General features: G+C 62.5%; 65 protein-coding genes, 1 tRNA gene and 1 pseudogene (2 of these 67 running past the window's edge). 33 read left to right on the top strand and 34 right to left on the bottom strand.

Annotation, left to right across the window (positions count from 1 at the left end; genetic code table 11):
• A protein-coding gene (locus tag NKH33_RS06030) for an N-formylglutamate amidohydrolase (protein WP_352817717.1) crosses the window boundary here: on the bottom strand, nt 1-286 show its beginning. Its footprint begins 512 nt before the window's first position; the window shows 286 of its 798 coding nt (coding positions 1-286); the start codon lies at nt 284-286; its stop codon lies off the left edge, out of view.
• 286 nt (nt 287-572) lie between these two features.
• Here NKH33_RS06030 and NKH33_RS06025 point away from each other — a divergent pair, with 286 nt between their 5' ends.
• The 3 genes from NKH33_RS06025 to NKH33_RS06015 all read left to right on the top strand — a co-directional run bounded on the left by NKH33_RS06025 (nt 573) and on the right by NKH33_RS06015 (nt 3,751).
• Nucleotides 573-1,019, top strand: coding sequence for a DUF1036 domain-containing protein (locus tag NKH33_RS06025; RefSeq protein WP_352489443.1), 447 nt, complete (start codon nt 573-575; stop codon nt 1,017-1,019).
• On the top strand, nt 1,016-2,446 hold the full coding sequence (gene pyk / locus NKH33_RS06020; RefSeq protein WP_352454861.1) for a pyruvate kinase: 1,431 nt from the start codon (nt 1,016-1,018) through the stop codon (nt 2,444-2,446). The genes NKH33_RS06025 and pyk overlap by 4 nt, the downstream gene beginning before the upstream one ends.
• 216 nt (nt 2,447-2,662) lie before the next feature.
• Nucleotides 2,663-3,751 (top strand): NAD(P)H-dependent flavin oxidoreductase, encoded by a 1,089-nt coding sequence (locus tag NKH33_RS06015; protein ID WP_352918463.1) that lies wholly within the window; start codon nt 2,663-2,665, stop codon nt 3,749-3,751.
• Between the two features lie 118 nt (nt 3,752-3,869).
• Here NKH33_RS06015 and NKH33_RS06010 read toward each other — a convergent pair whose 3' ends face one another.
• Entirely contained in the window at nt 3,870-4,469 is a 600-nt protein-coding gene (locus NKH33_RS06010) for a tetratricopeptide repeat protein (RefSeq protein WP_352918461.1), read from the bottom strand.
• Between the two features lie 94 nt (nt 4,470-4,563).
• On the bottom strand, nt 4,564-4,689 hold the full coding sequence (gene ykgO / locus NKH33_RS06005; RefSeq protein ID WP_006327841.1) for a type B 50S ribosomal protein L36: 126 nt from the start codon (nt 4,687-4,689) through the stop codon (nt 4,564-4,566).
• A gap of 224 nt (nt 4,690-4,913) precedes the next feature.
• Here ykgO and NKH33_RS06000 point away from each other — a divergent pair, with 224 nt between their 5' ends.
• A complete protein-coding gene (locus tag NKH33_RS06000) occupies nt 4,914-5,336 on the top strand; it encodes a lysozyme inhibitor LprI family protein (RefSeq protein WP_352471167.1) in 423 nt (140 codons plus the stop codon).
• A 92-nt stretch (nt 5,337-5,428) separates the two neighbouring features.
• On the opposite strand, the gene NKH33_RS05995 is transcribed toward NKH33_RS06000, so the two are convergent.
• The 13 genes from NKH33_RS05995 to NKH33_RS05935 form a co-directional block, all read right to left on the bottom strand.
• Nucleotides 5,429-6,505, bottom strand: coding sequence for a 5-(carboxyamino)imidazole ribonucleotide synthase (locus NKH33_RS05995; RefSeq protein ID WP_352471166.1), 1,077 nt, complete (start codon nt 6,503-6,505; stop codon nt 5,429-5,431).
• Nucleotides 6,502-6,999, bottom strand: a complete 498-nt coding sequence (purE, locus tag NKH33_RS05990) for a 5-(carboxyamino)imidazole ribonucleotide mutase (RefSeq protein ID WP_023678468.1) — start codon at nt 6,997-6,999, stop codon at nt 6,502-6,504. The genes NKH33_RS05995 and purE overlap by 4 nt, the downstream gene beginning before the upstream one ends.
• 80 nt (nt 7,000-7,079) lie before the next feature.
• A complete protein-coding gene (locus NKH33_RS05985) occupies nt 7,080-7,463 on the bottom strand; it encodes a DUF6572 domain-containing protein (RefSeq protein WP_352613460.1) in 384 nt (127 codons plus the stop codon).
• Nucleotides 7,464-7,617: 154 nt separating this feature from the next.
• Nucleotides 7,618-8,466, bottom strand: coding sequence for an anti-sigma factor family protein (locus NKH33_RS05980; protein ID WP_352613462.1), 849 nt, complete (start codon nt 8,464-8,466; stop codon nt 7,618-7,620).
• Nucleotides 8,463-9,023: a sigma-70 family RNA polymerase sigma factor gene (locus tag NKH33_RS05975; protein ID WP_352817726.1), complete on the bottom strand. Its 561-nt coding sequence runs from the start codon at nt 9,021-9,023 to the stop codon at nt 8,463-8,465. Before NKH33_RS05975 ends, NKH33_RS05980 begins: the two co-directional genes overlap by 4 nt.
• A 25-nt stretch (nt 9,024-9,048) precedes the next feature.
• Entirely contained in the window at nt 9,049-9,396 is a 348-nt protein-coding gene (locus NKH33_RS05970; protein WP_352918459.1) for a cupredoxin domain-containing protein, read from the bottom strand.
• 11 nt (nt 9,397-9,407) lie between these two features.
• Nucleotides 9,408-10,355: a metallophosphoesterase family protein gene (locus NKH33_RS05965; RefSeq protein WP_502906725.1), complete on the bottom strand. Its 948-nt coding sequence runs from the start codon at nt 10,353-10,355 to the stop codon at nt 9,408-9,410.
• A 165-nt stretch (nt 10,356-10,520) separates the two neighbouring features.
• Complete coding sequence (locus NKH33_RS05960; RefSeq protein ID WP_352918458.1) at nt 10,521-11,726, bottom strand: aminotransferase class V-fold PLP-dependent enzyme; 1,206 nt, start codon at nt 11,724-11,726, stop codon at nt 10,521-10,523.
• 23 nt (nt 11,727-11,749) lie between these two features.
• Nucleotides 11,750-12,211, bottom strand: a complete 462-nt coding sequence (locus tag NKH33_RS05955) for a RidA family protein (RefSeq protein WP_352817731.1) — start codon at nt 12,209-12,211, stop codon at nt 11,750-11,752.
• A 34-nt stretch (nt 12,212-12,245) separates the two neighbouring features.
• Nucleotides 12,246-13,040 carry an amino acid ABC transporter ATP-binding protein gene (locus NKH33_RS05950; RefSeq protein WP_352767659.1) on the bottom strand — a complete coding sequence of 265 codons (795 nt, stop codon included), beginning with the start codon at nt 13,038-13,040 and terminating at the stop codon, nt 12,246-12,248.
• Nucleotides 13,041-13,044: 4 nt separating this feature from the next.
• Nucleotides 13,045-13,695, bottom strand: coding sequence for an amino acid ABC transporter permease (locus NKH33_RS05945; protein ID WP_352589866.1), 651 nt, complete (start codon nt 13,693-13,695; stop codon nt 13,045-13,047).
• A 1-nt stretch (nt 13,696) separates the two neighbouring features.
• The gene (locus tag NKH33_RS05940) at nt 13,697-14,362 is read right to left on the bottom strand and encodes an amino acid ABC transporter permease (RefSeq protein WP_023678477.1); all 666 of its coding nucleotides are present in this window, start codon (nt 14,360-14,362) and stop codon (nt 13,697-13,699) included.
• A gap of 66 nt (nt 14,363-14,428) precedes the next feature.
• Nucleotides 14,429-15,310, bottom strand: a complete 882-nt coding sequence (locus NKH33_RS05935; protein WP_031212143.1) for a transporter substrate-binding protein — start codon at nt 15,308-15,310, stop codon at nt 14,429-14,431.
• Between the two features lie 146 nt (nt 15,311-15,456).
• Here NKH33_RS05935 and NKH33_RS05930 point away from each other — a divergent pair, with 146 nt between their 5' ends.
• Nucleotides 15,457-16,242, top strand: a complete 786-nt coding sequence (locus tag NKH33_RS05930; protein WP_352918456.1) for an IclR family transcriptional regulator — start codon at nt 15,457-15,459, stop codon at nt 16,240-16,242.
• Between the two features lie 51 nt (nt 16,243-16,293).
• Here the strand turns inward: NKH33_RS05930 and NKH33_RS05925 are convergent, their stop codons facing one another.
• Nucleotides 16,294-16,497, bottom strand: a complete 204-nt coding sequence (locus NKH33_RS05925) for a YdcH family protein (protein ID WP_023678480.1) — start codon at nt 16,495-16,497, stop codon at nt 16,294-16,296.
• 240 nt (nt 16,498-16,737) lie between these two features.
• On the opposite strand from NKH33_RS05925, the gene NKH33_RS05920 reads away from it, so the two are divergent.
• From NKH33_RS05920 to NKH33_RS05890, 7 genes are all read left to right on the top strand, one after another.
• Nucleotides 16,738-16,917, top strand: coding sequence for a YdcH family protein (locus tag NKH33_RS05920; protein ID WP_023678481.1), 180 nt, complete (start codon nt 16,738-16,740; stop codon nt 16,915-16,917).
• 200 nt (nt 16,918-17,117) lie between these two features.
• Nucleotides 17,118-18,371, top strand: a complete 1,254-nt coding sequence (gene ispG, locus NKH33_RS05915; RefSeq protein WP_352817738.1) for a flavodoxin-dependent (E)-4-hydroxy-3-methylbut-2-enyl-diphosphate synthase — start codon at nt 17,118-17,120, stop codon at nt 18,369-18,371.
• A gap of 4 nt (nt 18,372-18,375) precedes the next feature.
• The gene (locus NKH33_RS05910) at nt 18,376-19,230 is read left to right on the top strand and encodes a transglycosylase SLT domain-containing protein (protein ID WP_352817740.1); all 855 of its coding nucleotides are present in this window, start codon (nt 18,376-18,378) and stop codon (nt 19,228-19,230) included.
• A gap of 162 nt (nt 19,231-19,392) precedes the next feature.
• Entirely contained in the window at nt 19,393-20,589 is a 1,197-nt protein-coding gene (locus NKH33_RS05905; protein WP_352471156.1) for a phosphoglycerate kinase, read from the top strand.
• 140 nt (nt 20,590-20,729) lie between these two features.
• Entirely contained in the window at nt 20,730-21,755 is a 1,026-nt protein-coding gene (locus tag NKH33_RS05900) for a class I fructose-bisphosphate aldolase (protein WP_352540260.1), read from the top strand.
• Nucleotides 21,756-21,903: 148 nt separating this feature from the next.
• Nucleotides 21,904-22,644: a DUF899 domain-containing protein gene (locus tag NKH33_RS05895; protein ID WP_352767666.1), complete on the top strand. Its 741-nt coding sequence runs from the start codon at nt 21,904-21,906 to the stop codon at nt 22,642-22,644.
• Between the two features lie 82 nt (nt 22,645-22,726).
• The gene (locus NKH33_RS05890) at nt 22,727-23,458 is read left to right on the top strand and encodes an SGNH/GDSL hydrolase family protein (protein WP_352767667.1); all 732 of its coding nucleotides are present in this window, start codon (nt 22,727-22,729) and stop codon (nt 23,456-23,458) included.
• 117 nt (nt 23,459-23,575) lie between these two features.
• Here NKH33_RS05890 and NKH33_RS05885 read toward each other — a convergent pair whose 3' ends face one another.
• The gene (locus tag NKH33_RS05885; protein WP_352540257.1) at nt 23,576-23,737 is read right to left on the bottom strand and encodes a hypothetical protein; all 162 of its coding nucleotides are present in this window, start codon (nt 23,735-23,737) and stop codon (nt 23,576-23,578) included.
• Nucleotides 23,738-23,939: 202 nt separating this feature from the next.
• Between NKH33_RS05885 and NKH33_RS05880 the strand changes: the two genes are divergently transcribed.
• The 3 genes from NKH33_RS05880 to NKH33_RS05870 all read left to right on the top strand — a co-directional run bounded on the left by NKH33_RS05880 (nt 23,940) and on the right by NKH33_RS05870 (nt 25,394).
• Complete coding sequence (locus NKH33_RS05880; RefSeq protein ID WP_023678489.1) at nt 23,940-24,107, top strand: hypothetical protein; 168 nt, start codon at nt 23,940-23,942, stop codon at nt 24,105-24,107.
• 141 nt (nt 24,108-24,248) lie between these two features.
• Nucleotides 24,249-24,656 carry a hypothetical protein gene (locus NKH33_RS05875; protein WP_352918454.1) on the top strand — a complete coding sequence of 136 codons (408 nt, stop codon included), beginning with the start codon at nt 24,249-24,251 and terminating at the stop codon, nt 24,654-24,656.
• An 18-nt stretch (nt 24,657-24,674) separates the two neighbouring features.
• Nucleotides 24,675-25,394 (top strand): helix-turn-helix transcriptional regulator, encoded by a 720-nt coding sequence (locus tag NKH33_RS05870; RefSeq protein ID WP_352918453.1) that lies wholly within the window; start codon nt 24,675-24,677, stop codon nt 25,392-25,394.
• Nucleotides 25,395-25,452: 58 nt separating this feature from the next.
• On the opposite strand, the gene NKH33_RS05865 is transcribed toward NKH33_RS05870, so the two are convergent.
• From NKH33_RS05865 to NKH33_RS05855, 3 genes are all read right to left on the bottom strand, one after another.
• Complete coding sequence (locus tag NKH33_RS05865) at nt 25,453-26,148, bottom strand: DUF1013 domain-containing protein (RefSeq protein WP_352471151.1); 696 nt, start codon at nt 26,146-26,148, stop codon at nt 25,453-25,455.
• 354 nt (nt 26,149-26,502) lie between these two features.
• Nucleotides 26,503-26,643, bottom strand: coding sequence for a DUF1127 domain-containing protein (locus NKH33_RS05860; RefSeq protein ID WP_023678493.1), 141 nt, complete (start codon nt 26,641-26,643; stop codon nt 26,503-26,505).
• 132 nt (nt 26,644-26,775) lie between these two features.
• Entirely contained in the window at nt 26,776-27,786 is a 1,011-nt protein-coding gene (locus NKH33_RS05855; protein WP_352471150.1) for an NAD(P)H-quinone oxidoreductase, read from the bottom strand.
• 124 nt (nt 27,787-27,910) lie between these two features.
• On the opposite strand from NKH33_RS05855, the gene NKH33_RS05850 reads away from it, so the two are divergent.
• The 3 genes from NKH33_RS05850 to NKH33_RS05840 all read left to right on the top strand — a co-directional run bounded on the left by NKH33_RS05850 (nt 27,911) and on the right by NKH33_RS05840 (nt 29,768).
• Entirely contained in the window at nt 27,911-28,105 is a 195-nt protein-coding gene (locus NKH33_RS05850; RefSeq protein WP_023678495.1) for a DUF1192 domain-containing protein, read from the top strand.
• A 96-nt stretch (nt 28,106-28,201) separates the two neighbouring features.
• A complete protein-coding gene (locus tag NKH33_RS05845; protein ID WP_352471149.1) occupies nt 28,202-29,449 on the top strand; it encodes an MFS transporter in 1,248 nt (415 codons plus the stop codon).
• A gap of 31 nt (nt 29,450-29,480) precedes the next feature.
• Nucleotides 29,481-29,768: an ArsR/SmtB family transcription factor gene (locus tag NKH33_RS05840; RefSeq protein ID WP_023678497.1), complete on the top strand. Its 288-nt coding sequence runs from the start codon at nt 29,481-29,483 to the stop codon at nt 29,766-29,768.
• A 143-nt stretch (nt 29,769-29,911) separates the two neighbouring features.
• Here NKH33_RS05840 and NKH33_RS05835 read toward each other — a convergent pair whose 3' ends face one another.
• Both NKH33_RS05835 and NKH33_RS05830 read right to left on the bottom strand, forming a co-directional pair.
• Nucleotides 29,912-30,568 (bottom strand): glutathione S-transferase family protein, encoded by a 657-nt coding sequence (locus NKH33_RS05835; RefSeq protein WP_352771901.1) that lies wholly within the window; start codon nt 30,566-30,568, stop codon nt 29,912-29,914.
• Between the two features lie 61 nt (nt 30,569-30,629).
• Nucleotides 30,630-31,481, bottom strand: coding sequence for an alpha/beta fold hydrolase (locus NKH33_RS05830; protein WP_352471302.1), 852 nt, complete (start codon nt 31,479-31,481; stop codon nt 30,630-30,632).
• A 96-nt stretch (nt 31,482-31,577) separates the two neighbouring features.
• Here NKH33_RS05830 and NKH33_RS05825 point away from each other — a divergent pair, with 96 nt between their 5' ends.
• The 3 genes and pseudogenes from NKH33_RS05825 (at nt 31,578) to NKH33_RS05815 (ending at nt 32,916) form a co-directional block, all read left to right on the top strand.
• Nucleotides 31,578-32,102, top strand: a complete 525-nt coding sequence (locus NKH33_RS05825) for a winged helix-turn-helix transcriptional regulator (RefSeq protein ID WP_352918451.1) — start codon at nt 31,578-31,580, stop codon at nt 32,100-32,102.
• 75 nt (nt 32,103-32,177) lie between these two features.
• A complete protein-coding gene (locus tag NKH33_RS05820; RefSeq protein WP_023678501.1) occupies nt 32,178-32,408 on the top strand; it encodes a hypothetical protein in 231 nt (76 codons plus the stop codon).
• A 97-nt stretch (nt 32,409-32,505) separates the two neighbouring features.
• Nucleotides 32,506-32,916 (top strand): annotated as a pseudogene (locus NKH33_RS05815) (GlcG/HbpS family heme-binding protein).
• Between the two features lie 10 nt (nt 32,917-32,926).
• Here NKH33_RS05815 and NKH33_RS05810 read toward each other — a convergent pair.
• The 3 genes from NKH33_RS05810 to NKH33_RS05800 all read right to left on the bottom strand — a co-directional run bounded on the left by NKH33_RS05810 (nt 32,927) and on the right by NKH33_RS05800 (nt 34,609).
• Nucleotides 32,927-33,328, bottom strand: a complete 402-nt coding sequence (locus NKH33_RS05810; RefSeq protein ID WP_352500775.1) for a hypothetical protein — start codon at nt 33,326-33,328, stop codon at nt 32,927-32,929.
• Nucleotides 33,329-33,528: 200 nt separating this feature from the next.
• Complete coding sequence (gene rpmF / locus NKH33_RS05805; RefSeq protein ID WP_006203806.1) at nt 33,529-33,711, bottom strand: 50S ribosomal protein L32; 183 nt, start codon at nt 33,709-33,711, stop codon at nt 33,529-33,531.
• A 139-nt stretch (nt 33,712-33,850) separates the two neighbouring features.
• A complete protein-coding gene (locus NKH33_RS05800; protein WP_031212144.1) occupies nt 33,851-34,609 on the bottom strand; it encodes a biosynthetic peptidoglycan transglycosylase in 759 nt (252 codons plus the stop codon).
• 79 nt (nt 34,610-34,688) lie between these two features.
• Between NKH33_RS05800 and NKH33_RS05795 the strand changes: the two genes are divergently transcribed.
• A complete protein-coding gene (locus NKH33_RS05795) occupies nt 34,689-35,606 on the top strand; it encodes a polyprenyl synthetase family protein (protein ID WP_352457948.1) in 918 nt (305 codons plus the stop codon).
• A gap of 169 nt (nt 35,607-35,775) precedes the next feature.
• Here NKH33_RS05795 and NKH33_RS05790 read toward each other — a convergent pair whose 3' ends face one another.
• The 3 genes from NKH33_RS05790 to tkt all read right to left on the bottom strand — a co-directional run bounded on the left by NKH33_RS05790 (nt 35,776) and on the right by tkt (nt 41,043).
• Nucleotides 35,776-37,665 carry a potassium/proton antiporter gene (locus NKH33_RS05790; RefSeq protein ID WP_352918449.1) on the bottom strand — a complete coding sequence of 630 codons (1,890 nt, stop codon included), beginning with the start codon at nt 37,663-37,665 and terminating at the stop codon, nt 35,776-35,778.
• Nucleotides 37,666-37,882: 217 nt separating this feature from the next.
• A complete protein-coding gene (gap, locus tag NKH33_RS05785; RefSeq protein ID WP_352918447.1) occupies nt 37,883-38,893 on the bottom strand; it encodes a type I glyceraldehyde-3-phosphate dehydrogenase in 1,011 nt (336 codons plus the stop codon).
• 158 nt (nt 38,894-39,051) lie between these two features.
• Nucleotides 39,052-41,043 carry a transketolase gene (tkt, locus tag NKH33_RS05780; protein WP_352918446.1) on the bottom strand — a complete coding sequence of 664 codons (1,992 nt, stop codon included), beginning with the start codon at nt 41,041-41,043 and terminating at the stop codon, nt 39,052-39,054.
• A gap of 260 nt (nt 41,044-41,303) precedes the next feature.
• Between tkt and NKH33_RS05775 the strand changes: the two genes are divergently transcribed.
• From NKH33_RS05775 to NKH33_RS05760, 4 genes are all read left to right on the top strand, one after another.
• Entirely contained in the window at nt 41,304-41,576 is a 273-nt protein-coding gene (locus NKH33_RS05775; protein WP_006200774.1) for a DUF4164 domain-containing protein, read from the top strand.
• Between the two features lie 4 nt (nt 41,577-41,580).
• Entirely contained in the window at nt 41,581-41,946 is a 366-nt protein-coding gene (locus NKH33_RS05770; RefSeq protein WP_254816554.1) for a cell division protein ZapA, read from the top strand.
• Nucleotides 41,947-42,121: 175 nt separating this feature from the next.
• A complete protein-coding gene (locus NKH33_RS05765; RefSeq protein WP_023678511.1) occupies nt 42,122-42,781 on the top strand; it encodes a peroxiredoxin in 660 nt (219 codons plus the stop codon).
• A 150-nt stretch (nt 42,782-42,931) separates the two neighbouring features.
• Complete coding sequence (locus NKH33_RS05760; protein ID WP_352471144.1) at nt 42,932-43,804, top strand: MBL fold metallo-hydrolase; 873 nt, start codon at nt 42,932-42,934, stop codon at nt 43,802-43,804.
• 182 nt (nt 43,805-43,986) lie between these two features.
• On the opposite strand, the gene NKH33_RS05755 is transcribed toward NKH33_RS05760, so the two are convergent.
• The 3 genes from NKH33_RS05755 to NKH33_RS05745 all read right to left on the bottom strand — a co-directional run bounded on the left by NKH33_RS05755 (nt 43,987) and on the right by NKH33_RS05745 (nt 47,083).
• Nucleotides 43,987-44,496, bottom strand: a complete 510-nt coding sequence (locus tag NKH33_RS05755; protein ID WP_352918444.1) for a hypothetical protein — start codon at nt 44,494-44,496, stop codon at nt 43,987-43,989.
• A gap of 447 nt (nt 44,497-44,943) precedes the next feature.
• Nucleotides 44,944-45,855: an RNA polymerase sigma factor RpoH gene (gene rpoH / locus NKH33_RS05750; RefSeq protein ID WP_023678514.1), complete on the bottom strand. Its 912-nt coding sequence runs from the start codon at nt 45,853-45,855 to the stop codon at nt 44,944-44,946.
• A 187-nt stretch (nt 45,856-46,042) separates the two neighbouring features.
• On the bottom strand, nt 46,043-47,083 hold the full coding sequence (locus NKH33_RS05745; protein ID WP_352471142.1) for an RluA family pseudouridine synthase: 1,041 nt from the start codon (nt 47,081-47,083) through the stop codon (nt 46,043-46,045).
• 26 nt (nt 47,084-47,109) lie between these two features.
• Here NKH33_RS05745 and NKH33_RS05740 point away from each other — a divergent pair, with 26 nt between their 5' ends.
• From NKH33_RS05740 to NKH33_RS05730, 3 genes are all read left to right on the top strand, one after another.
• The gene (locus NKH33_RS05740) at nt 47,110-47,493 is read left to right on the top strand and encodes a fimbrial protein (RefSeq protein ID WP_352540246.1); all 384 of its coding nucleotides are present in this window, start codon (nt 47,110-47,112) and stop codon (nt 47,491-47,493) included.
• A complete protein-coding gene (locus NKH33_RS05735; RefSeq protein ID WP_352918442.1) occupies nt 47,490-47,897 on the top strand; it encodes a VOC family protein in 408 nt (135 codons plus the stop codon). The genes NKH33_RS05740 and NKH33_RS05735 overlap by 4 nt, the downstream gene beginning before the upstream one ends.
• Nucleotides 47,898-47,987: 90 nt before the next feature.
• Nucleotides 47,988-48,062, top strand: a tRNA-Glu gene (locus NKH33_RS05730).
• Nucleotides 48,063-48,574: 512 nt separating this feature from the next.
• Here the strand turns inward: NKH33_RS05730 and NKH33_RS05725 are convergent.
• Nucleotides 48,575-49,642, bottom strand: coding sequence for an adenylate/guanylate cyclase domain-containing protein (locus tag NKH33_RS05725; RefSeq protein ID WP_352703759.1), 1,068 nt, complete (start codon nt 49,640-49,642; stop codon nt 48,575-48,577).
• A 115-nt stretch (nt 49,643-49,757) separates the two neighbouring features.
• On the opposite strand from NKH33_RS05725, the gene NKH33_RS05720 reads away from it, so the two are divergent.
• From NKH33_RS05720 to tolA, 4 genes are all read left to right on the top strand, one after another.
• Nucleotides 49,758-50,198: an SRPBCC family protein gene (locus NKH33_RS05720; protein ID WP_352918440.1), complete on the top strand. Its 441-nt coding sequence runs from the start codon at nt 49,758-49,760 to the stop codon at nt 50,196-50,198.
• Between the two features lie 418 nt (nt 50,199-50,616).
• Nucleotides 50,617-51,198: a VOC family protein gene (locus NKH33_RS05715; protein WP_352540244.1), complete on the top strand. Its 582-nt coding sequence runs from the start codon at nt 50,617-50,619 to the stop codon at nt 51,196-51,198.
• A 27-nt stretch (nt 51,199-51,225) separates the two neighbouring features.
• Nucleotides 51,226-52,092, top strand: a complete 867-nt coding sequence (locus tag NKH33_RS05710) for a glutathione S-transferase family protein (protein ID WP_352918438.1) — start codon at nt 51,226-51,228, stop codon at nt 52,090-52,092.
• Between the two features lie 364 nt (nt 52,093-52,456).
• Entirely contained in the window at nt 52,457-52,861 is a 405-nt protein-coding gene (tolA, locus tag NKH33_RS05705) for a cell envelope integrity protein TolA (protein WP_352471136.1), read from the top strand.
• A 137-nt stretch (nt 52,862-52,998) separates the two neighbouring features.
• On the opposite strand, the gene NKH33_RS05700 is transcribed toward tolA, so the two are convergent.
• A protein-coding gene (locus NKH33_RS05700) for a hypothetical protein (RefSeq protein ID WP_352768213.1) crosses the window boundary here: on the bottom strand, nt 52,999-53,101 show its 3' end. It continues 113 nt past the right edge of the window; 103 of the gene's 216 nt are visible here — the last part of the coding sequence; the start codon falls outside the window, past its right edge — the gene reads right to left on this strand; it ends in the stop codon at nt 52,999-53,001.

Below are 53,101 nucleotides of genomic sequence, written 5' to 3'. Positions count from 1 at the left end.
GCTGACGAATCAGCGTTGGATCGTCTTCGCCGCGATTGGGGTCGATCAGCAGTCGCGAAAAATTGGCAAGCACCGCCGGAACGCCGAGCAGACTTGCGAGTTCGCGGGTTACAGTCTCGACGCCGATGTCGTAGGCGATGTGGCGGTCGAACTCCGCCGCCGGCAGGCCGAGACTGCCATACTCCTCCGGCAGGTCGCGGCGGGCGTGATCGGCCAGAAGCACCATGCCGCGCTTGCGATCGCCTTCGACGATATCGAAAGGCGCGAAAACTGTGGATCGGGTCATTGGCGGGAAAGGTCTGTTCGCTGGCTTTCGGGGAGGGTGGTATCGTCATTCCACGAAGAGAACGCTTGCGCAATGCCGTTGTTTGGCCACGGTTTCTGCCAAAAAACTGAGCAGGGGCGACCGCAAGCGCGCCAGAGCCTTCTAAATCGATTGGAATTGGACAGATCGGCGCGTTGACATGCGTACGGACTTTTCCGAAAAGGGGCGTTGAGAGATGCAAATGTGGTTCTTGAGGGGTTTCAGGATGGGTTTCGCCGGCAGGCTGCGTGTGCGCCACGCCTTGGCCATGCCGCTCCTGGTACCGGCCATGGCTCTTTTCGCGGTGATTTCGGCCTCGCCGGCACGGGCCGATTTCCGGGTCTGCAACGCCACGCAGAACCTGGTCGGCGTCGGCATCGGCTATCGCGCCAAGGCCGGCTGGATCACCGAAGGCTGGTGGCACATCGAAGGCTCGAGCTGCAAGACGCTGATCGAGGGACCGTTGTCATCAAGGTTTTACTATCTTTATGCAGAAGACGCCGAGCGCGGCGGACGCTGGGATGGCCCGATCAACATGTGCGTGGCCGAAAAAGAGTTCAAGATCGCCGGCGTTACCGATTGCGTCGCCCGGGGCTTTCAGCGCGCCGGATTCCAGGAATATGACACGGGCGAGCAGGCAAGCTGGATGGTCCAGCTGACTGACGAGCCCGCAACGGATGGCGCTCCAGCCGCCCCGGGAACAAACAGTCAATGAGACGCAGCCGCAAGGTCAAGATCCTCGCCACCATCGGTCCGGCCTCCTCGTCCGAGGAGATGCTGAAGAAGCTGTTCGAAGCCGGCGCCGACGTGTTCCGCATTAATATGAGCCACACCGACCATGAATTGATGCGGACGCTTGTCGGCCGCATTCGTGCCGTCGAGGAGGCGGTCGGCCGGCCGATCGGCGTTCTCGCCGACCTGCAAGGGCCAAAGCTGCGCGTCGGCAAGTTCGCCAACGGCAAAGAGGTGCTGACCGTCGGTCAGACCTTCACGCTCGACGACAATCCCGAGCCCGGCAATTCGACGAGGGTCTACCTGCCGCATCCCGAAATCCTGCGTTCGGTCGAGGCTGGTCATCGCCTGCTGATCGACGACGGCAAGCTCGAGCTCAAGGCGGTCAGCAGCAACGGCAAGGCGATCGTCTGCACCGTCGTCGCCGGCACCACCATTTCCGACAAGAAGGGCGTCAGCCTGCCCGACACCGACCTGCCGGTCGGCGCGCTGACGGAAAAGGACCGCCGGGATCTCGACGCGGTTCTGGCGACCGGCGTCGACTGGGTGGCGCTGTCCTTCGTGCAGCGGCCCGAGGACCTGGCCGAAGCGCGCAAGATCGCACGCGGCCGGGCGCTGATCATGGCCAAGATCGAAAAGCCGCAGGCCGTCGCCCGGCTGGCCGAGATCATCGAGCTTTCGGATGCGCTGATGGTCGCCCGCGGCGATCTCGGCGTCGAGATGCCTCTCGAAGCCGTGCCTGGCATTCAGAAGCAGATCACCCGCGCCGCGCGCCGTGCCGGCAAGCCGGTGGTGGTCGCCACGCAGATGCTGGAATCGATGATCACCGCGCCGGTGCCGACGCGGGCCGAGGTGTCGGACGTGTCGATCGCCGTGTTTGAAGGCGCCGACGCGATCATGCTTTCGGCGGAGTCCGCCGCCGGCGCCTATCCGGTCGAGGCGGTGGCGATGATGAACCGGATCGCCACCAAGGTCGAAACCGACCCGACCTATGCCGGAATTATCAACGCGCAGCGCTCGGAACCGGAAGCGACCGGAGCCGACGCGATTTCGCTCGCCGCCCGCGAAATAGCCGAGACGCTGAAGCTGTCGGCGATCATCACCTATACCGCGTCCGGCACGACCGGCTTGCGCGCCGCGCGCGAGCGGCCGCAAGTGCCGATCGTGGCGCTGTCGCCGATCCTCAACACGGCGCGGCGGCTGTCGCTGTTGTGGGGCACGCATTGCGTCGTTTCCCCCGACGCCAGCGACCTCGACGACATGGTCGACCGCGCCTGCCGCATCGCCTTCGATGAAGGTTTCGGCAAGCCGGGCGACCGCGTCATCATCACGGCCGGCGTGCCGCTGAGGACGCCGGGCTCGACCAACATGCTGCGCATCGCCTATGTCGGATCGGAAGTCGGCCGCTAATGTCGGCCGCGGCTGCCGGATAGGCCGGCTGCATGGCGCGTCGTAAACGCGGCGGCAGCCCGGTGCATTGACGGCAGTTGGGCTGCGATCAACGCCGAACTCCGCCAGCTTGCATCAGCCTGTGGCCGGCCGTGAAGCGGTTCGAAGGCCCTATCCGATCTTGAGCTGGAAGTCAGTTAAGGTAATCTCTCCTGGGAGAAAGAGGAGGGTGATCCAATGTGGATGCGCACTGATCTTCTGGAACTCCTCGGCATTGAGCACCCGATAATCCAGGCTCCGATGAGCGGCATCACCACGCCGGAACTGGCGGCGGCGGTCAGCAATGCCGGGGCGCTTGGCTCGCTCGGATGCGGCATTCTGCCTGCGGCGGCTATCCGCGAGCAGCTCACGGCGACACAGCACGCCACCAATCGTCCGATCAACGTCAACTTCTTTGCGCACCCGGCGCCGATACACGATGATGCGGCAGCCCAAAGTATGCGAGACCGCCTTCGCGGCTGCTATGAGGAGGTCGGCCTCGGACCGGTGCCCGAGCCGGGCGAGCCCTTCCCCACCTTCGATCGTGAGCGCCTCGAAATTGTGCTCGAGCTGCGCCCCAAGGTGGTCAGCTTCCACTTCGGTCTACCCGACACCGCAATTGTGCAGCAGTTGAAGGCGGCCGGCTGTACTGTCTTGTGTTCGGCCACCACCGTCTCGGAAGCGCGCCAGCTTCAGGCAGGAGGGGTGGACGCCATTATCGCCCAAGGATACGAGGCGGGTGGGCATCGCGGCACATTCACTGGCGACCCTGCTATTGGCACAGCCGGCACTATGGCACTCGTACCGCAGATTGTTGATGCCGTGCGGGTGCCTGTAATTGCCGCCGGCGGTATCTTCGACGGTCGCGGCATTGCTGCCAGCTTTGCACTTGGTGCATCTGGTGTGCAGATCGGCACGGCTTTCCTGGCCTGTCCTGAAGCCAATGTGCAGCCAGTCTATCGCGTAGCATTGCGCTCGGCCAACGACGAGAGCACGTCGGTGACTCGCTGCTTCACTGGCCGCCCAGCGCGCGTGGTGCGCAACCGGTTTGTGATGGAAATGGCTGGTGAGGAAGATGCAGCGTTGGCGTTTCCGCTGCAGGCGAGTCTGGTCATGCCACTTTCGATGGCAAAGGATGAAAGCAAGCGGGCTGACTTCTTGCCCATTTGGGCCGGGCAGGGCGTTGCGAAGCTGCGGGAGATGCCGGCCGCCGCCCTTGTGGAGAAACTCGTCACGGAAGCAAACGGCATAGATCGGGCCTATAGGGGAGTAGGGAGTAGGGGGTAGGGGAGTAGGGGAGTAGGGGAGTAGGGGAGTAGGGGAGTAGGGGAGTAGGGGGCATGTGTTCCACAGTGCAATCTGCACCTCTCACATACTACCCTATTCCCCTACTCCCTTACTGGTCTCAAATGCCTTCGCCGGCAAGCTCCTCGGAAAGTGCGGCGACCTGGTCCTGGGCGCTGCGCATCATTGGGTAGATGCCGAGCACGCGCTGCCAGGCCTCAAGTGCCGACTGCTTGTGGCCGGTTTCGGCCATGATCTGAGCCAGGCCCGAAAGCGCGCCGAAATGGCGTGGTTCGAGCTGCAGGGTGCGGTCGATGTCCGCCATCGACTTCCCGTAGTTCTTCATCATGAAATGAACAGTGGCGCGCCGGTTCCAGCCTTCCGCATAGGTCGGCTGCAAAGTCACAACCTGATCGAGGAAATCGAGTGCAACATCGAATTTCTGGTTTTCGATCGCCTTCTGCGACCATTGCATCATCAGGTCGATAGAGGCGCTGCCCGACTGGGACCACTCGCTGCCGATCCGTCCGGCGATGCGCTCGGCCGCCTTTTCATTGCGTTCGCGCTTGAGATCGGCAAACAGCTGATCGAGCCGCGCCTGTTTCGTCTTGACGACCGGAGGTGCTGCCGGCGGAGTTGTGGTCGGATCTTCAGCCCACGCCGGCAGCGAGACAGCGCCGGAAACGAGGAGGGCCGTGAAAAATGCAAAAAGAATCCGCATCGCGGGAATCTAGCCCCCGACGCCGGATCGTCAAACTGAATTTAGCGTGAGAGTCGTATCATGCGAACGGAGGCGCGCAGCCTCCGTCGAAAACTCAACCCTGGCGCGCCTTGTAGCGCGGCGCGGTCTTGTTGATGATGTAGACGCGGCCCTTGCGACGAACCAGCTGGTTGTCGCGGTGACGCGCCTTCAACGCCTTGAGCGAATTCTTGATTTTCATGGTCTTGCCCGTCGGTCTGGGCCCGGTCACGGGCCGAATTATTAAGGCGCGCCCACAGACGCGCCTTTGAACTGTGCGTGGCTCATAGACGAGGAGCGTTGCCCGTGTCAACCGCAAGCGCGTTGCCTAAACGATACGGACCGTTTCGTATCATCAATATCCGTCACTGGCGTTGCGCAGGCTTGAGACGGCTGGAATGATGCGGTTGCGAATTGGAGATCGTCATGCGCCGAATTCTTGTGTCCGCCTGTCTTGTCGTCCTCGCGGCAGGTTCTGTTGCCTATGCGCAGGAATGCGATCGCAACGACGACAGCCAGCAGATGATGAACATCTGCGCCGACGCGGACTACAAATCCGCCGACGCCAAGCTCAACAAAGCCTACCAGGATATCATCGGCGGAAGTGACGCAAAAGCCAGGAAGCTGTTGCAGACGGCGCAGCGCGCCTGGATCGCTTTTCGCGACGCGGAATGCAGCTATTCGGCCGCGGACAGCGAAGGCGGCTCGATCTATCCGATGCTGATATCGGAATGCCTGACGCGGCTGACCGACGATCGCACCAAGCAGCTCACCGCCGATTCGACCTGCGCGGAAGGCGATGTTAGCTGCGCCAGCCCCGACGAGGACGAGAGCGGCGAAATCCAGTAAGCGTAGGTTCTAACGTTGTGTTTGAGCATGATCTTTTCCGAAATCCGGATTCCACTTTTCGCTAGCGCGGACCTTCGGTTCGGGATCATGCTCTAGCTGCGGCGGCTCACGCGCGTAAAATGGCCCATCTTGCGGCCGGGCCGCGCCTCGGCCTTGCCATAGAGGTGCAGCATCAGATCGGGCTCGGCGAGCAGCTCAGGAACGCGCCTGACATCGTCGCCGATCAGGTTTTCCATGACGCAGTCGAACTGCCGGGCGGGATTTCCCAGCGGCAGGCCCGCGACGGCGCGGATGTGCTGCTCGAATTGCGAGATGGTGCAGGCGGCCTCCGTCCAGTGGCCGGAATTGTGGACGCGCGGCGCTATCTCGTTGGCCAACAGCGAACCGTCGGCAAGGACAAAGAATTCGACGCCGATGACGCCGACATAGTCGAGCGCTGCAAGGATCTCTGCCGCCGCCGTTTGAGCCGCAGCCGCCGTCTCGGATTTTACTCCGCCCGGCAGCGTCGAGCTGTGAAGAATACCGTTGCGATGGACATTCCACGCTGGATCGTAGGCGGCGAGCGAGCCGTCGCTGCCGCGCGCGGCGATCACCGAAATCTCGCGCTCGAAGGTGACGAAGGATTCCAGGATCAACGGCACGTTGCCCATCGCCTCGCAAGTGCCGGCAAAGCCGCCTGTTTCCATGTTGCGGAAGACACGCTGGCCCTTGCCGTCATAGCCCATGCGGCGCGTCTTCAATATTCCGCTGCCGTTGAACTGTTTCAGCGCAGCCGTCAGTTCCTCGTCATTGTCGACGGGGCTGAAATCCGCGGTCGGTATGCCGATGCCGTTGAGGAATTTCTTTTCCGCCAGCCGGTCCTGCGCCACTTCCAGTGCGCGTGCCGGCGGATAGACCGGCACCGTAGAGGCAAGTGCCGCGGCGGCCGCGACCGGTACGTTCTCGAATTCATAAGTAACGACGGCACTGGCCGCAGCCAGCTCGCTAAGCGCGGCCGCGTCGTCATAGGCGGCGACGATCTGCCGGTTGGCGACCTGTGCCGCCGGGCAATCCGGCTGCGGCTCCAGCACGACGATGCGGTAGCCGAGGCGGGCCGCGGCCATCGCCAGCATGCGGCCAAGCTGGCCGCCGCCGATGATGCCGATGCTCGATCCCGCCGGCAGGCTCACGGCGCGTCCGTAGGCTCGGCGGCCACCTTGGCGGTCTGCGCGGCGCGCCAGCTATCCAGCCGGGCGGCGAGCTTTTCGTCGCTCAGCGCCAGCACCGCGGCGGCCAGAAGGGCAGCGTTGGCGGCGCCGGCCTTGCCGATGGCCAAAGTGCCGACCGGAATGCCGGCCGGCATCTGCACGATTGATAGCAGCGAGTCCTGGCCCGACAGCGTCTTTGATTCCACCGGCACGCCGAACACCGGCAGCGGCGTCATAGCCGCCGTCATGCCGGGCAGATGCGCCGCACCGCCGGCACCGGCGATGATCACCTTGTAGCCGGCCGCCTTGGCGCCCTTGGCGAAGTCATAGAGCCGGTCGGGCGTGCGGTGGGCCGAGACGATCAGCCGCTTATGCGGGATGCCAAGCGCCTCCAGCGTTTCGGCGGCGTGGCGCATCGTCGCCCAGTCGGACTGGCTGCCCATGATAATGGCGACGTCGGCGCGATGATCGTCCAAGCTTCTGCTCCCCGGCGACAAAGGCGCGCATTAGCGGAATTCGGGTGGAACAGCAAGGATGGCCCGAAACGGGTAGTGTCTCAGTTTGAAATTTCACCGCAGCTACGATCTCTCCGATATTCCGAAGCCATCCCGTAACGGAAGCGTATGCCATCGGTTGCGAGCCTTTTTGACATCCCAGACAAAGTCGGCTCCGCAGTTGGAGCGGGCTCGTAGCGGAATCGAAGCACAATCGAAACCTTGTCTGGCGGGGTTTCTGGATATCTCTGGCGAAATTGATCGCTTGTTGCAATCTGCAAGTAGGAGTCCACTCTCGCCGATATGCTTTCGAGATGCGCAGTTATCGCCTCGTCATCTGTCCAAGGCAACGTATCAGTGATGACGAACCGCAGACCATTATTTCCCAAACGAACTTCCAAATCGTCCGAAAAATCATCCCTGATAGCAAAACTCTCGTTATTCATTATCCCTCAATTGTTTTGTACGGCATATAGGAGTTCGGCGCGTCGAGCGACAGTTGGTTGACGACGATTGACGCCGCGGCAAATTCGAACTGAGAGACTACCCGAAACGGGTGGCCGCTTCCACGGTTTCTGTCACTGCGCCGGCACGGTCGCTTCACCGGGCGGCTGCCGCCCGGAAACGCGTGACGAAATCGTCGAGCTCGGGCCGTTCGGTATCGGAAATCGCCCAATAGGAAAAGGCGCTGTCGCTCCAGTGCACCAGCGAGAAGCCACCGGTAGAAAGATCGACCGGCGCGGTTGTCGAGCCGGTTTCCTCGGGCGCCGCGACGAGAGTGATCAGGTGCTCGCGGTGCCTGTAGACCAGTGCCGGCACTGGCTGGTCGGCGATCACCTCGACCCGGCCGCCGAGCAACGCGAAGCCGTCACTGGCAAGGTCAGGTGCCGGCGGCGACAGGCCGACCCTGCCATCCAGCCAGGGTTTGACCGTGTGCCGGTCCGACGAGACGACGTCCACGGGGCTGGCTGCCAGCAGGCTGCGGCGATGGCCGCTGGCGACTGCGGCGGCAAAGCTGTCGGGCGCCCCGCTGAGCATCACCCATTGCGTCACGCCGCTGGCCAGCACGGCGGTGACGAGGATCGATGCCGCCATTGCGCGCCAGTCGAACGCGCCGAAGCGGCCCGGCCGCGTTTGGGTTGGCCGCATGTGGGTTGGCACGGTTTGCGGCGGCCGCGTCGGCGCCGGCCGAGCCTGTGCCTCGCCAGTCGCGCCGATCGCCGCGATGCGCGCATTGAGGGCGTCGCTGACCTGTGGCAGCGCCAGCCTGCCGACAGCGGACTGCAGCGCCACGATGCGGGCATGCTCGGCCGCGAGCGCCGGATCGGCGGCAATGCGCCGCTCGACCGCCAATGCTGCCGCTGCGTCGAGCTCGCCATCGACCAAGGCATGGATCATCAGTTCCACGCCCGCCGGGTCATCGGGCAGTCCATCGTTGTGCGCGCTCATGGCGCCCTCCCAAGTTGGGATATCAGCAGACCGCGCGCTCTCGCCAGCCGCGACATCACCGTGCCTAGCGGCACGCCAAGCAGCGTCGCGATCTCGCGATAGCTGAGGCCGTTGATGTCGCGCAGCACCACAGTCTCGCGAAATTGGTGCGGCAGCGCGGCGATCGCCGCCTCGAGTGCGGCCGTGTCGGCCTTGGCGATCAGGCTTGCCTCAGGACTATCCGTATCCGGCAGGCCGGCGCCATATGCAGCCGTCATGTCATCGAGGTCGCTCAGGTCGCCGACGGCGACGATACTGCGCGGCCGGTTGCGCGCCAGCCAGGAGTAAGAGGCGTTGCGCACGATCGCCAGCAGCCAGGCGCGCGCATTGCCGCCGGCATAGCCGGCGATGCCCGCATGCGCCTTCAAACAGGCCTCCTGCACCACATCCTCCGCGTCGGCGGCGTTGCCGGTCAGCCAGCGGGCAAGCGCAAGCGCATCCGCGAGATGGGGCAGAACCACCTCGCGAAAGCGCTCGGTCGCGGCCTCTTGGTTCAACACCGTCGCATCGCCCGGCATCCCGGGCAGAACCTTCCGAAAATCCTCATGGAGCGACGGTGATCCTGCCCTGCATGTGCGGGTGAAGCCCGCAGAAATAGGCATAGTCGCCCACTTTGGTGAAGGTGAAGGCGTATGTGTCACCGGTGTCAAGCGCCTTGGAGCGAAACGAGGCATCGTTGGCGACCACCAGATGCGGGATGTCGTCGTCATTCTCGAAGGTCACGGTAGTGCCCTGCTTTACCGTCAGCACCGCCGGCGTGAAGGCAAAGTTCTCGATCTTGACCATTGGCTGGCCTGCTGCGTTCAGTGGCATGGCAACCATTGTCAGGATCGCCGCCAAACCGAACGTGACAGGGGATACGACCAAGACGCGGGATGGGAAGCGGATCATCGCATTTCCCCTCAGGCCAGCGTGCTGTCGATGATGGCGAGGTCCTGCCCGCCTTGCGTGACTGTCACGCTGCTTGTGCCGAGCAGGCTGCGCAACTGGCCGGCAGGTACCGTCATCGGCCCGGGTGAGGCTGCGGTGCCCGGCGCCGGTTGCGGGAAAGCGGTCGAGCGCGCGGTATGAAAGGTAACGTTGCCTTCGACCTTCTGCATGATCTGGTGGATATGGCCGTTGAGTACGGTGACAGAGCCGAAGCGCTTGAGCAGGGCCAAGGCCTGCGCCGCGTCGTCGGTGCCCCAGCCCCATTCGGGATAAACAGCCCATAGCGGGATGTGGGCAAAGACGACGATTGGCGTCGAGGCGGTGACCGCCTTCAGATCATCGGCCAACCATGCCAACTGGTCGGCGCCGAGATTGCCCAGCCCGCCAGCCTTCAGGTTGACGACGTTGACCAGGCCGATGAAATGGACGCCGTTCTGGTCGAACGAATACCAGCCAGCGCCCTTGGTGCCCTTGCCGTAGCGGTCGAGATAGGCCTGGCCATTGCCGTCATCGATCAGGTCGTGCTCACCGGGCACATAATGCACGTCGAAGCCTGCGCCGCCGATGATCTGGGCAGCGTTGTCGAACTGCGCGACTTTCGACAAATGGGTGATGTCGCCGGTGTGGATCATGAAAGCGGGCTTTTGCGGCAACGCCTGGATCTTGCCGATGGCCTCCTTCAGCGTGTCGATGGCCTGCGGGTTGGCAGCCTTGTCGAAGCCGATGTGGCTGTCGGAGATCTGGAGGAAGGTGAAGCCGGTGGCCAAGGCCTCGGCGGCTTGCGACGCACCCAGCAGGCTGAGCGAAGCCGGCACGCCGGCCGAAATTGTCCACAGCACTCCCGTGCCGGCCCAGATCATGCATTCCAGTGCATGACGGCGGCTGATGCCGTCAGCTTCATTGTCGTGGTGGTGGATCATACCGGTCTCCTGCACGCCGGAAATGGCGTCTGTTTGGGAGACCAATGGGCGGGGTGGTTTATTCCGCCCGAAGACTAAAAGTTCATTCACACTGCCGTGATGGCGCACTGGCCCGATGCGAAGCCGGTGCTGGAAGGCACTGGCTCGACCACGCTCTGGCGATGTCTAGTCCGGCCAGCGCAGCGCTCCGGCGGACTGTTTGCGAGCGGGTTTCATCGCATCCGCGGGCCGATCGGCAGCACTCAACACCGCCCGCAGGCGTTCGGCAACGATCTCCGCCTCGCCGGGATGGAGATTGCACGGATCAAGGAAGCAGTGACCGCGCTCGACCTCGTGGTTGCGCACGATCACGGGCGGTGAACCCGCCGCAAGCGCCGAGGCGAGGCCGGCGGCGGTGAAGCGGCTTTCCGGCGCAACAAACACCTGCAGGCGGTCGAGAGGATTTCCGGTCGGATCTGGAATGATACGTGCCTCGATGCCAGGCAGGCCCTGCAATGCGGCTTGCCACAGATGCAGTGCGGCTTCTTCCCGCTGGCGAATGCCGGCATGGTCGCGCCGCTCCCAGGCTTCCAGGGCCGCCATAGTGCCGGCAATGCTCTCCTTGCCGACCTTCATGGCGCGCGCAACGCCCCGGTTCTGGAGATAGGCGGCCCGTACCAGATCCTTGCGGCCGGCAACGATGCCGCTTGTCGGCCCTGAGAGAAATTTGTGCCCGCTGTAGACAACAATGTCGGCGCCGCGCGCCAGAAAGCCACGCAAATCGTATTCCGAGGCGGCGTCGACGATCACCGGCACGCCCTTGGCGTGGCAAATCTCGCAGAACTCCTCAAGCGAGAGCATGCCGTATTGCACGGTGTGGTGCGCAACGACGTAGAGGGCTGCCGCAGTCCGGTCCCGGATCGCCTCGGCAACATGATAATCCTGGGTGACGCTGACCGTGCCGGCAGGCACTGCCTTGGCTCCGGCAAGCCGGATCGACTGGTCGATCGGCGCGCCGTAATTGACGATGTGACCAAGCTGAACGATGACCTCCGATTTGAGGCCCTCGGTGTCGTCCGGCAGCCGCTCGATCGCAAGAAGGCTGGTCCCGGTCATCGCGCCGGCAATCGCCATTGTTATGCCGCTGGCGCAGCATGCGGTGATGAAGCCGGCCTCGCCGCCGGTAAGGCGTGCAATCACCCTACTTGCGGCGCGCTGCAGATCGTCCATCTCGACCCATTGCGAGGCCATTTCCGACATTGCGGCAATCGCTTCTGGCACGATGATCGAAGCACCGAGTGCCGTCATCGTGCCGGAGACATTGATGATTGGGCGAAGGCCAAGCCGTTCGCGGATTGTCGTGTTGGAACGGTCAGCGGCATAGGTCGTCATCTCTGTAGATCCTGTTTAAGATTTCAGGCGGCGATCTCGACGACCGCCTCGATTTCAACTGTGATGTTGCCCGGCAGCGAGCCGACACCGATCGCGGAACGGGCATGTCCGCCAAGCGTATCAAAGACGGCCGCGAAAAGATCGGAACAGCCGTTCACCACCTTGGGGTGCTCGCTGAATGTCGGCGTCGCATTGACAAAGCCAAGCAGCTTGACGACGCGCACGATGCGGCCGAGGTCGCCGGCCGCCGCATGCATGACGGCGAGCAGGTTCAGGCCGGTCAGACGCGCATGCCCGTAGGCCTCTTCAACGCTGACATCCTCGCCGACCTTGCCGGTGCAGAGCGCGCCATCGGCGCGCAACGGCCCCTGGCCGGAGAGGAAGATCAGCCGTCCGCTCTCGGCATAGGTGACGAAGTTGGCGATGGGCTTCGGCGGCTCGGGCAGTGTCAGGCCCAATTCCGCGAGCCGGGTGTAAGGCGTCATAAAAGCTCCTTGCGACAGCTTTCGCCGTCCGATGTCAAAAATGCGAGGCGCGAAACCGCGCCAGAAAACTGCGAAGGCGTTCATTGTCGAACCCCGCCGCCAGAATCTCGGCGGGTGGTCCGACGGCACTGACGCCGCCATCCGCCATGAAAACGATGCGGCTCGATGCGTCGCGCGCAAAAGCCATTTCATGTGTGACCATCAGCATCGTCATGCCGTCTTCGGCGAGGCTGCGCACGACCTCGAGCACCTCGCCAACCAGTTCGGGGTCGAGCGCCGAGGTTATCTCGTCGAGAAGCAATATCTTCGGCTCCATCGCCACGGCGCGGGCGATGCCGACGCGCTGCTGCTGGCCGCCGGAAAGCTCGGCCGGCAGACTGTCGGCTTTGTGGGCGAGGCCTACGCGGCTGAGCCAGTGCTCGGCAATGGTGCGGGCCTCGGCATTGCTCTTGCCGCGCACCTTGCGCAGGCCAAGCATGATGTTGCCGGCCGCAGTCAAATGCGGAAACAGATTGAAGCTCTGGAACACCATTCCGGTCTCGGCTCGCATCGCCGCCAGGTCGCGCTCGCTGCGTCGCTGGCGTGTTCCCGTCTCGCGATAGCCGACTTCTTTGCCGTCGATACGGATCGAGCCGCTGTCGTAGCTCTCCAGGAAGTTGACGCAGCGCAGTAGCGTGGTCTTGCCGCTGCCGGAGGGGCCGATGATAGTCACGACCTCGCCGCGCGTCACTTGCAGGCTGACGGAGCGCAGGACCTCGACGGATCCAAAGGCTTTGGAAACCTCGGTGACATCGAGAAGTGCCGGATTCTGGTGCGAGGCGTTGGACATCGTGCTATTCCCGGATGAAGGAGAAACGCCGCTCCAGCCGCCGGCTGGCCAAGGAGAGGGCGTAGTTGACGGCGAAGTAGACGAGCGCACCGAGAATGTAGAGTGGCATCGCCTCATAGGTGCGGCCGATGACCTGGTTGATTGCCTGCATGAGGTCGGTGATGCCGAGCAACGAGACCAGCGCGCTGCCCTTCACCGCGTCGGTGACGCCATTGATCCAGGGTGGCAGGAAGCGCCTGAACGCCTGCGGAAAAATGACGTAGGCCAGCCGCTGGCGAAAGGTCAGTCCGATCGCCATCGCCGCCTCGGACTGACCCTTGGGAATCGAGCCGACGGCGCCCCTGAGATACTCGACGACTTGTGCGGTCTTGAAGAGGGTGAGGGCGAACACGGCCGCCCAAAAGGATTCCAGATGCAGCCCCACCGCGGGCAGGCCGTAATAGACGAAGAAGATCAGCACCAGGATCGGAATGCCGCGTATGGTGTCGCTGAAAATGCGCACTGCCCAGCGCAGCGGAAAAGGACCATAGACAAGGCCGACGCCCATCAGCACGCCGGCGATGAGCGATAACACCACGACCAGCAGCGACACCCACAAGGTTACGGCAAAGCCTTCGGCGAGGAACGGCAAGGCGTAGATGATCTGGCTCAGCATGTCAGCGCGCCGCCTTGAACCGGCGCTCGACGAGCCGCAGCGCGAAAAGCAGCGTGTAGCCGGTCAACAGGTACATTGCCGTCACCACCAGATAGACTTCGACAATGCGGAACGTGTTGAAGTTGATCCACTGGGCGCCATAGGTGAGTTCGGGTACCGAGATGACCGACGCCACGGACGTATCCTTGAAGAGCGATATGAATGTGTTGGAAAGCGCCGGCAGGGTTATGCGCAGCATCGTCGGCAGGCGCACATCGAGCAGCCTTTGCCATGGTGTCAGGCCGATTGCCTTGCCGGCGTCGAGCTGACCGCGCGGCACCGCCTCGAGCCCCGAGCGAAACACCTCGACCAGGTAGGCGCCGCTGTAGAGCGACAGCGTGGCAATGAATGAGGTTTGCGCGCTGTAGGCAATGTCGACCACCGTCGGCAAGCCGTAGAAGACCAGATAGACGAGCAGGATCAGCGGCACGTTGCGGATGAACTCGACATACCCCGCGATGATGGTCCGCACCGCACGTCCGGCCGACACGTACCAGACCGCCAGAACGAGCCCGATGACGATGCCGATCGCGATCGAGATGACGGCCAGTTCGAGGCTTAACAGCAGTCCGCCCCAGAGCTTGTCGAAATGCCGCCAGATAAGGTTGAAGTTGAGAGTATAACCCATGCGTCCTCGTCATGGAGGGCTGTGATGAGAGAAGGCGGAAGGACGTTGTCCTTCCGCCTGCTTGCATCAAATGACCGGGAAACCGGGATGGCGCGCCGGCGGCTCCTGTCCGAAATAATCCTTGAACGCAGCGTCGTAGAGTGCCGTTTCATGGCCGAACATGGCGATGGTGAAGGTCTGGTTGACGAAGGTCAGCCAGTCGAGGTCGCCCTGCCGCAGCGCGGCACCATAAAGCATCGAGAACCAGCTCTTGCCGGCATCGAAGTATTTGTCCGGATTGCGCGAGGCGAGCCAGCGCACCGTTGACAGGTCGACCGCGGCGGCGTCGACGCGCTTCGATTCCAGGGCCTGCAGCACGTTGGCCTGCGTGTCTATCTGCATCACCTGCGACTCCGGCAGGACGATATGCACGTTAGCCTCGGCATCGACATTTTGCAGGATGGAAATCCGCGTCGCCGAACCGCCGGCAAGCAGCTTGTCGAAGGTCTTGTTTTCGGCGTTCGGAAGGGTCAGCAAGGCGATGCCTTCGACGTAGTAGGGTCGGGAGAAGTGGATCAGCTGCGAGCGCTGGGCGGTCATGGTCATGAACTGGATGGTGATGTCGACCTTGTTGGTGGTCACGTTCGGAATGCGCTGAGCCGGATCCTGCATGACGAATTCCACTTTGGTCGGATCGTCGAAAAGCCCCTTGGCGAGAATGCGACCCATGGTGATGTCCATGCCCACCAGTTCGCCGGCGTCGTTCTCGAAATGCCAGGGCGCATTGGTACTGCCGGTGCCGACGATCACCTTGCCGCGCTCGAGGACGGTGCGCAGCAGGCTGTCCGGCGCTGCCTGGGCCGCCGCTTTCTGAACGTCGACCGCGGTAGCGGCGCTCATCACTCCGGCCGTTGCAAGCCCGGCCATTCCCAGTTTCAGAAATTCACGCCTTTTGGATGTGTCGTTCACGGCGACCTCCTTTCGTGTTGAGTTCCCCTTTGGACCAGCAGTACAGGCATCGGTTGCAACTGACATCATTGTCCCTTACAAGAGACGCCTGTACTCTGTACAAGACAGATTAACATCAGGGATCGATAATGCAAGAAGGTAATGCCTTGGCCGCTCGACCGGACGCCGGTCTGGACGAAGACAAGAACTCGGGTTCTCGGGAGAAGGGCCTCAACCGGGTCCTCCAGATTTTGGAGTTTCTTCACGCGACCCAGCGCGCGATCGGCATCGGCGATCTTGCCAAGGGGGTAAACGCGCCGCGTTCGACGACTTATACGCTTGTGCGCTCGCTGGTCGACGCAGGTCTGCTGGAAATGGCCGGAGACGGCAATCGGGTTTATTTCGGAAAGAAGCTCTATCTCTACGGAATGGACTATGTGCGGGGCAACGACCTGCTCAGGCGAGGGCGCCAGGAAGTCGACCATCTGTCACGCGAGACCGGCGAGACCTCGGAGTTGTGCATGCTGCAAAGCGGCCGCTACACCATCGTCCATTCAAGCCCGGGAACGAGGCCATTCCGGATCAGCTCGGCGACCGGTCTGCAAATACCGCTCCCCTGGACAGCTTCCGGGCGACTGCTCCTCGCCGGCTTCGACAGGGCAGCGATCGAGGATATGGTCTCCGAGGACGATCTCGTGCTGCCGGACGGCCGCAGATTGCAACTCGACGATTTCATAGACGACATCGCCGTCGCCAAGTCGGCCGGCTACTGCGTCACCTCCGGCCTTGTCGATGCCTACACGAAATGCCTGGCCGCGCCGGTCTTTTCAGCGCCGGGCAGGGTCGAGGCGACGATGTGCCTGGTGGTTCCGATCGATACCTCGACCGAAAAGACCGACGACCTGATAGCGTTGTTGCGCGAGCGCGCCGCACGGCTTTCGATCGCGGCATAACCGCTTTTCCAGCAAGCCGGCGCCGGCGTTCGTTCAAGCAATGGCGTTCGTTCAAGCAATAATGTCTGGAATGATCTTGTCTTCCAGCGCCATCAGCCTGTCCTTCAGGAAAAGCTTCTTTTTCTTCATGCGCTGGATTTGCAGCGGGTCGCAATTCATGGCGATCATCGCATTGATGGCCGCGTCGAAATCGGCGTGTTCCTGCTTCAGCCGGGAATATTCGAGGCGGATATCTGCCTGTTCCTGATCGGACATTTTTTACCGTCTGCACGTCTGCGGCGCCCAAACTATGGGCCTGATTGGGCGGGACCGGGCCTTCTTGCACCGGCGCGCAGCCCATATCACATTTCATATTGGCGTGGAATGCTACCACGCAGCATTCGACATCGGTGCGCGATGGTGGCACACTGTCATTATGCCGTCATAGAAGCGAGCCTGCGGTGGACGTGCCATGACGGCTGCAATCCGAGGAAACCATGAAAGGGAGAACCAATCATGTCTCTTGCATCCCATCTTGATGAGCTGCAGCGGAAACACGGCGACATCGAACGCGAAATCGATGATGCGATGACCCATCCATCGGTAGACGACCTCGAAATCGTGAATCTCAAGCGGCGCAAGCTGGCGCTCAAGGACGAGATTGAAAAACTGAAGGCGAAACCGACGACGCACTGAAGCCCTTCCAGGACTAGAAGCGCCGCCCGGCGCGCGATCTTTCCGGTGGCATCGCTATGCTGCCGGAAACGTTCGTGGATTTGCGGCAAGCTGCCGTCTTGTCATTTCCGATTTGCTGGGCCTGCGCGCCAGTCGCCATTGACAAGCCATCTTTGCTCCTCCACCTCATGCCCGGACCTTCAAGATTAAAGGCAGCCGGCATGACCGGATATTTTTCCTCACCCTTCCCACGCCGCAGGTCGGTCGGTGTCGATGTCGGCGGCGTGATGGTCGGCGGCGGCGCGCCGGTCGTCGTCCAGTCAATGACCAACACCGATACGGCCGATGTCGACCAGACGGTCGCGCAAGTGGCGGCGCTGCATCGTGCCGGCTCGGAGATCGTGCGCATAACCGTCGATCGCGACGAAAGCGCTGCGGCCGTACCGGCTATCCGCGAGCGGCTGGAACGGCTCGGCATCGACGTGCCGCTGGTCGGCGATTTCCATTATATCGGCCACAAGCTCCTGGCCGACCACCCGGCCTGTGCCGAGGCACTGGCCAAATACCGTATCAATCCCGGCAATGTCGGGTTCAAGGACAAGAAAGACCGGCAGTTCGCGGCGATCGTCGAGATGGCGATCAAATACGACAAACCGGTGCGCATCGGCGTCAATTGGGGTTCGCTTGACCAGGAGCTGCTGACCCGGCTGATGGACGACAACCAGGCCCAGGGCTTTCCGCTGACGGCGCAGGAAGTGACGCGCGAGGCAATCGTGCAATCGGCGATCCTGTCGGCCGGAATGGCCGAAGAGATCGGCCTTGCGCGCGAGAAAATCATCCTGTCGGCCAAGGTCAGCGGCGTGCAGGATCTGATCGCCGTCTACACCGAGCTTGCCACCCGTTCCGACCACGCGCTGCACCTCGGTCTGACGGAGGCCGGCATGGGCTCGAAAGGCATCGTCGCCTCGTCCGCGGCCATGGGCATCCTGCTCCAGCAAGGCATTGGCGACACCATCCGCATCTCGCTGACGCCGGAGCCGAACGGCGACCGCACACGCGAAGTGCAGGTGTCGCAAGAACTGCTGCAAACCATGGGCTTCCGGCAGTTCGTGCCGATCGTCGCTGCCTGCCCGGGCTGCGGCCGCACGACCTCGACCGTGTTCCAGGAGCTTGCCCAGAACATCCAGGCCGACCTGCGCAAGAACATGCCGGTGTGGCGCGAACAATATCCCGGCGTCGAGAACCTCAAGGTCGCGGTGATGGGTTGCATCGTCAACGGTCCGGGCGAATCCAAACATGCCGATATCGGCATTTCGCTGCCCGGCACCGGCGAGACACCGACCGCCCCGGTATTCGTCGACGGCAAGAAGGCGGCGACGCTGCGCGGCCCATCGATTGCCGCGGATTTCGAGAAGATGGTCGCCGACTACATCGAACGGCGGTTTGGGCAACACGGCAAAGCCGCGGCGGAGTAGTTCGATGCGGCGTTTGCTTGGGGCGACGCTGGTTGTCATTTGCGGGCTGGGCTGGGCGACAGCCGTCCAGGCCGATCCGCCGCGGCCCGCCAAGCAGAAGCTGATCGATCGAGTTTGCGATCTTATCGAGACGCATGCCGACCAGAACGGCCTGCCCCGGGATTTCTTTGCCCGGCTGATCTGGAAGGAAAGCCGTTTCGATCCCAATGCGGTCAGCCCCGTCGGCGCGGAGGGTATCGCCCAATTCATGCCGGGCACCGCCAAGATGCGCGGGCTCGCCAATTCCTTCGACATCGAACAGGCGATCCCGGCCTCGGCAAAATACCTTGCCGAAATGAAATCCGGTTTCGGCAATCTCGGCCTCGCCGCCGCAGCCTACAATGCCGGCGAGAGCCGGGTGACGCGCTGGCTGAATTCCGGCGGATTCCTCCCGTTGGAGACCGAAAGCTACGTCCTGGACGTCATGGGCGAGCCGGCCGACAAGTTCACCGATGCCGCGTACGCCGGCGTCATCCGGCCGCTCGACAAGAAGGCGAGTTTCGCTGCCGCTTGCCGCGAGCTGCCGGTGATCATGTCCAGAACCGTGCCGATGTCGTCGATCAACATCAAGCCGTGGGGCGTGCAGGTGGCCGGCAATTTTCGCCGCGCCGCGGCGCTCAACCAGTGGCTGAGAGTGAAAAGCCGGTTCCCGGCACTGCTTGCCGGCCACGATCCGGTGGTCAGCCGGGTCCGCACACCGATCGGCAGGCGCGGCATCTATGCCGTGCGGATCGGCGCCGATAGCAGAGCCAAGGCCGACACAATCTGCGACAAGCTGCAAAGCGTCGGCGGCGCCTGCATCGTGGTGCGCAACCGGTAAAGCCATATGTCGGTGCGTTTTGCGCCATTGCTGCCCATCTCGCTCCCCGTGGGCACTTCGTCCTCGATACGTGAATCATATTTTCGGTGAACCGTTAGGCAGGTCTTGCATCGTCGTCGATGCGGGGTAAGGTCCCCGCGATTTTTCGCGAAAGGGATCAGCATGGCCGGCTTCAAGACACTGGACGACATCGGCAATATCAGCGGCAAGCGTGTGCTGGTGCGTGTCGACCTCAACGTTCCCGTCGCCGAGGGCAAGGTCACCGACGCCACCCGCATCGAGCGCATTGCGCCGACCATTGCCGAGCTCTCCGGCAAGGGCGCCAAGGTCATCCTGCTTGCCCATTTCGGCCGGCCGAAGGATGGACCGGCGGCGGAATTCTCGCTCGAGCCGATCGCCAAGGCGACGGCGGAAGTGCTCGGCCGCCCGGTTGGCTTTGCCGCCGACTGCATCGGCGACAAGGCGGGAAATGCCATTGCTGCCATGAATAATGGCGACGTGCTGCTGCTCGAGAACACCCGCTTCCATAAGGGCGAGGAGCAGAACGATCCGGCCTTCACCGAAAAGCTCGCCGCCAACGGCGACATTTTCGTCAACGACGCCTTCTCCGCTGCGCACCGCGCCCACTCGTCGACGGAAGGGTTGGCGCATGTGCAGCCTTCCTTCGCCGGCCGCACCATGCAGGCCGAGCTCGACGCGTTGGAAAAGGGTCTTGGAAATCCCGTCCGTCCGGTTGTCGCCATCGTCGGCGGCGCCAAGGTCTCGACCAAGATCGACCTGTTGATGAACCTGGTGAAGAAGGTCGACGCGCTGGTCATCGGCGGCGGCATGGCCAACACGTTTCTCGCGGCACGCGGCACCGATGTCGGGAAATCCTTGTGCGAGCGTGATCTCGCGACCACCGCCAAGCAGATCATGATCGAGGCGGCCGAGGCCGGCTGCGCCATCATCCTGCCCGCCGACGGCGTTGTCGCCAGGGAGTTCAAGGCCGGCGCCGCCAGCGAGACCGTCGCCATAGCAGACGTGCCGGCCGACGGCATGATCCTCGACGTCGGCGCAAAGACCGTGAAAACCATTGCCGAATGGATCGACCGCGCCGCGACGCTGGTCTGGAACGGGCCGCTCGGCGCCTTCGAGATCGAGCCATTCGACCACGCAACGGTGGCGACGGCCAGGCACGCGGCAGCGCGCACCAAGGCCGGCAAACTGGTTTCCGTCGCCGGCGGCGGCGACACGGTAGCGGCACTCAACCATGCCGGCGTCGCCGACGATTTCACCTATGTCTCGACGGCCGGTGGCGCTTTCCTGGAATGGATGGAAGGCAAACCCTTGCCTGGCGTCGACGTGCTGAAGCGCTGAGATCGGCCGCAATAACAGCGCGAAAGAGGGCGCCCGCGACTTTCAATCGATTCGCGCTTACCCGGCGAAATTGTTCGACTTGAACCTGCGCTGCTCTGGTGGTCTGCTGGGCACGGATCAATTCTTTCAGGAGAAGCACGATGAGCGAACGTCTCGAGGACATTGCCGCCGCGATTGTGGCCAATGGCAAGGGCCTGCTGGCTGCCGACGAGAGCTCCGGCACCATCAAGAAGCGCTTCGACGTCATCGGCGTCGAGTCGACCGCCGACAGCCGCCGCGACTATCGCGAGATGATGTTCCGCGCCAGCGATGCAATGACCAAGTACATTTCCGGCGTCATCCTCTACGACGAGACCATTCACCAGAAGGCCGCCGACGGCACACCGCTGGTCGACATCATCAAGGCATCAGGCGCTATCCCCGGCATCAAGGTCGACGCCGGCGCCAAGCCGCTGGCCGGCTTTCCCGGCGACACCATCACCGAGGGCCTGGACGGCCTGCGCGAACGCCTTGCCGACTATTACAAGCTCGGCGCCCGCTTCGCCAAATGGCGCGCGGTGATCGACATCGATGTTGCCAAGGGCGTGCCTTCCGCCACCTCGATCGGCTCGAACGCCCATGCGCTGGCCCGTTACGCCGCGCTTTGCCAGGAGGCCGGCATCGTGCCGATCGTCGAGCCGGAGGTGCTGATGGACGGCGCCCACGACATCGACACCTGCTACGAGATCAGCAAGGCGACACTGACAAAGTTGTACACCGAGCTCTATGCGGCTCGCGTCGTGCTCGAAGGCACCATCCTGAAGCCGAACATGGTGCTGGCCGGCAAGAAATCAGGCAAGGTCAGCAGCCCCGACGAAGTCGCCGAGAAGACAATAAAACTGTTCCGCGAGACGGTGCCGGCCGCTATTGGAGGCATTGCCTTCCTTTCGGGCGGACAATCTGACGAGGAGGCGACCGCCAACCTCAACGCCATCAATGCCATTGGCCCGCATCCGTGGAAGCTGACCTTTTCCTACGGCCGCGCCTTGCAGGCCGCTCCGCAGAAGGCGTGGGGCGGCAAGGCGGCGAATGTCGCCGCCGCACAGGCTGCCTTCGCCCATCGCGCCCACATGAACCATCTGGCAGCGCTTGGACAATGGCAGCCGACCCTTGAGCAAGCCGCCTGACTGAATTCAGGTTGCGTTCCTCCGACCCGGGCCATGTGCCCGGGTTTGTTTGAAAGCAGCAAGGTCTGCAATTTCCTGCAACTGAAATGCAGCTCTGTGTCGGCATTCCTCGCTGCCGATCGTCCTCCGTGAAAAGAGGAGCAGACCTATGCCAAACAACAAGACCGTATCGCAGGAAAAATGGTTTCAGGCGCACAAGGCGCATCTGGCGCGCGAAAAGGAATTGACGCGCTTTCGCGACCGCGTCGCCGCCGAACGCCGCGAATTGCCGTGGCTGAAGATCCGCAAGGACTATGTCTTCGAGACCGAGCAAGGGCCAAAGAAACTGCCCGACCTGTTCGGCGGCAACAGCCAGCTGATCGTCTACCATTTCATGTTCGGGCCGGGCGCCGATTATCGCTGCGAAGGCTGCTCATTTCTTGCCGACCACATCGACGGCGCCAACCAGCATCTCAGGCATCACGATGTCTCACTTGTCGTGGTAGCGCGCGCGCCACTGGCTGAATTGCTGCCCTACAAGCAGCGCATGGGCTGGAAATTCGACTGGGTGTCGTCCTACGCCTCGGACTTCAACTTCGACATGCAGGTGTCATTCACCGACAAGCAGATCGCGGCCGGCGACACCACCTACAATTTCGAGCAGTGCGCGCTGAGATCGAAAGACCTTCCCGGCACCAGCGTGTTCTATCGCGACGAGAAAGGCGACATCTTCCTGACTTTTATCTCGCGCTCCAGAGGCGGCGATCCGCTGATCGGCGCCTATCACTATCTCGACCTGACGCCGAAGGGTCGCAACGAAACCGGTCCCCACCATAGCCTGGTGGACTGGGTGCGGCTGCACGACGAATATGCGGATACGCCCGAGATGCAGGACAGCTGCTGCCATTGACGACGGGCGGTCACCCAAGGTCTTTCGCCTTCGGCCCGACATGCGCTAAGTGCTGTTCGCTATGCCCTAAAAGGGACTTGCCATGCGGCGCTTTCCGACCCTTCTCACCTGGCTCGCCTTTCCGGTTTATGTCTGGCAAGGACTTGGCGTGCGTCGCCGCACCGCCCGCATGCTGCCGGCACAAGGTCCGGTCATGCACGAGATATCTGGCCTGGCGCCAGCAATCTCGGTTCTGGTGCTTGGCGATTCCTCCGCCGCCTCGGTCGGCATCGGCAATTCCGAAAACGGATTGGCCGCGCAACTGGCAGTTCTGATTGCGCAACGCACCGGCCGCACCGTGCGCTGGCGGGCGGCCGGCTTCAACTCGGCAACCTCTGGCCAGATCCGCGATCATGTGCTGCCCAATCTATCGGCCGATCCGTGGACGCATATCGTGCTGGCCGTCGGTACCAACGACACCAAGAATTTTCATTCGGTACCGCGCTTCAAGCGCGAGTTTGGTGGCCTGCTCTACGCGCTGCGCGCCAAATGGCCGGAAGCGCGCGTGGTGTGGTCGCCGGTGCTGGAGTTCACCCGGGCTCCGGCAATGCCGCCATTGCTCGGCAAGATCCTCGAAATCCGCGCCGTCGAGGTGAACCGGATGGGCGAGCGCCTTTGCCTCGAACGCGGCGCCATACCGGCGCCCCGGCTGCCGATCACGGATGCCGATGCCGGCTTCGCATCGGATGGATTTCACGCTTCGGAAGCCGGCTACCGAGCCTGGGCGGAACATCTGGTCAGCCTGGTGCTCGCCAACGAACCGGGCGTCGCGTAGCGGGCCGCCCGCACTAAAGCGCGTCGCATTCGATTGGCCTCATCCGACGCGCTTCAGGTTCTTGTTTTTATGCATGTCGTTGTCGCAAAACCGCTGCACACTTTTGCGCGACATGCATTACGTCCAGTGCCCGAGCACCGCCGTAATCGAAATCGCCGCCATCGCCAGCAGCGCCAGCTTCCAGAAATCGCTGCGCCGCTTCAGCCCGGGCCAGCCGAGCGGCTTGATGAGCTGGATGACCATCATGAAGATGATGACGAGCGCGAGAAGTTTCGACATGCAGCCTTTGATCAGCATCGCGGCTGGCTGTCAAAGCGGCTCCGGGATCGCCGGCTTCCACTGCGGCAAGCCTCTTTTCAGCACTGCCTTGTCACTTCGATGGATAAATCGGAACGCCGGTCATGAGAGCCGCACCCTCCTGACAGACTGCTGTCAGCAGGGGTGTGCGATAGTGCCTGCATCGAAAGAGAGGAGACCAGCCATGAACGGTATTACCATTCTGCGTAGCGTGCAGCACTATGTCGGCAAGATCCGGACGATCCGCAATGAGATCCGCACCCAGCGATTCATGAACACCCTGCCGGCGGACATCCGCAAGGATATTGGTTGGCCGGACATGTATGGCGACCGCCGCAATGGCGGCAATTGAGGCAAGCTTTCTGCGTGGCGTTTGGATGCGACCTGGCGACGAGCTGAAATGGGCATGCTGAAGCCTCCTGACAGTATGGTGTCAGGAGGCTCGTGCCATAGTGCGATGGCCGCCGGAGCCGGATGGCCGAGAGGACGATCGATGAAAAGCTGGAACGACAGGCTGAACACGCCTGGCATCAACGGCATAACACCGTCGCCACGCACCATCGGCGACGTCATCGAAGGCCAGCCGATGCTGGTTCCTACAGCTCGCCAGGTCCATGCATTCATCCGCTCCATCCCCGAAGGCATGGACATGAATGTCCGCGCTTTGCGCACCGCTCTCGCCATCGAGCACGGTGCCGAGATGACATGTCCGGTCACCATCGGCTATCATCTGCGCACCGTCGCCGAGGCCGCCAACGAGGATCTTGAGCGTGGTATGGCGCTGGGCGACGTTGCGCCGTTCTGGCGGGTGGTCGGCGCAAGCACGCCGACAACGAGTAAACTGTCCTTCGGCGCGGCCTTCGTCGCCGCGCAGCGCAAGCGCGAAGGGCTGGAACGATAGACGCCGAGGGACCATACGATGCGCCGCGCCGACAGGCTCTTCCAGATCGTGCAGCATCTGCGTGGTGGTCGTCTGGTCACCGCCCAGAAGCTGGGCACGTGGCTCGAGGTTTCCGAGCGGACGATCTATCGCGACATCGCCGATCTGCAGTCGACCGGCGTGCCGATCGACGGCGAGGCCGGTGTCGGCTACATGATGAGGGAGGGTTTCGACCTTCCGCCGCTGATGTTCACGCGTGACGAGATCGTCGCGCTGGTCGCCGGCGCCCGCATGGTGCGCGCCTTTGGCGGCGCGGCCATGGCGCGAGCCGCCGACGAGGCGCTGGTCAAGATAGGCGCCGTGTTGCCCGACGCCGAAAAGGACCGCATCGCCCGTACCGAGATCCACACGCCGATGTGGGTGGTAAGCGATGCCGCCCGCGAAGCCATCGACCTGATCGAGCGGTCCATCGAGAAACGTCAGGTGCTGACCATCGACTATTCGGATGAGGCCGGCCGCAGCACCGCGCGCGACATCCGCCCGCTCGGCCTGTGGTTCTGGGGCAAGGTGTGGACCTTGGTCGCCTGGTGTGAGATGCGCGGCGATTTCCGCGCCTTCCGCATCGACCGCATCGCCACGGTGGTCATCGCCGGCCGCACCTTCAAGCCGGAGCGCGGCAAGCAGCTCGCCGATTTCTATCGAGCGGTGGAGCGCAGCGAGGATTACGGCATAGCGCCGGACCGGGCGGCGCGAAGCTGACACGGAAGATCACAAAAAAGCCCGCTTGAAAGCGGGCTTTTTGTTTTGGATGCCAGACCTATTCCTCTTCGTCGGCGTCCTTGTCCTTCGACTTCAGCGCCGAAAGCTTGGCGAAGACGGCGTTGGCGTCAAGTTCGCGGTCCTCGTCCTTCGGCTTTTCGGGCGCTGGCACCAGCCGTTCGGTCAAGGCGGCCGGCAGCAGCGTATCGCCGACCGGCTGCGCCTGCTCGCGGCCGCGCGAGGCGCGGTTGATTTCCATATCGAGGTCGATCTGCGACGTCAGGCCGAGCGTCACCGGATCCATCGGCTGGAGATTGGCGGAGTTCCAGTGCTTTCTGTCGCGAATCTGGTCGATCGTCGACTTCGTTGTGCCGACAAGGCGGGCAATCTGCGCATCCTTGAGCTCGGGATGGTTGCGCACCAGCCAGAGGATGGCGTTGGGCCGATCCTGGCGCTTCGACAGCGGCGTGTAGCGCGGACCCTTGCGTTTGGATTCCGGCACCCGCACCTTGGGATCGGAGAGCTTCAGCCGGTGGTTCGAGTCCTTCTCCGCGCGCGCGATCTCGTCGCGAGTGAGCTGGCCGGTCATGATCGGGTCCATGCCCTTGATGCCTTGCGCCGACTCGCCGTCGGCGATAGCCTTGACCTCAAGCGGATGCAGTCCGCAGAACTGCGCGATCTGCTCGAAGGAAAGCGCTGTGTTGTCAACCAGCCAGACGGCGGTCGCCTTTGGCATCAGCAGCGTATTGGCCATTACAAAAATCCTTCTCGTTCGCCCGCGTTCCCGCGCGGGCGGTGGTTTAGAGCCACCAAAATGGGAAAATCGCGGTCTATATAACCGCTCGCTCGCCGTTTCGCAATGTTTTTGGCAGGCGCGCGTCAAGGACGGCACGGCAGCGCGACCAGCAGACCGCGAAGGGTCGGCAGATGACGCCATGCAGTCGAAACCTTCAAAAAGACAAAGCCCGCCAGACCAAGGTCGGGCGGGCTCGGAACCGGCGACGGAAATCCGTCTGCTGCGGCTCTGGCTTCTAAAGCTTGATCCCGAACCGCGGCTCGGCGTTGCCGAAAAGCGGCGCCTGGTCTTCGAGCGGGATCGTGCTCGAGATCACAGCCCTTTGCGGGCGATTCTCTCGATGTCGCCGCGGTTGATGCCGAGGTCGTTGAGCTGACGAGCATTCAGCCGGTTCAGTTCGCGCACGGTTTCGTTGTACATGCGCCAGTTACGGAAAGCGCGGATCGGGTTCATGATAGTCCTCCATCGTTTTGATGCCGCGTAAATAGGCATCGGCGATGAAAAATTGAACAGACGCTTTTGCATGGCCGCAATGCGTTTGTTGCATTGCACCATTAAGCTTTCGTTCAGCCTGTTTGCGGGCCGTCAGGCGACATCGAGCACAATCTTGCCGATGTGCTCACCCTCCTCCATCCGCTCATGCGCCCGCCACGCTTCCTTGAGCGGGAAGATCGTATCCATCACCGGCGCAACCTTGCGCGTGCCGAGCAGCGGCCAAACCTGCGCCTCGAGCGCAGCCGCAACTGCCGCCTTGAACTCCACGGTGCGTGGCCTGAGCAGCGATCCTGTGTGCACGAGCCGCTTGGCCATGATCTTGAAGAAATCGGCGCTCGCCACTGCCCCGCCCTGCGTCGCGATCTGGACGATGCGGCCTTCCATGGCTGCAGCCTCATAGTTTCGCGCCACATAGTCGCCGCCGACCATGTCGAGGATGACATTGGCACCCTTGCCGCCGGTTGCCTCCTTGACTGCGGCGACGAAGTCCTCCTCGCGATAGTTGATCGCCCGGTCGGCGCCGAGCTTGAGGCAGGCGTCGCATTTCTCCTTGCTGCCGGCGGTGGTGACGACATAGGCGCCGAAAGCGGCAGCAAGCTGGATCGCCGTGGTGCCGATACCCGACGAGCCGCCATGCACGAGCAGTGTCTCGCCGCTCTTCAGGCCGCCGCGCTCGAAGACATTGTGCCAAACAGTGAAGTAGTTTTCCGGCAGCGCCGCCGCTTCGGTGTAGGTAAAGCCGGCGGGCAGCGGCAGCACGCTGCCGGCGTGCACTCTGACATATTCGGCATAGCCGCCGCCCGCCGTCAGCGCACAGACCCGGTCGCCGACGCGCCAGCGCGATATCTCGTCACCAAGGGCAGCTACTTCGCCTGCCGCCTCCAGCCCCGGCAGATCCGACGCTCCCGGCGGTGGCGGATAGGCGCCCTTGCGCTGTTGCACGTCCGGCCGGTTGACGCCGGCGGCCCGCACCCGGATCAGGATCTCGCCGGAACCGGGAACCGGTACGTCGCGGGTTTCCGGTTTCAGCACTCGCGGCCCGCCCGGTTCCGATATGGCGATCGCCATCATCTTCGCCGGAATTTTCTGTGCGTTCGCCATGAATTTTCCCGTCGTGCTCCGCCGGTTTCTCGTGCCAGCTCTTGCCCGCCATTTGCATCCATACCCTTGCCCTATGTATGCTCATTGGCAAATCAGGCAAATGGGCAATCACGGAGGAGCGACGATGGCGATCTTCGACGACGAACCCAAGAAGAAAGCGCGCCCGCACGAGATCGGGCAGGATCTGTCGCTGCTTTCTGTCGATGAATTGTCCGAACGGATCGGCATCCTGCGCGACGAGATCGCCCGGCTGGAAGCCGAGCTCAAGACCAAGGGCTCGACCAAGTCGGCGGCAGAGGCGCTGTTTCGCCGCGGGTAGTTACTGCGGGCAATTCCAAAAGCTCGGGCACGCCGCCGAAAAGCCCGAATGCCGCTGTCTCCAGACTTGTGCCCTAAACCCCAGCCGGATTGAAAAATGTTCGCAAGCTACAGACCGATCCTCTCGCTGCTGCGCGGCACCGCGTTCCTGTTGGCGGCATCTGGACTGCACGGTCTGCTATTGCCGCTGCGCGGCCAGGTGGAGGGCTTCTCGACGGCATCGCTCGGCCTGATGGGCACGGCTTGGGCCGGCGGCTTCGTCACCGGCTGCTTCTTTGCGCCACGCATCGTGCGCCGCGCCGGTCATGTCAGGGCTTTCGGCGCCTTTGCCGCATCGGGAGCGATCGTCGCACTGCTCACCGGCCTGATCATCGACGAATATACCTGGATCCTGCTGCGCGCCTTCACCGGCTTCACCATGGCCGGCGCCTTCATGGTCATCGAAAGCTGGCTCAACGAGAAGGCCACCAACGAAAACCGCGGCACCGTCTTCGGCCTCTACATGATGGTCACCTATGCCTCGATCATGGGCGGTCAGATGATCGTTGCCGGCGGCGATGTGAGATCGGCGTCGCTGTTCATGATCACCGGCATTCTGTTCTGCCTGTCGCTGATCCCGACAGCGGTCTCGACGGCGTCTCACCCCAAGCCGCTGCAGGACGTGTCGCTTGACGTCAAGGGGCTCTACGTCAATTCGCCGGTGTCGGCGATCGCTTGCGTGCTGATCGGCATCGCCAACGGCGCCTGGGGTACACTTGGTGCCGTCTATGGAGCGCGCATCGGCATCTCGACAGCCGAGATCGCGCTGATGATGAGCCTCGTGGTCATCGCCGGCGCCGCCATGCAGCTTCCGGCCGGGCGGCTCTCCGACATGACGGACCGTCGTTTCGTGTTGGCGGGCGCGGCCTGCGGCGCTGCGCTGTTTGCCATCGCCATCTTCCTGTTCGAACCGCGCTCCGGCGTCTTCGTCATCGTCTGCACAGCCGCCTACGGCGCCTTCGCCTACACGCTCTATTCGATCGCGGTGGCGCATGCCAATGACCATGCGCGATCGGAGGACTTCGTCAAAGTGTCGGGCGGCCTGCTGCTGCTTTATGGCTTCGGCACGATGATCGGTCCGCTGGTGGCCGCCGGCCTGATGGGCTGGATGCGCCCTGAGGGGCTGTTCCTGGCCACTGCGCTCGCGCATCTCAGTCTGGCTGGCTATACGCTGCTGCGCATCAGCCGTCGCGCGCCGGTGCCGATCGAAGGCCGCGATGCCTTCAAGACCCAGCCGGCCGATCGTTCGGTGACGCCGGAAGCGTTGCGGCTCGACCCGCGCAGAAAAGCTGAAGCCGACAGTTGAGATTCGAGGCGCTTTGCCCCACAAATAAGGCATGATGCTTTCCGACGCCTTCATGGCGATTGCCGATCCCAACCGGCGCCATCTCTTGGAAGAGCTCCGGCGCGGACCGAAGACCGTCAACGAATTGGCATCCGGCTTGCCGGTGTCCCGCCCGGCCGTTTCGCAGCACCTGAAGGTGCTGCTTGATGCGGGGTTGGTCAACGCCAAGCCGGAAGGCACCAGGCGCGTCTATACGGTCAGCAATGCCGGCTTCCTGAAGCTCAACATCTGGCTTGACCAGTTCTGGGATGCGGAGCAGCTCGGTTCACCCGGAAGCTGAGAGGCATCGTCAGCGCGTCGAGCAACTATGCAGCATCGAGCCTAGAGCAATTCCAGGAAAAGTGTGAAACGGTTTTCCGTCCGGAATTGCGCAAAAACAAAGAGATAGAGCGGTTCGGCGTTTCCGTGAAACGATAAACCACTCTAGCCATTGTTGTAGGGGAAGAGCTTGAAATACGGCTGTGCTTCCTCGATCACACGGGCAACCGAGGGGCGTTGCAGCAATCGGTCGTGATAGCGCCTGACCGCAGGATATTCGTCTCCGAACGGCTCGACCTTGTTGGCGTAGAACAGCGCGGGGGCGGCAGCGCAGTCGGCCATGGTGAAGCTCGCACCCACCGTCCATGTCCTCGACCGCATGTCCTGTTCAATGATGGCGTAGGAGCTGCGCAGCTGGGCGCGGGCCTGCTCGACGCCGAACGGATCGGTCTTGCCCTCCGGCCGCAGCCGGTCGCCAACGATCTTCTGCATCGGTTCCTGGACGTAGAAGTCATAGAAGCGGTCGGCGAGCCGGGTCTGGCGAGCGAGATCGAGATCGGCGGGGATCAGTTCGACCGGCCCAGGATAATACGCGTTGAGATATTCGATGACGATCGTCGATTCCGGCACGGTCCGGTCAAGCGCTTCATCGCGCAGCACCGGCATCTTGCCGAGCGGCCACAATTTCAGAAACGCCGCCCGCGATTGTTCATTGCCGAGATCGACAACGACGGATGTGAATGGCGTGCCGTTCTCATAGAGCGCGATCAGCGGCTTCCAGCAGAAGGAGGCCAGTGGATGAAGGTGCATAATCAGGGACATTTTTGCTCCTATCTTTGGTGCTTCGTCTCGCGGGCATCCGGTGTCAAGGTTCGGCCCGCTGCTACGTGGCCCGGCTGTGGGCGACGATCGCATCGATGATCGCGGCCCAGTCGTCGGGATGCAGCTCGTGGCCGCCGCCCTCGATCCGGAGCAACCTTGCACCGGCGACCGCGTCGGCAAGAGCGGCGCCATGCTCGACTGGAAAGATGGGATCGTCGGTGCCGTGGATAACGAGGAGCGGGATTTTCATGTTGCGCAGCCGACCCGTCCAGTGCTCGCCGCTCCCATCTTCGCCACTCTTGAGCATGAAATGATTGGTCGCACTTAGAAAACCGCCGGACCGGTCATAATCCTGTTCGACGAAAGCCCGTGTTCGCTGCTCGTCGAAAGAGTGCGCCGCACCGGTGAGCGCATGCGCGTCCTTGACGATGAAATCGACCACTTGGCCCCGGTCCGCCCAGTCGACCTTGGCGCCTTCAGCCGAGTGGTTCCTATAGGCCTCGGTGGTTCCGGGCAGATGCGAAGTATCGATGCCCAGGGGCGAGCTGCTGATCACCGTCAGCGAAGTGACACGCGCCGGGTATTTCAACGCAACAAGCTGCGCGATCATGCCGCCCATCGACATGCCGACCACGTGCGCCTTTCGGATTCCATGGTCGTCAAGGACGCGGATAGCATCGTCCGCCATGTCGTCAAATGTATAAGGCGGCTCGCCCGGCGCGTACTTGGTCGAACGGCCGGTATCGCGATTGTCATAGCGGATCACGAAGCGACCCTCGCCGGCCAGCTTCCGGCAAAACGCTTCGGGCCACCAAAGCATGGAAGCCATCGCGCCCATGATCAACAACACCGCAGGATGGGCCGGATCGCCGAACGTCTGGGATGCGATTTCGGGGTGTTCGGCGTTTTTCATGGCTTTCCTCCCTGGGCTTCCAATCCGATTGCATTTTGCAATCAGTTGTACGATATTAAAACCGATACGATAATGCAACCGGTTTTGGAGATTCGCATGAACATCGATCGTCGGTCCGGATGCCCCATCAACCTGTCGCTCGAAGTGTTCGGTGACCGGTGGAGCCTGATCATCCTTCGCGACATCATCTTCGGCGGCAGACGCCACTTTCGCGAACTGCTCAACGGCTCGGTGGAGGGCATCGCCTCCAACATCCTCGCCGACCGGCTGAAGAGGCTGAAGGAGCTCGGCATGCTGACCAAGGCGGACGATCCCTCCCATAAGCAAAAAGCGATCTACAGCCTGACCGAAATGGCGATTACGCTGGTGCCGATCCTGGCGCATCTCGGCGCCTGGGGTCGCGTCTGGCTGCCGGTCAGCGAAGAGCTCTCTATCCGTGCCGAGCTTCTGGAAAAAGCCGGCCCGCCGATGTGGGACAAGTTCATGAACGAGTTGCGCCACGAGCATCTGGGTGCGTCTCCCGCCCCATCTGGACCCACCGTCCGCGAGACTTTGCAGGCCGGATACGATGCGGTCGTCGCCCGCAAGGCGGAGCGCGTCGGCTGCGACCCGGCGCCATGACCAACTTATTTTCCCAATTGCGGGCTGGCTCTGCTATCAAGGGACTGAAGATAATTTACGGATTGGATAACGCTCTTGGTCGAGAACTCTAAGGACACTGCCCGTGCGCGGGCCGATTTGCGTTTCAAGAAACAGGAAGAGGCAGCCACGGTTCGCCAGAAGGCGATGGCGGAATATGTCGCCGAGAGCGACGCTCGCCAGGCCAAGACCAACAAGCTGCGGGCGCTGCGCCTCGCCAAGGAAGCGGAAGACCTGGCCAATGCGCCTCCGGCCCCGGTGAAGAAGCCTCGGGCCAAGAAGAAATAGGCCGGCGCTCCCAGAATCCATGCTTCCTTTCGCACGCGAAACAGTTCACTCGGAGTCTGTTCTGCCGGTTGATAACTGGCGCGTTCAGGAGACGGCCATGACCGCACTGACGCTCGACAAAGCCCTTGAAATCATCGCCGCCGCCGTTGCCAAGGGTGCCTAGCTCAAGCTCAGGCCGCTTGGCGTCTCGGTGCTCGACGCCGGCGCCTATCTGGTCGCGTTCCAGCGTCAGGACGGCGTCTCGTTCGTGCGTCCGCAAATGTCGGCCGGCAAGGCCTATGGCGCGCTCGCTATCGGCATGGGCTCGCGCCGGGTGGAAGCTTTCGCCAAGGAGCGCCCGCATCTGATCGCCGGCGTCTCCGACGTGTCGGGCGCGCGGCGTGCTGATCCGCGACAACGCCGGCACGATCATCGGCGCCGTCGGTATTTCCGGCGACACGTTCGACAATGATGAAACGGCAGCCATCGCCGGCTCGAGGCGGCTGGCTTCACCGCTGACCCGGGCTGAGCCGGGATCCTTAATTCATATTGATGTCGCGGGTGGCCGACCGCATCGACACCGAAAAGCCGGCCAGCACGTCGATCAGCGCTATGACCATCAGTGTGAAGAAGACGGAATGGGCGGCGCCCTTCACCAGCAGGAACTCGACCAGATAGGCCACAAAGACGAAGGTCGACAAAAGATGGTCCATGATCGAGGCACTTGTCGTGCGCGTCGACTTCACCACTTCTACGAACAAGAAGATCAGTGCGATCAGCACGATGAGGTCGCCGAGGGTCATCGAGAACACGCCACCCGACATCATCCGGACCGAAAACATTTCGGTGGCCCACGGATCGTCGCCGCTGCCGAATATTCCCAGAAGCCCAAGATTGTAGAGGATGAAAGGCACGATCAGCAGCGGGATGGCACCGAACATGTGGCGGCTCCGGTTGGACTGATCTTTGTAGAGTGCGCCCGGCGTTCGCCGTCAAGAATTTTCGTGCGGCCGATAAACACGGACAAAGACGGCGTGAAACAACAATGTCAGGCCCGGCTGATACGATCAGTTGCCGCAAACGCAAAAAGACCGGCCAATGGCCGGTCGTTTCGCAACCCAATAAACCGTCGAAAGCTCTATCAGCTTTCCTTCGGCTCCAGAACCTGGCGACCGCGATACATGCCGGTCTTCAGGTCGATATGGTGCGGACGGCGCATCTCGCCGGAGTTCTTGTCCTCGACATAGGTCGGGGCCTTCAGTGCGTCGGCAGAACGGCGCATGCCGCGCTTCGACGGAGAGGTTTTTCGTTTCGGAACGGCCATGGATATGCTCCACTACATGGTCAAAACGCCCCGGCGGCCCTCGTGAAAGGGCCACATCAGGGGCCGGAATCTGAGAAAGTCGGGTGCCTATACACGCCCGACGGCGTTTTGGCCAGCGTCGCCGTGTTTTTTTTTGACACTATCGCAGGCAACCGACATAGGCGCCGGCGCGGCCGGCGCGCCGTTCGATCAACGCGGCAAGCCGCCTCAGTCCCGGCCCGGGCTTCGCCGGATTGCGCACGATCGGATTCGGCAAGGTGACGGCAAGCAGCGCTGCCTGCCGGCGCGACAGCTGTTTTGCCGAGACGCCGAAATGATGCTGGGCGGCGGCCTCGATACCGTAGATGCCCGGTCCCCATTCGGCGATGTTGAGGTAGATCTCCATGATCCGCCGTTTCGACAGCACCGCATCGAAATAGACGGCCAGCGGCAGTTCCACGACCTTACGGACCGAGCCCAACGGCCGCGACCATAGATAAAGATTCTTTACCGTCTGCATGGTGATGGTCGAGGCGCCACGTGTCATCTCGCCGGCGAGCGCATCGTCGACGACGCCGCGCAACTCGCCCAGATCGACGCCGCGATGGAAACAGAACTGCCCGTCCTCCGACATGATGACCGAATATGCCAGCACCGGCGCCACATCGTCGATGGAAACCCAGCGCCGATCGTAGCCAGAAAACGTCGCCAGGTCCTTCAGCATCAATGTCGACACCGGATGCACGAATGTCGGCAGGTACAGGAAGGTCAGCACCACCGGCACCAGCGCCAGCACGACGGCGACGGCGATGCCGCGCCGGACCCAGCGTTGAAGACCGATGCGGCTGCCGCGTCTCGGTCTCGCCATGTCCAACCCTTCGGTTTCGTGATCGACGATCGGTTCCGCCAAGCCACCCAGTCCGCGCTACTCCCTGCCCCCGGCATAATGGCGCTTGGCTTCTTGCGCAACGTCTGAGTGTCGGCTACCGCTCCCGACCATGACGAAAGACGACCAAATGGCGTTCGAAGCTGCACTTATTGCCCGGGCAGTTCCGCTCGAGGCGCTGCTGAGGCGGTTGCTCGACGGACGGACGCTTTCGGGCGAGGTCGCGCGGCCCGAACGCCTGATGGCGGCAATGCGACATGGCGTGCTGAACGGCGGCAAACGACTGCGTCCCTTCCTGGTCATGGAAAGTGCTGCACTGTTTTCAGCCGACGGCGAGGCGGCGCTGCGCGTCGCGGCGGCGCTCGAATGCGTGCACTGCTATTCGCTCATCCATGACGATCTGCCGGCCATGGACGACGATGATTTGCGCCGCGGCCAGCCGACCGTGCACAGGGCTTTCGATGAGGCAACCGCCATTCTTGCGGGCGACGCCTTGCTGACACTTGCCTTCGACATCCTTGCCGACGAGGCGACAATGCTGCCGGCCGAGCGCAGGGCAACGCTGGTGCTGGCACTGGCCCGCGCCGCCGGGGCGGGAAGCATGGTCGGCGGCCAGATGCTCGATCTCGAAGCCGAACAAAGCCGGCCGGACGAGGCCGGCATCATCCGGCTTCAGGCGATGAAAACCGGTGCGCTGATCCGCTTTGCCTGCGAAGCGGGCGCTATCCTTGCCGGCGCGCCGTCGGGCGACCGCGAGAGGCTGGCCGAGTTCGGCTCGGCGATCGGGCTTGCCTTTCAGCTTGCCGACGATCTGCTCGACCTGACCGCCGACGCGCATCAGATGGGCAAGGCGACCGGCAAGGATGCCGCGGCCGGCAAGGCGACGCTGGTCGCGCTGCACGGACCGGACTGGGCGCGGGGCCAGCTCCATGGCCTCGTTGACCAGGCTCATGCGTTGCTCGAACCTTTTGGCGAGCAAGCTGCGCTTCTGAAACAAGCGGCGCAGTTCGTAGCGGCCCGCAACAATTAAGCGCGCCCCTATGGCGCGCCGGAGAATTGGCGACTGATCGGCCGAACGTCCTCGCAACCGGCCGATCGGGATCATTTCCGGCGATGTCGGAACACATGGACGCGCCACACCAGTTGCTGAGCCATTCTTCAGCCTCGCGGCAGGGTTCCGCGGCTCGGGTGGACAGCGGTCAGCCTTCGCCAGTTGTCTTTTCCACCACGGGCTGCGGAACCGTTTCCATCTCGGCCGCCGCCTCGACCGCTCGCGCCTCGGCCGGCTTGCGCCGGTTGCGGATGAAGGCGGCGATGCGGTCGCGGATTTCGCCGGCACTGAGAAACACCGGAACGCGCGCCACCGGCGCGGTCGGCTCAAAGGACAGGCCAAGGCCGGTGATCCTGCCCTTGTCGTCGACGTCGCGGACGATCAGCTCGATCGGACCGAGCAGCACGCGGTCGGCATATTCGGCGTGGCCGCCGAGCCGCGTAGTGACCAGGTCGCCAATGCTGAGCTTGCGTTCCGCTTCGGTCAGGCCCGGCGCGTAGGCGGTTTCCAGTTCCTCGGCGGGGCGTGACGGATCGACGGCGAAGGCGCCGAAGAAATCCGCGTCCTCGGGATCGACCACGGCACGGCTGGCGAACAGCTTGTCGAGCAGGCGCGGATAGCGGTCCGGCACGAAGATGTAGACATGGTCGCCGGCCGCGAGCCGGCCCATATCCTGGAAGCGCATCGAGCGTCCGTCGCGCAGCACCAGCGACGGCCGCGCCCAGCGCGGAATGCGTTCGCCGCGCGCCACCGGGCTGCCAGGTGACACGCGGTAGGCGAGAAGCTCATGATGGGCGGAGCCCGGCAGTTCCAATTCGACCTTGTCGAGCGGTCCCAGGCGGGCCGGCACGATAAGGCCGAGACGGCGCGCCAGCGGCCCGACGGTCCATCCCTGGATGATCAGCGAGACCAGCACGATGATGAAGGCAGTGTTGAAGATGAGGCGGCCGTTCTCAAGACCGCCGAGCAGCGGCGTGATGGCAAGCAGGATCGACACGGCACCGCGCAGGCCAACCCACGAGACGAAGGCGACTTCCGGGCGTGGCAGACGGAACGGCACCAGGCAGAGCCAGACGGCGATTGGCCGTGCCACAAATACCAGGAACAGGCCGAGCAGCACTGCCGGCACCAGGATCGCCGGAAATTGTGAAGGCGTCGCGAACAGGCCGAGGATCAGGAACATGATGATCTGCGCCAGCCACGACATGCCGTCCTGGAAGCGCTTGAGGATGGTCACGGCCCGGATATCGGAATTGCCGGCAATCAGGCCTGCGAGATAGACCGCCAGGAAGCCGGAGCCGCCGACGGCACCGGCGGCAGCGAACACCATAAGCGACAGCGTCAGCACGAAGATCGGCAGCAGGCCGTGATCGAGATTGAGGCGATCGACAAGGCGCACAATGGCCATGCCGCCGAGAATGCCGATGACCGCGCCGAGCCCCATGTTGACAAGGAAGCCGACGGCAAGATCGGTGACCAGCACCTTGGCCTCGGGGTGGGTATTGCCGGCGATGACCTCGACCAGCGTGATGGTCAGGAAGATGGCGATCGGGTCATTTGTGCCGGATTCCACCTCGAGCGTGGACCGCACGCGCTCGCGCAAATTGATCTCGCCGGCGCGCAGCAGGAAGAACACCGCCGCGGCGTCGGTCGAGGCGACGGCGGCACCGAGCAGGAAGGATTCCAGCCAGGTCAGGTCGAGCAGATAATAGGCGGCGGCGCCGAAGAGCCCGGTGGTCAAAAGGACGCCGAATGTGGCCAGCGACAGCGCCGGCCCGGCCGCCTGCCGCAAGGCGTTGAGCGGCGTGCCGAAGCCGGAATCGAAAAGGATGACCGCCAGCGCCAATGAGCCGGCAAAATAAGCAACTCGGGCATTGTCGAAATGGATGCCGAGACCGTCGGTTCCGGTGGCGAGGCCGATGCAGAGAAACAGCAGCAGGAGAGGGGCGCCGAAACGGAAGGCGATCAGGCTTGAAAACGCGGCGGCAACGACAAGTGCTGCGCCAACGAGCGTCACAAGATAGATACCATGCTCCATTCGTTGGTCGCCCCTAGTCGATATGCTACGGCATCACGGGAGAGTGGGGCGAAGACATGGCCGCTGCAAGGCAGCAGCGTGGCTTTTTGCCCCACGCTGCCGATCGTCGAAAGTTTTGGCACCCCCGAGCAGCGGAGCGTGCCTCGGCGGTTCGTGCTGCAATGAAAAACGCCCGGACTGAGCCGGGCGTCTCCAAGTCGAGAAGCTGGCTCTGCGATCAGGCGATGGTCTTGCCGAAGGCGACGGCGGTATCGCCCATGCGGTTGGAAAAGCCCCACTCATTGTCGTACCACGACAGCACCGAAACGAAGTTGCCGTCCATGACCTTGGTCTGGTCGAGCGCCACGATCGAGGAATGCGGATCATGGTTGAAGTCGATCGAAACATTGGGGTGACGGGTAACGGCGAGGATGCCCTTCAGCTTGCCGTTCGAGGCGGCGATCACCGCGTCATTGATCTTCTGGACGGTGGTCGGCCGTTTGGCGATAAACTTGAAATCGACGAGCGAGACGTTCGGGGTCGGCACGCGGATGGAGATGCCGTCGAGCTTGCCCTTGAGTTCGGGCAGTACCAGGCCAATGGCCTTGGCAGCACCGGTCGAGGTCGGAATCTGCGACAGCGCGGCGGCGCGGGCGCGGTAGAGGTCCTTGTGCATGGTGTCCAGCGTCGGCTGGTCGCCGGTGTAGGAATGGATCGTCGTCATCATGCCCTTCTCGATGCCGACCGCCTCATCCAGCACGGCCGCCAGCGGCGCCAGGCAGTTGGTGGTGCAGGAGGCGTTCGAGATGACGATGTGGTCCTTGGTCAGCTTGTCGTGATTGATGCCATAGACGACGGTGAGATCGGCGCCCTCTGCCGGAGCGGAGACGAGAACGCGCTTGGCACCGGCGGTCAGATGGGCGACGGCCTTGTCGCGGGCGGTGAAGATGCCGGTGCATTCGAGCGCGATGTCGATGCCAAGCTCCTTCCAGGGCAGTTGCGTCGGATCCTTGATCGCGGTGACCTTGAATTTTTCCTTGCCGACGATGATCTGGTCGCCGTCAACCGTCACCTCATGCGGAAAGCGGCCATGCACGCTGTCGAAGCGCAGCAGATGCGCGTTGGTCTCGACCGGGCCGAGATCGTTGACCGCGACGACGTCGATATCCTTGCGGCCGGATTCATGGATGGCGCGCAGGATGTTGCGGCCGATGCGGCCGAATCCGTTGATGGCAACTCTGACGGTCATTGTTCTCTCCCTGGGAGTTGGAGGCCGAAGATCAAGTCCGCAGCTTCATAACGGCGGACGGGCAAAGAATCCAGCCGCCGAGGCGTGGATTTAAATCGATTAGTGCTCCACCGCCCGGCAAAACCGCTATGCCAGCCTTTGCCGGGCGAGGCTCACTTTCATTTGCCATGCAGACGGGCTTCCGCCGCCTTCACCGTTGCCTCGGCTGTGATGCCGAAATGCGGGTAGAGCTGTTCGATGGTGCCGGAGGCGCCGAAGCCGGTCATGCCGACAAAGATGCCGTCGGTGCCGATGAAGTGATCCCAGCCCTGACGGATGCCGGCTTCGATGGCAATCTTGAGCGGCGCATTGCCGATCGTCCTGCTGCGATAGTCGGCGCTCTGCTTGTCGAACAATTCGAAACACGGCACCGAGACGACGCGGGTCGCGTGGCCGTGCTTTTCCAAGGCCTCGCGGGCGGCCAGCGCGATCTCGACCTCGGAGCCCGACGCGAAGATCGTCACCGCCGCCTCGCCACTGGCGGCGGCAAGTTCATAGGCGCCGCGGCTGGAGAGGTTTTCCGCAACGAAGTCGTTGCGTACCGTCGGCAGGTTCTGCCGGGTCAGCGCCAATGTCGAAGGCGTCTTTTCCGACTCAATGGCCAACTGCCAGCATTCCGCGGTTTCCACCGCATCGGCGGGGCGGAAGACATTGTGGTTCGGAATGGCGCGAAGTGCTGCCAGATGCTCGACCGGCTGATGGGTCGGGCCGTCTTCGCCAAGGCCGATGGAATCATGGGTCATGACGAAGATCGAGCGGATGCCCATCAGCGAAGCAAGCCGCATCGCCGGACGGGCATAGTCGGAAAAGCACATGAAAGTGCCGCCATAGGCGATAATGCCGCCATGCAATGTCAGCCCGTTGAGCGCGGCCGCCATGCCGTGCTCGCGAACGCCGTAATGAACGTAGCGCTGGCCGTAATCGTCGGCGGTGATGTTCTTGGTCTGGCTGGTCTTGGTGTTGTTGGAGCCGGTCAAATCGGCCGAGCCGCCGATGGTTTCGGGCACGGCGCCGTTGATGACCTCCAGCGCCATTTCCGATGACTTACGGGTGGCGACCTTCGGCTTGTCGGCGGCGAGCTTCTTCTTGTAATCGCCAATGACGGCGTCGAAGTTGGCCGGCAGCGTGCCACTGATGCGGCGTTCGAACTCGCTGCGCAATTTGGCATCAGCCTTGGCAAGGCGGCTTTCCCAGTCGGTGCGCGCCTTGACGCCTGTCCGCCCGGCGGTACGCCATGCGTCGAGGATATCGGCCGGAACCTCGAAGGGCGGATAATCCCAGTCGAAGAATTTTCTGGCGCCAGCGATTTCCTCGGCGCCGAGCGGCGAGCCATGCGCCTTGTTGGTGCCGGCCTTGGTCGGCGCGCCGAAGCCGATGGTCGTCTTGCAGGCGATCATCGTCGGCTTGTCGGAGTGGCGGGCCGCTTCGATGGCATAGGCGATCGCTTCCGGGTCCTGGCCGTCGATATGGCTGGCATTCCAGCCGGACGCCTGGAAGCGGGCGACCTGATCGGTGTTATCGGCGAGCGACACCGGGCCATCGATCGAGATGTTGTTGTTGTCCCAGAAGACGATCAGCTTGTTCAGTTTCAGATGCCCGGCAAGCGCGATGGCTTCCTGGGATACGCCTTCCATCAGGCAGCCGTCGCCGGCCAGCACATAGGTGTAGTGGTCGACGAGATCTTTGCCGAAAGCGGCATTCATGATGCGCTCGCCGAGCGCGAAGCCGACCGAATTGGCAAGGCCCTGGCCGAGTGGGCCGGTCGTCGTCTCAATGCCCGCGGCATGGCCGTATTCCGGGTGGCCCGCCGTCCTCGACCCCAATTGGCGGAACTGCTTGATCTGGTCGATGGTGATGTCTTCGTAGCCGGTCAGATAGAGCAGCGAGTAAAGCAGCATCGATCCGTGGCCGGCCGACAGGATAAAGCGGTCGCGGTCCGGCCAATGCGGGTTTTTCGGATCGTATTTGAGAAAGCGGGTGAACAGCACCGTGGCGATGTCGGCGCAGCCCATGGGCAGTCCGGGGTGGCCGGAATTTGCCTTCTCGACGGCGTCCATGGCGAGAAAACGGATCGCATTGGCCATCCGGTCATGTTGTTCGCGCGAGGTCATGCTTCCTCCAAAATGGGGGTTTGGGCCTTGGGAAAGCCCTTGAAAAGGGTGCGCGACACATAGCAGGCGCGGCCTTTTAGTCAACAAATCGGTGTGCTTTTGCCGGTCTTGTGATGGCCGTGCGCGACTTACATTAGCGTTAGCAGGGGACAGTCGCGACAGCTTTATTGACGTGCGGTTCACACGACGCGTAATGTTTCAGGGATAACGCGTTCTGAACGTGGATGATTCGGTGATGGGCAGGGCGCAGGACGAAAGCCATGACCGGGGAAACGACCCTCAAGGAAGTCATTGCCAGGCTGGGTAAGGCCATCGAAGGGCTGGAAAACGCCGTCGCGGCCAAGCTTGAGCATGAGCGGGACTATTCGGAAGCCGAGGCCGAAGTGCAGCGGATGAACGCCGACCGCTCGCGGCTGGCGCAGGAGCTCGACAATTCCGAGGCCCGCGCCGAACGGCTGGAAGATGCCAACAAGGAAGTGTCGCGAAGGCTGGTGACAGCTATGGAAACCATCCGCGCGGTACTGGACAGGTAGGCCAATGGCACAAGTCACGGTTTCCATCGACGGCAAGCAGTATCGGATGGCCTGCGACGAGGGCCAGGAAGAGCATCTGATCGATCTTGCCGAGCGCTTCGACCGCTATGTCTCGCATCTGAAGGATTCTTTTGGCGAGATCGGCGACCAGCGGCTGACCGTGATGGCCGGCATCATGGTCATGGACGAGCTTTCGGAACTGCAGAAGCGGGTCAAGGGCATGGAAAGCGAAGTGCTGACGCTGCGCAAGACGCGCGACGACGCACTGACCAAGGCCGACAAGAACGATTCCGTGCTGACCGGGGCGCTCGGCGCACTGGCCCAGCGCATGGAAGACCTGGCGACGACGCTGGCAGTGAACAAGGCCTGAACCAGCGCAGCGAAAATTCCTGCTGCATTTGCCGAGAAGCAATGAAAATATTTCGCCGCCGGCCTTGATGCCGGCGCAACAGGCGTTTGAAGGATGACGCCGGAGTGATAGAAAGGCAAAAGCAGCGCCGGGCAACGCCGGCTGCGATCTGCACGCACAGGGTAAGGGACACGTCATGAGCCTTCGCATCAACGATATCGCACCGGACTTCACCGCTGAGACCACGCAAGGACCGATCAGCTTCCATGAATGGATCGGCGACGGCTGGGCGGTATTGTTCAGCCATCCGAAGAACTTTACGCCGGTTTGCACGACCGAACTCGGCACAATGGCCGGGCTCGAAGGCGAGTTCAGGAAGCGCAACGTCAAGATCATCGGCATCTCGGTCGATCCCGTCCAAAGCCATGAAAAGTGGCAGAACGACATCAAGACCGCGACCGGTCATTCGGTGAACTACCCGCTGATCGGCGACAAGGATCTCAAGGTCGCCAAGCTTTACGAGATGCTGCCGGCGGGTGCCGGCGAGAGCTCGGAAGGCCGCACGCCCGCCGACAATGCCACGGTGCGTTCGGTTTACGTCATCGGGCCCGACAAGAAGATCAAGCTGGTTCTCACCTACCCGATGACGACGGGCCGCAACTTCGACGAAATCCTGCGCGCCATCGATTCCATGCAGCTGACCGCCAAGCACCAGGTGGCGACGCCGGCGAACTGGAAGCAGGGCGAGGACGTCATCATCACCGCTGCCGTCTCGAATGAGGATGCCATCAAGCGCTTCGGCGCCTATGAGACGATCCTGCCATATCTCAGGAAAACCAAGCAGCCTTCCGCCTGAGCAGGCAGAGGCGGCACAGAGAGTTTTCGGTTTTCCTGGCCGTGTGAGCATGGGGTGCTTGACGATGCCTGGTTGACGGACAACCATGCCTTTAATTTGCCGTGGCAGAGAAAATCCTTCCTGCCGTGGTGAGGGGCGAAGGAGGCTGGATTGGACGCATTATCGGCCAGGTCGCAGGTCACCGGCTTCTATGACAAGCCGAGCGGGTCCGTCCAGTATGTGGTCGCCGACATGGCGACCCGCAAATGCGCCATCATCGATCCGGTGCTCGACTTCGACGAAAGGTCCGGTGCAACGGCAACGAAAAACGCCGACGCCCTGCTCGACTTCGTCAGGGAAAGCGGGCTGGAGGTCGAGTGGATCCTCGACACGCATCCGCATGCGGATCATTTCTCCGCCGCCCATTATCTGAGGGGGAGAACCGGAGCGCCGACGGCAATCGGCGAGAAGGTCATCGACGTCCAGAAATTGTGGAAGGTGATCTACAACTGGCCGGAATTCCCCGCCGACGGTTCGCAATGGGACAGGCTGTTCGCCAACGGCGCAACTTTTTCGGTCGGCGGCATTGCGGCAAGAGTGCTGTTCTCGCCGGGCCACACACTGGCCTCGATCACTTACGTCATTGGCGACGCCGCCTTCATCCACGACACGCTGTTCATGCCGGACAGCGGCACCGCAAGGACAGACTTTCCGGGCGGCAGTGCCGAGCGGCTCTGGCGTTCGATCGAGGACATCCTGGCGCTGCCGGACGAGACACGTCTGTTCGTCGGTCACGACTACCAGCCGGGCGGTCGCGAAGCGCGGTGGGAAAGCACGGTCGCGGAGCAGAAAGCCGGCAACATCCATGTTGCCGGCTGCAAGACGGAAGCCGACTTCGTCGCGCTCCGCCAAGCCCGCGACAGGACGTTGCCGATGCCGCGGCTGATCCTGCACGCGCTGCAGGTCAATATGAATGGCGGACGCCTGCCGGAACCGGAATCCAACGGGCAGCGCTATCTGAAGTTTCCGCTCGATTGCCTGTGAGAGGATGGGTCGCTGGCACTACAATGCCATTCAGACTCGGCGCCGCCCTCATCGTTCTGCGATGGTCATCCAAGCTATTGATCCTGATTCGATTTTTGCGATGTTTGAATCCGATAGGTCTATGCGGGACGACGGTGGCGGCAGCCGGATGAGGAGCAGCGCAGACGCCAGCCAGTCGAGCGTCAGGGTTTTGTTCGGCGGGCTAAATGTTCATACGTGATTTGCCAAGGATCGCTCTCGGAAGATCTTTCCTCGCCGATCCAATGGAAGCTGGTGGCAGTGATCTCGGTGAAACGCCATCGAGTTTGCAGACCGCGCGAGTCATTGCCGAGCTGGACAATGTCCTTACCCTCGGCCCGCCCGATCTGGCGCGAGTGATCCCGGTTGAGCGGGTCGTTCCATATGATATGCCAGCCATCGATCCCAGGGTCGAAGATGCGCAAGGTTGTGCCATACATCGCGGACGGAGCAGGGCGCTTGGGCCTGATCCAAACGTCCTGAATCGCGCGGCCTTCGAGCACCCAGCCAAAATGGCATTCGCCATCCCATTTCTGGATTGTGCCGTCGTCGAGGTAGTGGACCGAGTCCATCTCCCAGCTTCCAATTAGCCATCCATACAGGGCCATGTCTTTCGCTCGATCGGCTGGCGGACCGTCGGATCCGAGGGCGGCCAGAAACGGAGAAATCGTCATCACGACACTGCCTTTCGTTTCCAATAGACGAACTCAACTGCCCGGCGCAGCCCGGCGGACCGTTGTCGCGCCCGCCTGCCGCAAGCGCCGGGTTGTGGAATGCCGCGGTCGGCGCCGCAACATTGCCGCCACAGCTTGCAGCCTTGCGGTTTTCAGGGCTTGGGGAAAATTGCGACAATGCCGCTATCAATGAGATCGTCTGGGGACGCCTGGCAAGGCTACTGAGCAGTTAGGGCGACGGATCGGACATCCGCGAAGGCGCCGCGGAACCGGCAACCCGCTAATGCATGTCGCGCAAAAGTGTGCAGCGGTTTGGCGATAACGACATGCATAAAAACAAGAATCTAAAGCGCGTCGCACAAGGCCGGCCCGAACGCGACGCGCTTTAGAAAAAAACGGCGGCGCCAGTTACCTGACGCCGCCGTTATTTGTTTCTACCGGAGGGCCTTACGCCGCCGGCTGCGCCTCGATGGTGCGCAGCGCCTGCGTCTGGCGCTTGGCTGCGGCCTTGACCGCGTCCTGCACCTTCTCGAAGGCGCGCACCTCGATCTGGCGCACGCGCTCGCGGCTGATATCGAACTCGGCCGACAACTCTTCAAGCGTCAACGGCTCATCGGCGAGGCGGCGCGCCTCGAAGATGCGGCGTTCGCGGTCGTTGAGCACGGCAAGAGCGCCCGACAGCATGCCGCGCCGGTTTTCCAGCTCGTCCTGCTCGATCAGCATCTCTTCCTGGCTTTCGTGGTCGTCGACCAGCCAGTCCTGCCATTCGCCGGACTCGCCTTCACTGGCCCGGATGGGCGCATTGAGCGAGGCGTCGCCCGACAGGCGGCGGTTCATCGACACGACTTCCGCTTCCGAGACGTTCAGCCGGGTGGCAATCTCGGTGATCTGATCGGGCTTCAAATCGCCTTCGTCGAGCGCCTGGATCTTGCCCTTCACCTTGCGCAGGTTGAAGAACAGGCGCTTCTGGTTGGCGGTGGTGCCCATCTTGACCAGGCTCCACGAGCGCAGGATGTATTCCTGGATCGAGGCCTTGATCCACCACATCGCATAGGTGGCGAGACGGAAGCCGCGCTCCGGTTCGAATTTCTTGACGGCCTGCATCAGGCCGACATTGCCTTCCGAGATCACCTCGCCGATCGGCAGGCCATAGCCGCGATAGCCCATGGCGATCTTGGCGACGAGCCGAAGGTGGCTGGTGACGAGCTTGTGCGCAGCTGTGGTGTCCTCATGCTCGGCATAGCGCTTGGCGAGCATGTACTCTTCCTGCGGCTGAAGCATCGGAAAGCGGCGGATTTCTTCCAGGTAGCGGCTGAGACCGCCTTCGCCGGAAACGATACTGGGTAATGACTGGGCCATGATAGCGCCCCCTCTCTATTGGAGTGATGCCCCCGAAACGCGGCGGGCATGTGGCGCGAATGCCAAAGGCACATTCGCGCCAACCGACATATATAGGAACAAAACCAGAAAGACAGGCATTTGTTCAACACGAAACAGTGTGTCACGTTGAAGTGAACAACGCCGGTCAGGTTTTCAGGTGGTTGGTTCAGAGCTTGCGGAAGCCGTCGACGAGTTCCTCCATGTCCCACGGTATCGGTGCTTCGAACCTCATCGTTAGATGGGTATCGGGATGGCGAAATGCAAGGAGGCGGGCGTGCAAAGCTTGTCGCGGAAACGCCTTTACCTCGCTTCTTAGCGGCTCGGGCAACCGATTGGCCTTGGTGCGGAAAGCCTGGCCGTATTCGGGGTCGCCAATCACCGGATGGCCGATATGGGCCATGTGGACGCGTATCTGGTGAGTGCGACCGGTTTCCAGTCGGCATTCGACCAGGCTCGCCGTGGCGAATTCCTGCTGCTGCTCGCCAAAGCGCTCAACGACGGTGAAATGCGTGACGGCGTGGCGGGCATCGTCGCGGCCTTGCGGCACCACAGCGCGGCGTACCCGGTCGGCGGCGCGGCCGAGCGGCGCGTCGACCGTCCCGGTCGGCCTTGCCGGTATGCCCCAGACCAACGCCAGATAGGCGCGCTCGAGATCGCCGGTCAGGCCGTGGTCGGCAAAGGCCTCCGACAACGCCTTGTGGGCGCGATCGGTCTTGGCGACGACCATGACGCCGCTGGTCTCCTTATCGAGGCGATGGACGATGCCCGGCCGTCTCACCCCGCCGATGCCAGACAGGCTGTCGCCGCAATGATGGATCAGCGCGTTGACCAGCGTGCCGGTCCAGTTGCCGGCGCCGGGATGCACGACCAGCCCGGCCGGCTTGTTGATGACGATCAGCTCGCTGTCCTCGTAGAGGACGTCCAGCGCAATATCTTCGCCTTGCGGCGCCGCTGGTTCCGGCTCCGGCATATCAACCGACACGCTGTCACCTTGCGCCATCTTGCGCTTCGTTTCGCTGGCTGGCTTGCCGCCGATCCTGACGGCGCCCTGCTTTATCAGCATCTGTACCCGGCTGCGCGACATGTCGGGGCCGAGCCTGGCCGCCAGCCATTGGTCGAGCCGCTGGCCGGCCGCATCAGCGCCCGCCTCCAGGACGATCGGTCCGGCCCCTATTAATTGTCTGACCACTTCGTTATGAGCGCTCATCGAAAACAGTTCCGGAATCTGCTGCCATGGCCCGGCCGCTTGCCGACGAAGACGAGGAAAAGCCGCTCGACCCCGAGGTCGAAAAGGTGCGGAGGAAGCTCGTCCGCTTCGTCGCCATCAATCTCGGCCTGCTGTTCCTCGCCCTTATGGTGGTGATCGCGGCACTTGTCTACAAAGCGCGCAACGCGCCGCCTGCCGCCCCTCCGCTAAGCAGCGACATCCAGGTGCCGATCGGCGAGACGGTCAACGGCGACATCGTGCTGCCGGTCGGCGCCAGGGTGATCAGCCAATCGCTGTCCGGCAATCACCTGTCGATCGACGCAGAGCTGCCCGACGGCAGCCGCGCCATCTTCGTCTATGACATCACCGAGCGCCGCATCGTTGGCCATTTTTCGATCAGGAACAAATGACCGGTTTTGCCGAACACCGCAGCATTGCCACGGTCGCGCTTGTCGTCGCAAATTATGACGAGGCGATCTCGTGGTATGTCGACCAGCTGGGTTTTGTCCTCACCGAAGATGTCGATCTCGGCGGCGGCAAACGCTGGGTCACGATCACGCCGCGCAACGGGCAGGGTGCGCGCCTGCTTCTCGCCGAGGCATCCGGCGATGCGCAAAGGCACGCCATCGGCGGCCAGACCGGCGGCCGGGTCTTTTTGTTCCTCGAAACCGACGATTTTGCCCGCGACTATGCGCTGATGCTCGAAAAGGGCGTTGAGTTCCGTGAGGCGCCCCGGCACGAGACCTATGGCACTGTGGCGGTTTTCGCAGATCTCTATGGAAATCTCTGGGACCTGATCGAGCCAAAAAGCTAGGCTTGCAGCGGATACTTCACCGGCGCGATCGGCAGCCTTAAGCCTAGTTGCTTTTTGCCAGCCGTCAGCCTATATCGCCGGTTCTTGAACGCGCCCATCGTCTAGCGGTCAGGACACCGCCCTCTCACGGCGGGAACAGGGGTTCGATTCCCCTTGGGCGTACCAAGTCTCTCCCAGCTCTCGGCAAACCATCAATCCGATCCATCGCCTTGGGTCGCGGCGGGTTTGGCTCATTGCCGCTTCTGGCGCAGCGGAGCCGATTGCATTAGCATTGCATCGTGGGTCTTGAGGCACAGCGTTAGCGGCGCGCAGAACGTCGCGCTGAACAGGGCAGTCGATGCCACGCGGGGAGGAGCCAGATACAGAAACTACAATCGCAAGGCGTCCATCACGCTGGTCGGCACTGCCTGGAGCCGACCTGAGCTACAGCTGCCGGCGGCGGGTCGTTTTGGCGAGCTCGGCGAAGGCGCCTCTCCCTCGAAGGGTGGATGCCGGGAAGGCCCTTAGCACCGGCCAGCGAAAGCTGCGCGCGACGCGCATGGCTGGGCTCTAAACGCGCCATACTCCAGTTGCAGTATCGTAGCTTCTTTGCCGTTCGAATTTCTCTCAGTCATGGCTTCGCACGATACCAAGATATGCTGCGAACGACACATCCACGGCGGGCTCAACCATTCGATCTATTCCGGCAAGCCGAAAAGTGTTTGCGCGCCTGCTATTCCTCCGAGCGGATGACTGCCCATGGCGATCATCCGCTCGGTAGTTTCTGCCTCGAACACTGTCGACGCGAGCACCGTCCGTCCCAACGGCTTGCACAGCCCCTCGATGCGGCTGACAAGATTTACAGCCTTGCCGATCGCGGTGAAGTCCAGCCTGCCGGCAGTGCCGATATTCCCCCAGAGTATCTCGCCGACATGCAGGCCAATGCCATATCCGAGCTCAGGGCCGCCATTGCGGCGCCGAGTTTGGTTGAGATGATCTATCCCGGCGCGCGTGGCCTTCACGGCGCGTACCGCCGCGTCACATGCGGCATTTGCATCGCGCTCGCCAATCGGGAAAATCGCGAGGACGCCATCACCTATAAACTTGAGAACCTCACCACCAAATGCGTGCACCGCGCCGGCGACGCAATCGAACCAGGCATCAAGTACCAATACGATCTCGTCTGCATCATGAACCTCGGATAGATCGGTGAAACCTCGAAGGTCCGCGCACAGAAGCGCAGCCCGTATCGTCTCTCCCTTTACTCGACGAGAATGACCGTTGAGCACATGTGCTGCACTGCGCTTTCCCAAATATGCCTCGAGCAATGCGCGTTTCGCGGACCGTTCTGCGAGTGCGGTCATCGGAGCCGCAGCAAACCGGGAGATTTGCCGCAGCAGCTCTGACTGCGCCTCATCCGGAGTATGATCGAACGCCCACACCAAAGTCGGTGCGACACCGCCCGCTCGCTCGTCGAACACGATCGCCCGCGTCGTGCCAAGCCACTCCCGCAGCACGAGCCGGGGATCGGCATTCTGGCGGTCGGCGCCTATCCCCAAAGCCTCGACCACTTCACCCCCAGGCGCTCGCCAGAGCCAGATGCGGCGTGAGATAATCGGGTCGGGAGCATCCTGCGCCAGCGCGCCGGCGATGATCGGCAAGCCGTCTTCAATCAAATGCGTTGAGAGCTGCAATAGAAGTCGCCCACCGTCGCCAATATGCGCGGCGTCGTCCAGAAGGAATGAAAGCGACTTTGCGAGAAGCATGGGTAGAAGGTCACTCGGCACCGGCTTATGCTTACGCCTCGAACATCTTCTTGCAACTCCCCACATTCGCTTCAATCATGCAGGTATTCGATGCGGATGTGACCTGGAGTGAGCGATGGCGCAATCGGTTTACACAGAGATTGAGGTCGCCGCGCCACAAGCGACCGTGTTCGCGCTTTTGACGGATCCGGACCAGATCGTGCGATGGATCGGGACCGAAGCGAATTTGGATGCAACGCCGGGCGGTCTGTTCCTCGTCAATGTCGGTGGTCGCCATATGGCGCGCGGTGAGTTCACCGAAGTGATCCCGGTCCACCGTCTTGCCTACAGTTTTGGCTGGGAAGACAACGAGACCGTGCCGCCCGGCTCCAGTCATGTCGAGATCGACCTGATCGCGAGGGATGCGGGGACACTGATCCGCTTCACGCACAGCGGACTGCCGAACGCAAAGGAGCGTGACAGCCACCGAAGGGGATGGGAGCACTACCTCTCAAGGCTGAAGATCACTGCCGATGGGGGACATGTCGATCCCGACGTGCCGATGAAGAATATGTGATTTTCATCTAAGGGCCGCGGATGCCCGTAATCCGAACCAGGCGCGGCATGCGTCAACGAGGGCCCCTTTGACCTGCCGTCGCCAAACCGGCGCTCGGGAAACCCAGCGACCTGCGGGCCGCCGCACCACTACAGCTGCCGGCGACGGGTCGTTTCAGCGAGCTCGGCGAAGGCGTCCGCGATCCCGGTGCCGCTCTTGGCGCCTGCGTGGAGTTCTTGAAACTCAGCGCTTCTGGCGCAACGCCTCGGATTGAATTAGCATCCGTTCATCAAAGCTCCGGCCGCACTCCTGCAGGATGCGGAATGCGGAGCGCAGGCGAGCGAGGCCGGGCGCGGTCACATGCCGGGCGCCGATCCAAGCGCGGCTGGGCATCCGAACTTCCGTTCGGCGGCAAGACGGCGTGGCCGGGAGGAGTCAGATGCAAAAGCTGCAATCGCAAGGCGTCCATCACATCACGCTGGTCGGGGCCGGTCGCCAGACTTCCATCGATTTCTGGGAGGGCGTGCTTGGCATGCCTTTCATCTTCGAGCAGCCCAATCTCGATAAGGCAAGCGAAAGCCATCTCTATTTCGATCCGGGCGACGGCCGGCTGATCACCGTCTTCACCGACGAAAGCCGCACGCCGGTCAAGCGGCGCACGCCGACCGACACCGGCTGCGTCCATCATATCGCTTTTGCGGTGTCGCGCGTCACCTTTCTGCAGGCGGTTGCCCGGCTCGACGAGCGCGCCATCAAGCACAGCGGCGTCAAGGATCGCGGCTTCATGGACTCGATCTATTTCGAGGATCCGCTCGGCCTGCTGATCGAACTCGCCTCCTACCGTTTCGAACCACCGGCGGGCTTCACCCATGCCGACGTGCTGATGCAGGCGCACAAGATCCGCGTCGCGCGCGGCGACTACAACATCGCCGAAGTGCACCTTGCCGATGCGATCCAGGCGCTTGTCGAGCGCTCGCGCACGACCTTGTCGGAGGATCGCGCACCGAAAAATCCATACTGACGACACGCCAAACAAAGGGAGGACATAATGGCAAAGACAGCAACGAAGAGTGCGAAAAAGCCCGCCGCCAAGGCAGCCAGGCCAGGAGCGAAGCCGGCGGCCAAAGCCGCCGCCAAGTCAGCGGCGAAAGTGGCAAAGCCGGCGGCCAAGGTCTCCGCCAAGAAGCTGGCGCCGATGGCCAAGGCGAAACCGGCGAAAAAGCCCGCGCTCTCGCTCAGCATGCTGAAGCCCAGCGTCAACAATATGAGCGTTCGGGTGTTTGCACGCGCCGCCGGGCTCGATCATTCCGAGACCGACGTATGGGGTCTCACGCGCTCGCCCGAATACATGGCGCGAAACCCGGCCCATCTGACGCCGATGATCGAGGACAAGGGCCTGCCGAGAGGTGTCTTGTGGGAAAGCTGCGCCATTATGCAGTACCTCGCCAACAAGCACGGGCTGGAGAAACTATATCCCAAGGCGCCGGCCAAGCGGGCAATGATCGACAGTGCCATGTTCTACCTGATCGGGACGCTCTACCCCTATGTGGCGCGCGCCACATATCCTGTGCTGAATTTCCCGCAATATGCCGGCGAGGTCGGCCACAGCGACGCCCACCCCGACAAGAAGTCGGAAGCCCAGAAGGCCGCTATAGAAGCGATAGCCGAGCCGCTGGAGGTGTTTCACAGCTTCTTCAGGAACGGCAAGCCGTTCATCGGCGGCAAGAACCCGTCGATCGCCGACATCCGCCTGGCGGCGACGCTCGAATTCCTCGCCGTCATCGACTATGCGCTGCCCCAATGGGCAAAAGACTATATGGCGGCGATCGAGAAGAAGCTCGGCAAGGCCTATGCTGAGCCGGCCGGCGACGTGCGCGGCTATATCGCCTATGTGCGGTCGCAGGCCAACGCCTGAGGCACGTGCAGGCCGGCGATCGTCCGCACGTTCTGCGGGAGCCGGTAATGATCTGAGGTAATTCTTTCTTACTCTCCCCTGTTTGCACGATGTGGGGAGCTTAAGGTTTCGTTAACCGAAACCCTTTCTACTGGTATCCACCTCCAGCTTGCGACCACGGATGTACTGGCGCGGATGGAAAGCAAAGGTCGGCTGCTCGCCGGCCTTTGCTTATTGCAGCCCTGCCGAAGTTTGCGGCTGACGGCGCTTCACGACGCCTGAATGGCTGATGAAGCGCGTTGCCGGCATCTTGCCATCGCCGATGTGGGCCCTACCATCGAAGTAGTCCCGTCCTCGATGGCGGTTCAAGGACAGAGGCCCTGTCATGAAAAGCATTGCTGGAATGATGGTGATTGCAGGCGCCATGCTGGCGGGTGCAGCCGGTCAATCGAATGCAGCGACGCTCAACACCATGCCCGAGGTCGGGGCTGCCATCCAGGCGTGCTGGACCCCTCCGGCGAATGCCGGGAATTCCACCGTCACCCTGAGCTTCAGCTTCAGGCGCGATGGCACGCTGATCGGCCGGCCCAAGCCGACCGCCATCCGCGTCGCCGGCGAGGAGAAGACGCGCCAAGCTTTTGTCGACGCGGCGGTCGCGGCCGTGGACCATTGCCTGCCGTTGAGCTTTTCACCGGCGCTGGCTGAAGGCATCCCGGGCAAGGTGTTCACTCTGCAATTCAACTCGCCCAAACAAGAACAGGCTGCACCGCGAGTGAAGGCTTCGCCTTGATCTTTTCCGACAACCGGATTCCACTTTTCGGGACCTAATGCATGTCGCGCAAAAGCGTGCAGCGGTTTTGCGACAACGACATGCATTAGACAAGAACCTAAGCGCGTCGCATGACGCCCGGTCGACCGCGATGCGCTTTAGTGGCGCCTTCGTCTCGCCTCGACATGTCGCGCCAGTTCCGGCACCTCGAAGACATAGTCGCTCCAAGCCGATTCCGGTATCTGGCCGGCGAGATAGCAC

The organism is Mesorhizobium sp. M1182 (assembly GCF_040318335.1).
In the GTDB taxonomy this organism is placed as follows: domain Bacteria; phylum Pseudomonadota; class Alphaproteobacteria; order Rhizobiales; family Rhizobiaceae; genus Mesorhizobium.
The sequence above is the reverse complement of the archived record's forward strand: the minus strand, read 5'-3'. Positions and strand labels throughout refer to the sequence as shown.

Excerpts from the sequence above, each read along its gene's own strand:
- tolA (WP_352471136.1), top strand. The coding sequence starts at position 52,457 with ATGAAAAGCATTGCTGGAATGATGGTGATTGCAGGCGCCATGCTGGCG.
- NKH33_RS06000 (WP_352471167.1), top strand. The coding sequence starts at position 4,914 with ATGCGCCGAATTCTTGTGTCCGCCTGTCTTGTCGTCCTCGCGGCAGGT.
- NKH33_RS05790 (WP_352918449.1), bottom strand. The coding sequence starts at position 37,665 with ATGGAGCATGGTATCTATCTTGTGACGCTCGTTGGCGCAGCACTTGTC.
- NKH33_RS05925 (WP_023678480.1), bottom strand. The coding sequence starts at position 16,497 with ATGTCCGATCAGGAACAGGCAGATATCCGCCTCGAATATTCCCGGCTG.
- NKH33_RS05850 (WP_023678495.1), top strand. The coding sequence starts at position 27,911 with ATGGCGATCTTCGACGACGAACCCAAGAAGAAAGCGCGCCCGCACGAG.
- NKH33_RS05770 (WP_254816554.1), top strand. The coding sequence starts at position 41,581 with ATGGCACAAGTCACGGTTTCCATCGACGGCAAGCAGTATCGGATGGCC.
- NKH33_RS05795 (WP_352457948.1), top strand. The coding sequence starts at position 34,689 with ATGACGAAAGACGACCAAATGGCGTTCGAAGCTGCACTTATTGCCCGG.
- NKH33_RS05890 (WP_352767667.1), top strand. The coding sequence starts at position 22,727 with ATGCGGCGCTTTCCGACCCTTCTCACCTGGCTCGCCTTTCCGGTTTAT.
- ispG (WP_352817738.1), top strand. The coding sequence starts at position 17,118 with ATGACCGGATATTTTTCCTCACCCTTCCCACGCCGCAGGTCGGTCGGT.
- NKH33_RS05885 (WP_352540257.1), bottom strand. The coding sequence starts at position 23,737 with ATGTCGAAACTTCTCGCGCTCGTCATCATCTTCATGATGGTCATCCAG.
- NKH33_RS05975 (WP_352817726.1), bottom strand. The coding sequence starts at position 9,023 with ATGCCGGGCGATGCGACGGTGTTGAACCAAGAGGCCGCGACCGAGCGC.
- NKH33_RS05950 (WP_352767659.1), bottom strand. The coding sequence starts at position 13,040 with ATGTCCAACGCCTCGCACCAGAATCCGGCACTTCTCGATGTCACCGAG.
- NKH33_RS05715 (WP_352540244.1), top strand. The coding sequence starts at position 50,617 with ATGCAAAAGCTGCAATCGCAAGGCGTCCATCACATCACGCTGGTCGGG.
- NKH33_RS05855 (WP_352471150.1), bottom strand. The coding sequence starts at position 27,786 with ATGGCGAACGCACAGAAAATTCCGGCGAAGATGATGGCGATCGCCATA.
- NKH33_RS05860 (WP_023678493.1), bottom strand. The coding sequence starts at position 26,643 with ATGAACCCGATCCGCGCTTTCCGTAACTGGCGCATGTACAACGAAACC.
- NKH33_RS05910 (WP_352817740.1), top strand. The coding sequence starts at position 18,376 with ATGCGGCGTTTGCTTGGGGCGACGCTGGTTGTCATTTGCGGGCTGGGC.
- NKH33_RS05845 (WP_352471149.1), top strand. The coding sequence starts at position 28,202 with ATGTTCGCAAGCTACAGACCGATCCTCTCGCTGCTGCGCGGCACCGCG.
- NKH33_RS05970 (WP_352918459.1), bottom strand. The coding sequence starts at position 9,396 with ATGATCCGCTTCCCATCCCGCGTCTTGGTCGTATCCCCTGTCACGTTC.
- NKH33_RS05905 (WP_352471156.1), top strand. The coding sequence starts at position 19,393 with ATGGCCGGCTTCAAGACACTGGACGACATCGGCAATATCAGCGGCAAG.
- NKH33_RS05775 (WP_006200774.1), top strand. The coding sequence starts at position 41,304 with ATGACCGGGGAAACGACCCTCAAGGAAGTCATTGCCAGGCTGGGTAAG.
- gap (WP_352918447.1), bottom strand. The coding sequence starts at position 38,893 with ATGACCGTCAGAGTTGCCATCAACGGATTCGGCCGCATCGGCCGCAAC.
- NKH33_RS05920 (WP_023678481.1), top strand. The coding sequence starts at position 16,738 with ATGTCTCTTGCATCCCATCTTGATGAGCTGCAGCGGAAACACGGCGAC.
- rpoH (WP_023678514.1), bottom strand. The coding sequence starts at position 45,855 with ATGGCCCAGTCATTACCCAGTATCGTTTCCGGCGAAGGCGGTCTCAGC.
- NKH33_RS05720 (WP_352918440.1), top strand. The coding sequence starts at position 49,758 with ATGGCGCAATCGGTTTACACAGAGATTGAGGTCGCCGCGCCACAAGCG.
- NKH33_RS05745 (WP_352471142.1), bottom strand. The coding sequence starts at position 47,083 with ATGAGCGCTCATAACGAAGTGGTCAGACAATTAATAGGGGCCGGACCG.
- NKH33_RS05985 (WP_352613460.1), bottom strand. The coding sequence starts at position 7,463 with ATGAATAACGAGAGTTTTGCTATCAGGGATGATTTTTCGGACGATTTG.
- NKH33_RS05960 (WP_352918458.1), bottom strand. The coding sequence starts at position 11,726 with ATGACGACCTATGCCGCTGACCGTTCCAACACGACAATCCGCGAACGG.
- pyk (WP_352454861.1), top strand. The coding sequence starts at position 1,016 with ATGAGACGCAGCCGCAAGGTCAAGATCCTCGCCACCATCGGTCCGGCC.
- NKH33_RS05955 (WP_352817731.1), bottom strand. The coding sequence starts at position 12,211 with ATGACGCCTTACACCCGGCTCGCGGAATTGGGCCTGACACTGCCCGAG.
- NKH33_RS05895 (WP_352767666.1), top strand. The coding sequence starts at position 21,904 with ATGCCAAACAACAAGACCGTATCGCAGGAAAAATGGTTTCAGGCGCAC.
- ykgO (WP_006327841.1), bottom strand. The coding sequence starts at position 4,689 with ATGAAAATCAAGAATTCGCTCAAGGCGTTGAAGGCGCGTCACCGCGAC.
- NKH33_RS06015 (WP_352918463.1), top strand. The coding sequence starts at position 2,663 with ATGTGGATGCGCACTGATCTTCTGGAACTCCTCGGCATTGAGCACCCG.
- rpmF (WP_006203806.1), bottom strand. The coding sequence starts at position 33,711 with ATGGCCGTTCCGAAACGAAAAACCTCTCCGTCGAAGCGCGGCATGCGC.
- NKH33_RS05880 (WP_023678489.1), top strand. The coding sequence starts at position 23,940 with ATGAACGGTATTACCATTCTGCGTAGCGTGCAGCACTATGTCGGCAAG.
- NKH33_RS05810 (WP_352500775.1), bottom strand. The coding sequence starts at position 33,328 with ATGTTCGGTGCCATCCCGCTGCTGATCGTGCCTTTCATCCTCTACAAT.
- NKH33_RS05940 (WP_023678477.1), bottom strand. The coding sequence starts at position 14,362 with ATGGGTTATACTCTCAACTTCAACCTTATCTGGCGGCATTTCGACAAG.
- NKH33_RS05980 (WP_352613462.1), bottom strand. The coding sequence starts at position 8,466 with ATGAGCGCGCACAACGATGGACTGCCCGATGACCCGGCGGGCGTGGAA.
- NKH33_RS05870 (WP_352918453.1), top strand. The coding sequence starts at position 24,675 with ATGCGCCGCGCCGACAGGCTCTTCCAGATCGTGCAGCATCTGCGTGGT.
- NKH33_RS05875 (WP_352918454.1), top strand. The coding sequence starts at position 24,249 with ATGAAAAGCTGGAACGACAGGCTGAACACGCCTGGCATCAACGGCATA.
- NKH33_RS05840 (WP_023678497.1), top strand. The coding sequence starts at position 29,481 with ATGATGCTTTCCGACGCCTTCATGGCGATTGCCGATCCCAACCGGCGC.
- NKH33_RS05865 (WP_352471151.1), bottom strand. The coding sequence starts at position 26,148 with ATGGCCAATACGCTGCTGATGCCAAAGGCGACCGCCGTCTGGCTGGTT.
- NKH33_RS05740 (WP_352540246.1), top strand. The coding sequence starts at position 47,110 with ATGGCCCGGCCGCTTGCCGACGAAGACGAGGAAAAGCCGCTCGACCCC.
- NKH33_RS05725 (WP_352703759.1), bottom strand. The coding sequence starts at position 49,642 with ATGCTTCTCGCAAAGTCGCTTTCATTCCTTCTGGACGACGCCGCGCAT.
- NKH33_RS05825 (WP_352918451.1), top strand. The coding sequence starts at position 31,578 with ATGAACATCGATCGTCGGTCCGGATGCCCCATCAACCTGTCGCTCGAA.
- NKH33_RS05710 (WP_352918438.1), top strand. The coding sequence starts at position 51,226 with ATGGCAAAGACAGCAACGAAGAGTGCGAAAAAGCCCGCCGCCAAGGCA.
- NKH33_RS05965 (WP_502906725.1), bottom strand. The coding sequence starts at position 10,355 with ATGATCCACCACCACGACAATGAAGCTGACGGCATCAGCCGCCGTCAT.
- NKH33_RS05830 (WP_352471302.1), bottom strand. The coding sequence starts at position 31,481 with ATGAAAAACGCCGAACACCCCGAAATCGCATCCCAGACGTTCGGCGAT.
- NKH33_RS05835 (WP_352771901.1), bottom strand. The coding sequence starts at position 30,568 with ATGTCCCTGATTATGCACCTTCATCCACTGGCCTCCTTCTGCTGGAAG.
- NKH33_RS05945 (WP_352589866.1), bottom strand. The coding sequence starts at position 13,695 with ATGCTGAGCCAGATCATCTACGCCTTGCCGTTCCTCGCCGAAGGCTTT.
- NKH33_RS05735 (WP_352918442.1), top strand. The coding sequence starts at position 47,490 with ATGACCGGTTTTGCCGAACACCGCAGCATTGCCACGGTCGCGCTTGTC.
- tkt (WP_352918446.1), bottom strand. The coding sequence starts at position 41,043 with ATGACCTCGCGCGAACAACATGACCGGATGGCCAATGCGATCCGTTTT.
- NKH33_RS05900 (WP_352540260.1), top strand. The coding sequence starts at position 20,730 with ATGAGCGAACGTCTCGAGGACATTGCCGCCGCGATTGTGGCCAATGGC.
- NKH33_RS06025 (WP_352489443.1), top strand. The coding sequence starts at position 573 with ATGCCGCTCCTGGTACCGGCCATGGCTCTTTTCGCGGTGATTTCGGCC.
- NKH33_RS05755 (WP_352918444.1), bottom strand. The coding sequence starts at position 44,496 with ATGACGATTTCTCCGTTTCTGGCCGCCCTCGGATCCGACGGTCCGCCA.
- NKH33_RS05765 (WP_023678511.1), top strand. The coding sequence starts at position 42,122 with ATGAGCCTTCGCATCAACGATATCGCACCGGACTTCACCGCTGAGACC.
- NKH33_RS06010 (WP_352918461.1), bottom strand. The coding sequence starts at position 4,469 with ATGCGGATTCTTTTTGCATTTTTCACGGCCCTCCTCGTTTCCGGCGCT.